A 44,806-nucleotide genomic window follows, 5' to 3' on the forward strand; every position below is an offset into this window, starting at 1 on the left:
GAATCCACCCCTGACCAGCACCAACACGACTTTGCCGGAACCCTGGGGCTCCGCCCCAGACCCCGCCAATCTGATCAAAGACCTGTCCAGCGCCGCGCGCGGGTTGATGGCACGCCGGTTGCTTTTGGCGGCTTGCGGCTGCGTAGGTGGGTTGCGTTGGTGTGGGGTGGTCCCGTCACGAGTCGCACTCGAAGGCAAAGGCATCGGCACGACTCGTGACGGGACCACCCCACCCGCGTTGTGTGTGAAGGACTGCTCGGCTGCGCCATCGCTTGGGGTTGACTCGGCTGCGCCGTCGCCGCTGGCCTTCGGCGTCGCGGGTGGTCGTTTGGCGTTTGCAAGTACCGCCAACTCAACATCAACAGGCGTGTAACTGCACCCAACTTGCCCGATGGGCTGCTCCTACTGGGCCACGCTTGCCCTTGCGTACGCGTCTGCTCCGCTGAACACGCTCTGGCCGTACTCCACGGAGTTGTTGTACGCCATCACTGCCGCCCACCAGCCCTGGCCGGTGCCCAGGTCCCGCGCTCCGCCTGCGCACAGGTAACGCGCAGCCGTCAGGGCGGCGTCGTCGATGTTTTGCGGGTCGGCGGGCAGGCCGTCTCCGGCTGCGCGTTTTGCCCAGCGGTTCCAGGTGCCTGGGATGAACTGCATTGGGCCTACTGCGCGGTCCCACGTTGTGTCGCCGTCCAGGCGGCCGCCGTCGGTGTCGCGGATTGCGCGTACGCCGGGGCCGCCGTCCAAGGGGATGCCGATGATCGGGCGGGATGGGAGGCCGTTGTCTTGGAGGCGGGAGCCGTTGATGTTGCCGTGGCGTGATTCCACTCGGCCGATACCCGCCAGGGTGGACCACGAGATGCGGCAGGCGGGGGCTTCGCGCTGCATGGCCAGGTCTGCGCCTGCGTAGGCGTGCAGGGCTCGTAGGGGGATGTCGGTCTTCGACGCCACTCGGGTTGCCCACTCTTCCAGGGGGTTCGCGCCTGCTACCACGGCGTTGCCGGGGGCTGCGGCGCCTGGTTCCACCTCTTGGATGGGGACCAGGAACGGGGGTGGGCCCAGGGGAGCGGCATCTTTGCGGTTCAGGGCGCCCAGGCCCCACGCGCCGGCGGCCACTACGACTATCAGCAGCAGCACCAGGACGATGCGGCCGAAGATGTTGCCTGAGCGGTTGCGGCGGACTGGGGGTTCCTTCAGCGGCGGGGGGACCACGAGACCCAGGCTACGTGCTCAGCGGGCGGAGCAAGTGTAGGAAATGTGAAGAACCCTCTACTGCTGGCGGCTGGACGTGCGGGTGACGAGTCCGGCCGGTGTCGCCACAGTGGCGCGGGGTCGCGTGCGCGAGTTGATGATCTTCCTCGCTGCCCCGCAGGGCGACCTGGGTGCCGGGGCGCTGGATTGTCCACAAAGGACGAGGGTGGTGCTGTTCTGATCAGTTTCCGAGGGCCAGGCGGGCTTTGACCTCGCCTAGCGCTTCCTGGTACTCGGGTAGCGGGTTCATCGCGACCGCCATCCGCAGCTGGGCGAGCGCCTCGGTGAGCCGGCCCTGCCGCTGCAGCGTCTTGCCGAGCGCGAACCGCGCGTAGTGGTCGCTCGGATCGAGGTCCAGCACCTTGCGGAACGCTTCCTCCGCCCGGTTGAGCTGCGCGGACCCGAGATAGGCCCGCCCGGCCAGCAGCTGCACCGACGGCGCCTCCCCGGCCTCTGCCAGCACCTGCTTCAGCTCACGTAGCGCGTCGAGAGGCCTGCGCTGCGCCATCAACGCCTCGGCCTTCCGGAACGCTTCGAAGGTGCCGTCCGTCATTCGATCAACGTTACCTACCACCTGCCGGTTCTTCGACTGCCGTCCGGGCGACAGGACTCGAAGGGGTGGCAGTCCCCAGCCAGCACGCTAGGAAGCCGAGCACCAGCCCGGCCACGACTCCCGCCGTCGGCACCTGCCCCAGCAACGGCCACGCGATCAACGCCGTCACCGACGGGACCACTGAGGACAGCGTGGTCATCGCCGCCGCCCCGCCGTTGCGCACCCCGACCAGGAACAGCGACGCCCCGCCCATCGAGTTCACCAGCACCAGGAACACCATCGTCGCCCAGAACTGCCGCCAGTCGGTCACCCCGGCGCTCTCCGTCAGCGCCAGCAGGCCGACCACCGGCACCGACACGGCGTGCTGCACCGCGTTGCCGCTGCGGAAGTCGGTGTCGCGGCAGAACCTCTGCTGGTAGACGCCACCCGCCACGAACCCGAGCATGCCCAGCACCGTGAACACCGCACCGGACCCGAACGACCCCAGCCGATCCCACAACGCCGCCAGCACGGCGGCGATGCCGAGTGCCAGCCCGAAAACCTGCCTCAGTCCAATTCGGACACGGAACACCTGGGCGGCCACAACCGCTGTGAGCACCGGCGTGCACGAAATGACCAGCGCCGTGACCGACGCGGGTACGCCCATCCGCAGCCCGAGGTACACGCCGGAGAACTGACACGCCTGCACGAGCAGCCCCGCGACGCACGTGTGCACGAGCGGCCAGCCACGCGGCCAGCTCGCGCTCGTCACCAGCGCCACGAGCGCCATCAGGGCGGCGGCGATGGCGAAGCGGATCGTGGTCATCAGGAACGGCGGCGCCACGGCGACGGCGAGGGCGCCCACCGGATAGCCGGACGCCCAGACCAGCACCGTCACGGCCGCGAAACCGGGTTTGATCCGCACGGTCTCCAGGACTACCAGTCAGCCCAGCTCAGGACGAGGTTTCGTTCCACGCGGCGGCCATTCGCCCGACCGCCTCGGTGATGATCTCGGGCGAGGTCGCCAGGTTCATCCGCACGAACCCCTTGCCGCCGGTGCCGAAGGGGATCCCCGAGTTCAACGCGACCCGGCCTCGTTGCAGGAAGACCTTGGCTGGGTCGTCGCCGAGGCCGAGCTCGCGGCAGTCCAGCCAGGCGAGGTAGGTGCCCTGACCCGGTGTGTAGCGGACGGCGGGGAGGTGTTCGGCCAGCAGGTCGGCGAGCAGCCGCCGGTTGTCGTCCAGCCCGGACAGCAGGGCGTCCAGCCAGTCGCCGCCGTCCCGCAACGCCGCGGTGTGGGCGAGGATCCCGACGTGGCTCGGCCCGTGGCTCACCTCTTCCGGCAGCCGCGCGAGGTCCTCTGCGGCCTGAGGACCGGCGATCGCGAGCGCGGCTTTGAGCCCGGCCAGGTTCCAGGCCTTGGAGGACGACATCAATGACAGCCCGTCGTCCGCAACGCTGAGGTACGGCACGAACGACACGCCCGCGGCCATGATCGGCGCGTGGATCTCGTCCGCCACCACGCGCACGCCGTGCTTGCGCGCCAACGCGGCGACCTCCGTGAGCTCGGCGGTGGTGTGGACCGTGCCCGTCGGGTTGTGCGGGCTGCACAGCAGATAGACCGAACCCTCGCCGGCACGCACGAACGCGTCCTCCAGCACGGCGAAGTCGATCCGCCAGGCTTCGTCCAGCGGCGCTTCGACGACGGGCCGTCCCAGTGACTCGATGAACTGGTAGAAGGGCGGGTACACCGGGCAGTTGACGACGACGGGAGCGTCCCGGTGGGAGACCAGCCGGAGCATCTCGACGACGCCCAGCATCACGTCGGGAACGATCGCGGTGCGTTCCACGGCCGGCTCCCAGCCCCAGCGCTTGCTCGCGAACTCGGCGAGCGCTTCGGCGTAGGCGGTTCCGGCGGGATAGCCGGTGTCGCCGAGCGCCACCGCCTCGGTGATCGCCCGCGCGACCGGTTCCGCGAGCGGCACGTCCATCTCGGCCACCCACACCGGCAGCACGTCCTCGGGGTAGTACCGCCACTTCATGCTGGTGCGTTGCCTCAGCTGATCCAGGGAGAGCTGACGTAACGGGTTCATGCAGCAAAAGCTAGGGGAACTCGGCCGCAAGGTGTTTGCGTTCTTTGCTCATGGACGCCATAGACCGCAAGATTCTTGCTGAGATGCAGGCGGACGGCCGGCTCACCGTCACCGACCTGGCCGAGAAGGTCCAGCTGAGCATCTCCCGCTGCCAGCGACGGCTGCGCGAGCTGGAACGAGCAGGGGTGATCCGCGGCTACCGGGCCGTCGTGGACGCCGCCGCCATCGGGTTCGGTTTCGAGGCACTGGTCTTCGCCAAGCTGCGGCTGGAGTCCATGGACGACTTCGACCGCGCGCTGGCGGACGTGCCGAACGTGGTGGAGGCCCAGCGCCTGTTCGGCAGCCCCGACTACCTGCTGCGGGTGGTCACCGCGGATCTCGCCTCCTACCAGCGCCTGTACGAGGAGACGCTGGCGAAGCTTCCCGGCGTGCGCGGTCTGACGTCCACGATCGTCATGAAGCAGGTGATCGAGCCACGGCCGTTGCCTGCCAATCCGTGAGGTGCGGGAAGCGGGGAATGCCTGCGGGCGTTGTGATGTTCCATGAGCCTGCGCTTCTCACTGATGGGTCCGGTACGAGCCTGGCGAGATGACGAGGAGATCGACCTGGGCCCGCGTCAGCAGCGGGCGGTGCTGGCGGCGTTGCTGCTGAACAACGGTGTCCGGCTGAGCAACGACCAGCTGATCGGCATGGTCTGGGACGATCCGACGCCGAGCGCGGTCATGGCGTTGCGGACGTACATGTACAAGATCCGCAAAACCCTCCCCGAACTGAACCTGAAGTCGAAGGACGGCGGGTACACGGTCAGGGCCGAGATCATCGACGACTGCCGTGGCGAGCCCTTGGAGGGCCTCCAAGGCGCGTACTTCGAGGCGCAGCGCGTGCGGCTCGGCGAGCACAGGCTCAAGGCCCGTGAGGACTGGCTGGAACGTGAGCTCGACACCCTCGAACTCCAGAAACACGTTGCCGCCTACCCACTCCGTGAACGGCCACGCGCCCTGCTGATGTACGCGCTCTATCGCGAGGGCAGGCAGGCCGAGGCGCTGGACCAGTTCCGCCAGGCACGTGCTCTGCTCAACGACGAACTCGGCCTGGAGCCAGGACCCGACCTGCGCAAAGTGCACGCGGAGATCCTGAAGGGCGATCTCCATCCGCCTCGCCGGCCGGATCAGCTGCCACCGGACATCGCCGACTTCACCGGCCGCGTCCAGGAGATCGCGCAGGCGCTCCAGACGTTGCCAGGCACGGTCGGCATCACCGGCATGCACGGCAGCGGCAAGACCACGCTGGCCACTCGCATCGGGCATCTCACGAAGCACCGCTTCAAGGACGGCCAGATCTTCGTTCGTTCCAGGGATGTCGCGAATGAACTGCTGCGTGCTGTCGGCGTGGAGAACCCGACGGGCGACAAAGCCGCGCTGTGGCGGGAGAAGGCGCGCGGCAAGCGGTTCCTGATCATCATCGACGACGTCCAGGACGCGGCGTCCGTGCGAGAGCTCGCGACGCCGGGCTCGGCGATGATCCTCACGAGCGTGCGCAGGTTGAACGAGCTGCCCGGCGTGACCTGGGTCAAGGCCGGCGGGCTCACCGAGCAGGAGGCGCACGAGTTCTTCCGCAAGATCGTCGGCTCGCGGTGGATCGAAGCCGAGCCGGAACAGGCGGCGGAGGTGCTGTCGCGCCTGTCGCACCTGCCGAACGCGATCCGCGTCGTCGGCGGCAAGCTCGCCGCTCGCCCGAACTGGACCATCGCGATGCTGCTGGCCCAGATGGAACGGAAGACGCGGCTCGGCGACGCCGTCCCGTCCGACTGCCGGGCCGTGCTGGCGCCGATGGTCAAGGCGGAGCAGCAGCTCAGCGACGCGGAACTGCACCTGCTGCAGTGCTTCGCTCGCAGGGACTCGGACGTGATCGACCTGTGCGAAGCGGCGGAGATGTCCGGCACCGAGGCCGGGGCGATCGAGTACGTGCTGGAGTCGCTGGCCGACGTGCACCTGATCGAGCCGATGGTGCTCGGCCGGTACCGGCTGCCGCAGTTGGTGCGACTCTACTTCGGCTGGCGCGCACCCGCGCTGACCAGCTGATTCACTCCGCATTGACGGGCTGATGAGGAGCCGCGGGAACCGTCTGCGCCATGACAGGGGAACTGAACGGACAACGAGCACTCGTCACCGGCGCGACGTCCGGCATCGGCAGGGCGGTGGCGGTGAAGCTGGCCGAGGCGGGCGCGACGGTCGTCGTCACCGGTCGGCGCGCCGATCTCGGCAAGGAGACGGTCAAGGCGGTCGAGAGCATCGGCGGTGAGGCGCACTACTTCGTCGCCGACCTCGGTGACCTCACCGACGTGCGCAGGCTCGCCGAGGAGGCCGGCGAGATCGACGTGCTGGTCAACAACGCGGGCATCTACCCGTTCGGGCCGACCCTCGAACAGGACGTCGAGACCTACGAGCGGGTCTTCGACGTCAACGTGCGCGGGCCGTACTTCCTCACCGCCGCGTTGCTGCCGAAGATGATCGCGAAGGGCAGCGGCAGCATCGTCAACGTCTCGTCGGTCACCGCTCGCACGGGCACGCCGATCATGTCGGTCTACGGTGCGTCGAAGGCCGCGCTGGACGCGTTGACGTTGAGCTGGGCGGTGGAGTTCGGCGGTCACGGCATCAGGGTCAACTCCGTCGCGCCCGGCCTCACCCGCACCGAGAAGGTCGAGGAGAACCTGGGTGGTGACGTCATCGCGCAGATCGCGGCACCGACGCCGCTCGGCCGCGCCGGCGAGCCGGAGGAGATCGCGGAAGCCGTATTGTTCCTGGCCTCGCCGCGATCCAGCTTCCTCACCGGATCGGTCGTGACGGCCGACGGTGGCGCCATCGCGACCTGACCTGGCCGTATATCCGGAATTTATGTCGAAATGATCCGGCGTCGGCACCTTGGTAGACATGTCAACCAAGGAACTCGCAGGCAAGAAGGCACTCGTCACCGGCGCCACCTCGGGCATCGGCCGCTCCATCGCGGTCAAGCTCGCCGAGGCGGGTGCCACCGTCTACGTGAGCGGCCGCCGCGCCGAACTCGGCAAGGAGACCGTCGAGCTCATCGAGAAGGCCGGCGGCACGGGCCACTTCATCGTGGCCGACGTCGCGAACATCGACGACGTGCGCAAGCTGGCCCAGGAGGTCGGCGAGGTCGACGTGCTCGTGAACAACGCGGGCATCTTCCCGTTCTCGACGACCCCCGAGCAGTCCCTCGACAGCTACCAGCAGGTGTTCGACGTCAACGTCCGCGGCACCTACTTTCTCACCGCGGCGCTCGCACCGGCGATGGTCACCAAGGGCAAGGGCACGATCGTCAACGTCTCCTCGGTCGCCGCGGTGGTCGGAACCCCCATCGGCTCCGTCTACAACGCCACCAAGGCCGCGATGGACGCGCTGACCCGCTCGTGGGCCGTCGAGTTCGGCGCCGCGGGCGTTCGCGTCAACTCCGTGGCGCCAGGCCCGATCCGCACCGAGATGGCCGTCAACACCGTGGGTGAGATGTTCGACGAGTTCAGCAACAAGACGCCGCTCGCCCGCGCCGGTGAGCCGGAGGAGATCGCCGAGGCCGTGCTGTTCCTGGCCTCGGACAAGTCCAGCTACATCACCGGCGCGGTGCTCAACGCCGACGGCGGTTACGTCGCGACCTGAGCCAGCAGGGTGAGGACGGACGAGGGCGACTCGACGTGCACGTTGTGGCCCGCGCCGGGGAACGCCACCGGCTCGGGCACCAGCTCCTTCAGGTGCTCCTGGGGGCTCATCGGGTCGTTCTCACCCGCCGCGAGCACTGTCCGGGCTTTCGACGCCATGATCAGGCCGGGCATGTCCGGCCTGCCAACGCCGAACGCCTTCATGTCCAGGGCCGTCGTCCAGCCGCCGTCCACTTCGGACACACCGTGCTCCAGCGGCACCCCAGCCATCTTGGACGCCCGTTCGACGGCTTCTTCCTTCGTCGCGAAGACCTTGTTCGGACGGGCTGCGAGCGAAGCGGCCTTCTCCAGCTCCTCGTCGGTCCACTGGACCTTGATCCCCACTCCGACGCACGTGGTGACGTCGACGCCGAACCAGCCGCTCGCGAGCGCCAGTCCGACCACACCGCCCAGTGAGTGCCCGATGATCGTGACCGGTTCACGCGGGATGACGTTCGCGATGGCTGATGCGAACGATCCGAACGAGTAGCGGTCGATCGGGGTGGAGCGTCCGTGACCAGGCAGGTCCGGCACCAGCCAGCTGCCGTGCCAGTCGCCGACGACGTCCTTCCACACCTCGCCGGTCGCGCCCAGTCCGTGCAGCAGCACCAGCAGCGGCCCGTTTCCACCACGTTCGACATGAAGCACGTCAGAATCCCGTTCTATGCGGACCGATGCCGAGCTGATCGTCGACCCGGACACGTATACCTCTGGTGTCCCGTACGACGCACTCACCCGGCTGCGCGAAAAGAACGTCGTGCGCATCGACGACTTCTGGGCAGTCTTCCGCCACGACGACGTCCGGACCGTGTTGCGTTCGCCCGGCGTGTTCTCGTCCCACCGCGGCGCCACGCAGATCCGTGACCCGCGGCCCGAGGACCTGAAGTACGTCCAACGCATGATGCTCAACCAGGACCCGCCTGAGCACTCACGGCTGAGGCGCATGCTGACCAGGGCGTTCACGCCTCGCGCAGTGGCTCGTCTGGAAGACGGCATCCGCTCGAACGCCTGCGAGATCATCGCGAACCCGTCTGGCGACTTCGCTGTCGACATTGCCGACCTGCCGCTGCTGACGTTGGCCGACGTCTTCGGTGTGCCTCGCCAGGATCGCGCGTTGCTCTACGACTGGAGCAACCGCGTGATCGGCTTCCAGGACTCGGAGTACGCGCTGTCGTCCAGCTCCACCGCCGGCATGACGGACATGGCCCTGGCGGCGTTGGAGCTTCGTCCTGACGACGGCCGCGACCCGCGCGCACGCGACGGCATGCCCGACCTCTACGCCTATGCGCACGCGTTGGGCTCGTACAAGCGTGCGCACCCGTCTGATGATGTGTTGAGCAACCTCATGCAGGAGGACATCTCGCTGGAGGAGTTCGAGAACCTCTTCTGGCTGTTCTCCGTGGCAGGCAACGAAACTCTGCGCAACGGCATCCCCGGCGGCATGATCGCGCTGCTCGAACATCCTGATCAGTACGAGCGCTTGCGTGCTGATCGTTCGTTGCTCGGGTCGGCGGTCGAGGAGATGCTGCGGTGGTGGACGCCGGTGATGCACTTCCGTCGCACGGCCGTCCAGGACACCGAGCTCTCGGGGCAGCCGATCAAGGCGGGGGACAAGGTCGTCGTCTGGTTCTCGTCCGCCAACCGGGATGAGCTCGTTTTCACAGAACCGGGCAAGTTCGATGTGGGGCGGCGGGAAGCCGATCATCTGAGCTTCGGGCACGGGCCGCACTTCTGCCTCGGGGCGCAGCTGGCCAGGACCCAGATGCGCGCGATCTTCGAGGCGGTCCTGGACCTTTCTGGCACGATTCAGTTGGATGGCAGCGTCGACAGGCTGCGGTCGAACTTCCAGAACGGTGTCAAGCATCTGCCTGTCAGCTGGCCCAAGTAGGCTCGTCGCGAGACGAGACGCAGGAGAAACAGGGAGCGCAAGTGGCGGTCATCGAGCAGGTCGGAGCACGCGAGATCCTGGACTCGCGCGGCAACCCCACCGTCGAGGTCGAGGTGGCGCTGGACGACGGCACGCTGGAGCGTGCGGCCGTTCCGTCGGGTGCCTCGACCGGTGAGCACGAGGCAGTGGAGCTGCGGGACGGCGACGCCAAGCGGTACCTGGGCAAGGGCGTCGAGCGCGCGGTCACCGCTGTGCTCGACGAGATCGGCCCTGAGCTGGTCGGCATCGAGGCCGTCGAGCAGCGCGTCGTCGACCAGAAGCTCGTCGACCTGGACGGCACGCCGGACAAGTCGCGTCTGGGTGCGAACGCGATCCTCGGTGTGTCCCTCGCGGTCGCGAAGGCCGCGGCGACGAGCAGCGGTCTCGAGCTGTTCCGTTACGTGGGTGGCCCGAACGCGCACGTGCTGCCGGTGCCGATGCTGAACATCCTCAACGGTGGCGCGCACGCCGACACCGACGTGGACATCCAGGAGTTCATGATCGCGCCGATCGGCGCGGAGACGTTCCGCGAGGGTCTGCGCTGGGGCACTGAGGTCTACCACGCGCTCAAGTCCGTGCTGAAGAGCAAGGGCCTGGCGACCGGCCTGGGCGACGAGGGTGGCTTCGCGCCGTCGCTGTCCAGCAACCGCGACGCGCTCGACCTCATCCTCGAGGCCATCGAGAAGGCGGGCTACCGTGCCGGTCGCGACGTCGCGCTCGCGCTCGACGTGGCCGCCACCGAGTTCTACTCCGATGGCGCCTACACGTTCGAGAAGAGCAAGCGCAGCGCCGAGCAGATGATCGGCTACTACTCCGAGCTGGTCCGCGACTACCCGCTGGTGTCCATCGAGGACCCGCTGTCCGAGGACGACTGGGACGGCTGGGTGCAGATGACCGCCGAGCTGGGCGAGAAGGTCCAGATCGTCGGCGACGACCTGTTCGTCACGAACCCGGAGCGCCTGGAGGAGGGCATCTCCCGCCGCGCCGCCAACGCGCTGCTGGTGAAGGTCAACCAGATCGGCACGCTGTCCGAGACGCTCGACGCGGTCTCGCTGGCCACCTCCTACGGCTACAAGTCGATGATGTCGCACCGTTCCGGCGAGACCGAGGACACGACCATCGCCGACCTCGCCGTCGCGACCGGTGCCGGCCAGATCAAGACCGGTGCCCCTGCCCGTGGCGAGCGCACCGCGAAGTACAACCAGTTGCTGCGCATCGAGGAGAGCCTCGGCGACGCGGCACGCTACGCCGGTGAGCTCGCGTTCCCGCGCTACACGCCGGAGAGCTGAGAAGCTGAGGTATGGCCGAGCGCGCGCGTCGTCCCCGCCGCCCCCGCGAAGAGCGGGAGGCGCGGCCTGCGCGCGCTCGGAAGCCACCCCGTCCGAAGGCGCCATCGCGTCGGAGTGACGGCACGGGTGGCGCGTTCGGCATGACCGGTACGCGGCGGGCCGCGATGTTCGCGATGGTGCTGTGCGCACTGGCGTTGAGCATCGCGGTCCCGTTGCGGACCTACCTCTCGCAGCGCGACGAGCTGCGTGACGTGGGCGCCGAGCAACAGAAGCTGCGCGAGCAGGTCAGTGCGCTGGAACAGCGCAAGTCGCAGTTGAACGACCCGGCGTACGTGGAGATCGAGGCGCGCAAGCGGCTGCACTGGGTGCGGCCGGGCGAGGTGCCCTACATCGTTCAACTGCCGGGCGACGAGAGCCGCAACACTGAATCGGAGAGGCCGTCGGGCAAGCCCGCGGCACAAAGGTCTTGGTACGAGGAACTGTGGGAATCGGTGACGCACAAGTAAGTGCTGCTGACCTGGAAACGGTCGCTCAGCAGCTCGGCCGCACGCCGCGCGGAACACGTGCGATCGCCTCGCGGTGCCCCAGCGGGCACCCGAACGTCGTGCAGACGGACCCGCGGCTGCCTGATGGGACACCGTTCCCGACGCTGTACTACCTGACCTGCCCGAAGCTGAACTCCCTGGTCAGCACGCTGGAGAGCGGCGGGCTGATGAAGGAGCAGACCGACCAGCTGGCGGAGGACGAGGAGCTCGCCGCCGCCTACCTGCGCGCGCACGAGTCGTACCTCGCGGAGAGGGACGCCATCGAGTCGCTGGGCACCCAGGTCACCGCGGGCGGTATGCCGACCAGGGTCAAGTGCCTTCACGTGCACGTTGCGCACGCCCTCGCGAAGGGCTCCGGGGTCAATCCCATGGGGGACGAAGCCCTGGCGATCTTGAAGGAACAGGAGCTCTGGCCCGCGGGAGACTGCGCAAGTTAACAGTCAACGGAACCGAACGCACGCTTCACTCCGTCTTGGGTACACCTAGTCTCAGGAGTGGGGCAGGGTGGAACAGGTCACCGATGGGGGCGTCCGCCGTAACTGTTGGACGGCGCGCCGCGATGACGCACGAGAGGTGAGAATTCGTGGCAATGGCCAAACTGCGCGGTCCCGCGGCGCTGACCCCCAGGCAAAAGGGGTTCGCCGTCGCCGCGCTGGCTGCGATGCTTGCGCCTGCCATGATCGTCGGCACCAAACTGATCGACTGGGTCAACCTCTCGAAGCACGATGACATCGCTGTCGCCCTCGGCCCCGCCGACGTCTACGGAGCCCTGCGCCTCGACCCTGCCGAGCTCGGCGCGTCCGGCCGCCTGCCGCTGTCCGAGGAGCTGAGCGCCGCACTGCTCGCCGACCTCCAGGACGGCGACATCGACAACCTCGACAACGACCCCGGCGTGATCGACGACTTCCCCGGCACCTACGACATCCCCGGCGTCGTCTTCGAGGCCTACCTCCGCGCCGAGGACAAGATGGCCCAGCTCGTACCCGGCTGCAAGCTCGACTGGGCCCTGCTCGCCGGCATCGGCAAGGTCGAGTCGAACCACGCGAACAACGGCCGCGTCAACGCCGTCGGCGACGCCACCCCGAAGATCCTCGGCCCGGTCCTCAACGGCGCTCCCGGCATGGCCGCCATCCGCGACACCGACGGCGGACGCCTCGACGGCGACACCGCCTGGGACCGCGCCGTCGGCCCGATGCAGTTCATCCCCGGCACGTGGGCGGGCTTCGGCGGCGACGGCAACGACGACGGCAACGTCAACCCGAACAACGTCTACGACGCCGCCCTGGGCGCCGGCCGCTACCTCTGCGCTGGCGGTGGCGACATGACCAAGCAGGCAGACCGCGCCGCTGCCGTCTTCCGCTACAACAACTCGACGACGTACGTCCAGACGGTCCTCAAGTGGGCCAAGGAGTACAGCGACAACGTCAACGCGCTTCCGCTGCTGCCGGACAACGGCAACAACCAGCAGAACCCGGCGCCGAACAACCCCGGCATCCCAGGCCCGGACCCCGGCGGCAACAACGGCACCACTCCGTCGTCCTCGCCGTCGACCACTCCGTCGTCCTCGACGCCGCCTTCCTCGTCGACGCCGAACTGCCCGACGCCGCCGTCGTCCTCTTCCTCGACGCCGTCTTCGTCGTCGTCCACCCCGCCTTCGTCGACCCCGTCGACGTCGTGCCCGCCGTCGTCCTCGTCCTCGACGCCGCCTTCTTCTTCGTCGTCTTCGTCCTCGTCGTCGAACCCGCCGGCGCAGACGTCGTCGAACCCGCCCGCGCAGTCCTCCTCCGGGACCTCGCAGTCCTCTTCCGGGACTTCGCTGTCGTCGACGAACAACACCAGCAGCAGTGCGGGCAGCAGCTCGGCGCAGCCGACATCGCAAAGCTTGGTAACGAGCACGCCGAGCTAGTACGGCGTGTCGCGTTGGAACGATTCCAAGTCGTACTTCGTTCGGGGCGATTCGGGCAGAAACGTTGGAGCGAAAGGGTTCCCGTCTCCTAGCTTCGTTTCCATGCCGAAGCGCAACTCAAGCGTGGTGGGCCGGGAGTTCGGCAATGGCGTGCGGTACGCCATCGAGCAGAGCGGCCTCACACAACGAAAGCTGGCCGAGCTGCTCGACTGGCAGGAGGCCAAGATCTCCGATCTGGTGCAGGGCAAGGGCGGCGTCAACGAAATCGAACTGCGGGAGCTGCTTGCCTACTGCCGAGTGGACCGCAATGAGGTGAGCCGCCTTGTGTCGCTCTTCAGGGAATCACGAGAGAAGGGCTACCTGCAGTTCATCGAGGGCGGCGCCCTGCTGCCACTGCAGAGCCTGATCGAGCAGGAACGACTCGCCAACAAGATCACTACCTGGTCCCTGACCTACGTGCCGGGCCTGTTCCAGATCGCCGCTTACATCCGCGTCCTGATGGACAGCTCGTCGATCATCAAGCCCGAAGACGTCGACGGCCTGATCCTGCTGAAGCTCAGCCGGCAGGCGATCTTCCACCGAAGCCGGGAGTTCATCTTCTACGTGCACGAGAACGCTCTCCGGCTGCCGGTCGGCGGCCCAGAGGTGATGCAGGCGCAGCTGCTTCACCTCTTGACGATGATGGTGCGCCCGTGCATCACCGTCCGGGTCGTGCCGAGGGCGATCGGCGCGCACGCGGGCGCGGCGGGGTCGTTCGTGAAGCTGGACTACGCGAAGTTCGGGTCGGCGGTCTGGATCGAGTCCCTGCGGACCGGCCTGTTCCTCGAAGACAAGGAGAGTTTGAGCGACTACGACGATGTGGTGACGGTCCTCGACAAGCAGGCCTTGGATGTTGACGAGTCGAAGAAGCTGATCAGCAGCATCGAGTTCTGAGAGGCGGTGCCGCGTGCAGGCGTGGTCGGCGTTTCTCCACCTCGTGAAGGCTCCGTGAGTCGTCATAAATCGTGAGGCGCAGACGGCGTTCCTTGGCATTGTGAGGGCGTGCGCCCTGACTACCCGCTGAAGACGAACCGCCTGATCCTCCGTCCCTTCGAGCCCAGCGACCTCGACGACCTGCACACCTACCGCTCCAACCCCGAGGTCTGCCGCTACCTCTACGGCGAACCCGCCACCCCCGAGGACTCGGAGGAGCGCCTCAAGAAGAGCCTGACCATGGGCGAACTGACCGAGGAAGGCCAGTGGCTCGTCCTCGCCGTCGAGTTCCCGGAGGCCGGCCGGGTCATCGGCGACGTCGTCCTCAAGTGGATCAGCGAGAAGGACCGCCAGGGCGAGATCGGGTACGTCTTCAACCCGGAGTTCCAGGGCAGGGGGCTCGCGAGGGAAGCCGCGGAGGCGATGCTGAAGATCGGGTTCGAGGATCTGAAGCTCCACCGGATCATCGCCCAGTGCGACCCGCGCAACGAGCCGTCGTGGGGGCTGATGGAACGCCTAGGCATGCGCAGGGAAGCCCACTTCAGGCAGAACGAGATCTTTAAGGGCGAGTGGGGCGACCTGTTCGTGTACGGCCTGCTCGACGAGGAGTACGAGCGTGCTGCGTCCTGACTACCCGATCAAGACCGTCCGCCTGCTGCTGCGCCCGTTCGAGACGACCGACCTCGACGACGTCCTCGCCTACCGGAAGCTGCCTGAGGTCAACCGCTATCTCTACAGCGAGCCCTCCGACCGGGTCGATGCCGCCGAGCGCCTCGCCAAGCAGGTCGACCAGTGCGAGCTCACGGACGAGGGCCAGGAGCTGGTCCTCGCGGTGGTGCTGCCGGAAGCGGACCGGGTCGTCGGCGAGGTCGGTCTCACGTGGCACAGCCAGGAACACCGCCAGGCCGAGATCGGCTACGTCTTTCACCCGGACTTCCAGGGCAAGGGCTACGCGCGCGAGGCGGCCGCCGTGCTGCTGGACCTGGGCTTCGATGGCCTCGGGCTGCACAGGGTCCAGGCGACGTGTGATTCGCGCAACGAGCCGTCGTGGCGGCTCATGGAACGCCTTGGCCTCTGCCGCGAAGCGCACTTCAAGGAGTGCGAGATCTTCAAGGGCGAATGGAGGGGCGTTTTCGTCTACGCCATGCTTGCCGACGAGTACCGGAAGCTGAAGTAGGGGTGATCATGTCGCGGGTTGCGGCCATCGACTGCGGGACCAACTCGATCCGGCTCCTGGTGGCCGATGTGACGAAGCGCGACGACGGCACCGCCTGGCTGCGGGACGTGCACCGCGAGATGCAGATCGTCCGGCTCGGGCAGGGCGTTGACGCGACAGGGCGGCTGCACCCCGACGCGATCGAGCGCACCAAACAGGCCCTTCTCGACTACGCGCGCACGATGCAGCGCAAAGGTGTCGAACGCGCACGGATGGTCGCGACGAGCGCGACGCGGGACGCGAGCAACCGCGATGACTTCTTCGGCATGACCGAGCAGATCCTCGGCGCGCCCGCGGAGGTGATCACCGGCGACGAGGAGGCGGGGCTGTCCTACCTCGGCGCGGTGGCCGATCTTGACCCGGACGAGGGACCCTTCCTCGTCACCGATCTGGGTGGAGGTTCGACCGAGTTCGTCCTCGGCAGCGGCACGGAGGTCGAGGCCGCGCGGTCGATGGACATCGGGTGTGTGCGGCTGACCGAGCGGTTCATCCACTCGGACCCGCCGAAGAAGGACGAGATCGCCGCGGCGGAAGCGTTTGCGCGTGAAGCTGTCAAAGAAGCGTTCAACGTCGTGCCCGTCGAGAAAGCGCGGACGTGGATTGGTGTCGCCGGCACCGTTACGACGTTGTCAGCCCTGGTCCAGGGGCTGGAGGTGTACAACAGCGACGTTATTCACCTCAGCAGGATCACACTTGACAATGTTCACGAAATCACCGACCGTATCCTCTCCATGACGCATGATGAACGTGCCTCGCTGGGACCCATGCACCCCGGTCGAGTGGACGTGATCTGCGGTGGAGCGGTGGTACTGCGTGCGATTGCCGAGGAGCTCTCGAATCGCGCGGGTATTCGCACGCTCGTGTGCAGTGAGCACGACATCCTCGACGGCATCGCGTTTTCGCTGGTCTAGCGCCGAATTAAGGTCGACTTGAGGTGATCGTGACGACTTTGTGACCGCTTTCGGTGCGCGTACTCCTGGACACCCCGGTTAACGTCCTCTCACGTTTTGGGAGGTGGACGAGACCTCCCGGGGAGGCGTGCGCACGCAATAACTGCGGCGGCGCCGGGGAAAGGCGGGAGAGACTGATGTCGCGATCACTGGTTGCGTGGGTGGCCTTGCCAGTCGCGCTGGCCATGACGCTCAGCGCATGCGGCGGGGGTGGGGGCGGATCCACCACCGAAGGCAAGGAAGACGCGGACGGCACCGTGTCGATTTACGGCACCGAGCCCAAGAGCACGCTCTTCCCGGCCAACACGACCGAGGCAGGCGGCGGCAAGATCACCGACGCTCTGTTCACGCGTCTGGTCGGCTACAAGGCTGAGGACGGCGCCACGTACAACCTGGCCGCCGAGTCGATCGACTCGAGCGACGCCAAGGTCTACAAGATCAAGCTGAAGCCGGGCCAGAAGTTCCACGACGGCACCGACGTCGACGCGCAGAGCTTCGTCGACGCCTGGAACTTCGCCGCGTACGCGCCGAACGCTCAGCAGGCCGGTTCGTTCATGTCGCCGATCGAGGGCTACAAGGACGTGCACCCCGCCGACGAGAACGCGAAGCCGGCCAAGGACAAGATGTCCGGCCTCAAGGTCGTCAGCCCGACCGAGCTCGAGGTCACGCTGAGCGCGCCGAACTCGGTCTTCCCGATCATGCTGGGCTACCAGCCGTTCGCGCCGCTGCCGAAGGCGTTCTTCGCGGACCAGAAGGCGTTCGAGGCCAAGCCGATCGGCAACGGCCCGATGAAGTTCGCCTCGCGCACGCCGAACGCGCTCATCAAGCTCGAGCGCTTCGACGACTACAAGCTCGAGGACAAGGTCCACTTCAAGACCCTCGACGTGAAGATCTACTCCAGCCAGGAGACCGCGTACCAGGACCTGGTCGCGGGCAAGCTGGACTTCATGGAGGCTCTGCCGCCGTCGGCCAAGGTCGGCGAGAAGTACAAGGCCGACCTCGGTGACCAGGTCCTGAACGCGAACCTGCTGGGCCAGAGCGCCATCGCTCTGCCGTACTACATCCCGGCGTTCAAGGACAACGTGAAGCTCCGCCAGGCCGTCTCGATGGCCATCAACCGCGAGCAGATCACCAAGACCGTGCTGGCCGGCTCCTACGTGCCGTCCGACGGCTGGGTCTCGCCCGGCATCAAGGGCTACCGCAAGGGCATCTGCGGCGAGTACTGCACGTACAACCCGGAGAAGGCCAAGCAGCTCTTCAAGGAGTCCGGCTTCACCGGCAAGCTGACCATCCAGTCCAACCAGGACGGTGGCCGCAAGGAGCCGCTCGAGGCGGCGTGCAACAGCATCAAGCAGGCGCTGGGTGTTGAGTGCGAGTTCGTCGGTGCCACCAACTTCGGTGCGTTCCGCCAGATCGTCGACGGCAAGCAGCTGACCGGCATGAGCCGTTCCGACTGGTCTGCCGACTACCCGTCGATCGAGAACTTCCTCAACCCGCTGTACCGCACCGGCGGTTCGTCGAACGACTCGAACTACTCGAGCCCGATCGTCGACCAGCTGCTGGAGAAGGCCGACGGCACCGCCAACCAGGACGAGGCCATCAAGCTGTACCAGCAGGCGGAGGACCAGATCGCGAAGGACATGCCGTCCATCCCGACCTGGAACGAGAAGGGCATCGGCGCGCGGTCGAAGAACCTCCTCGCCGCCAAGCTGACCTTCACGCGTGACGCCGAGCTCGCGGCGTTCCGCGTCAAGGCGAAGAGCTGACAGCAGAAGCACACGTCTGATCACTGAGCAGTAACCTTTCCGGCCTCGCGTCCGCCAAGCGTTACGGACGCGGGGCCGGAGGGGTGTTCGGGCTCAGGCTCAGGCGCCCCCCACCACGCAAGGAGCCGACCTCATGGGTCGCTATGTGCTGCGCCGTCTGCTGCAGCTGATACCGGTCTTCCTGGGGACCACCTTTCTGATCTACGCCCTCGTGTGGGCGATCCCGCAGGACCCGTTCGCCGGCAAGTGCGGTCAGCGGCCGTGCGATCCGTCCTACATCGCGGAGATGAGCGCGAAGCTCAACCTCAACGACCCGCTGCTGATCCAGTACTTCAAGTACCTCGGCAGTCTGCTGACCGGTGACTTCGGCACCACGTTCAACGGCGTCTCCGTCGGCGAGCAGATCGCCACGTCGTGGCCCATCACGCTGAAGATGGGCATCATCGCGCTGATCATCGAGGCGATCATCGGCATCACCGCCGGTGTGCTGACCGGTCTGCGCAAGCAGGGCTTCCTGGACAACCTGGTCCTGGTCTCGACCCTGTTCCTGATCTCGCTGCCGGTGTTCGTCACCGGTTTCGTGCTGCGGCTCTACCTCGGCCCGCAGGGCTTCGACATCATGGACACCTCGGTTGGCACGGATCCGTCGTTCGGAGAGCTGATCCTGCCCGGCTTCGTGCTCGGCAGCCTCTCCATGGCCTACGTGGCCCGGCTGAGTCGCTCGAGCATCGTGGAGAACCGTCGCGCGGACTACGTGCGCACCGCGATCGCCAAGGGACAGCCGCAGACCCGCGTCGTCGGCGTCCACCTGCTGCGCAACTCGCTGATCCCGGTGATCACGTTCCTCGGCACCGACCTCGGTAGCCTCATGGGTGGAGCGATCGTCACCGAGGGCGTGTTCAACATCAACGGCATCGGCGGCCTGATCTTCCGCGGCATCCAGGAGAAGGAAGGCGTCATGGTCACGGGCATCGTGACACTGCTGGTGCTCGTGTACCTGCTGATGAGCCTGATCGTCGACCTCCTGTACGCCGTTCTCGACCCGAGGATTCGCTATGAGTGACCCAGGATCCGTGTCCGGTGGAGCCGGACTCGAGGCGTCCGCAGCGGCCGGCGTCGACCAGGCCAGCCACCTCGACGACTCGTCGCAGAAGCAGCGCAAGCCCCGCTCGCTCTGGAGCGACGCGTGGGGCGAACTGCGCACCAAGCCCACGTTCATCATCTCGCTGGTGATCATCGCGGTCATCGTTCTCATCGCGGTCTGGCCGACGCTGTTCACGTCAGTCGACCCGCGTCACGCCAACCTCGACAAGTCGCTCGCCGCGCCGTCCGGTGACGCGTGGTTCGGCTACGACCTGCAGGGCTACGACGTCTACGCCCGCGCCATGCACGGCGCTCGCGCGTCGCTGCTGGTCGGGTTGTTCGCGACGCTGCTGACCGTGCTGATCGGCTCGATCATCGGCATCATCGCCGGCTACGCGAAGACGTGGATCGACAGCCTGCTGTCGCGGTTCAGCGACATCTTCGCCGGCGTGCCGTTCGTGCTCGGTGCGATCGTCATCCTGACCACGCTCAACGCGCCGACCGAGAACCCCGGTCAGGTCCGGATCATCACGCAGGTGGTGCTCTCGATCGCCGTGCTGTCGTGGCCGGTGGCGATGCGCATCATGCGTTCCGCGACTTTGGTGGCGAAGCAGCAGGACTACGTGCGGGCCGCGCGTGGCCTCGGTGCCTCTCCGCTGCGGATCGTGTTCCGGCACCTGCTGCCCAACACGGTCGCCCCGGTGCTCGTCTACGCCACGATCGCCCTGGGTGCCTTCATCGGTGCCGAGGCGACGCTGGCGTTCCTCGGCATCGGCCTGCGTCCGCCGGTCGTGTCGTGGGGCGTGATGATCTCGGAGTCCCGTGACTACTTCCAGTCGGCACCGCACATGCTGCTGTTCCCCGCGGGCTTCGTGACCGTCACCGTGCTTGCCTTCGTCATGCTCGGCGACGCCGTGCGCGACGCACTCGACCCCAAGTCCCGATAGGGGAGATCTCGTGACTCAGCCATTGCTGGAGGTCGAGGATCTCCACGTGGAATTCCGCACCCGCGACGGTGTCGCCAAGGTGCTCAACGGCGTTTCGTACCACGTCTCGGCGGGCGAAACCCTTGCGGTGCTGGGGGAATCCGGCTCCGGCAAGTCCGTGACCGCGCAGACGATCATGGGCATCCTGGACATGCCGCCGGCGTTCATCACCAAGGGCACGATCAAGTTCCGCGGTGAGGACCTGCTGACCAAGCCGGCGGACGAGCGTCGCGACGTTCGTGGCGAGGGCATCGCCATGATCTTCCAGGACGCTCTGTCCGCCCTGAACCCCGTGTTCACGGTCGGGTTCCAGATCGAGGAGCAGCTGCGCGTCCGCCGCGGGATGTCCAAAGCGGACGCTCGCAAGCGCGCGGTCGAGCTGCTCGACCAGGTCAAGATCCCGAACGCTCGCGGCCGGATCTCCGACTACCCGCACCAGTTCTCCGGCGGTATGCGGCAGCGCGCGATGATCGCGATGTCGCTGGCGCTCGACCCGGAGCTGCTGATCGCGGACGAGCCCACGACCGCGCTGGACGTCACCGTGCAGGCCCAGATCATGGACCTGCTGGCGGAGATCCAGAAGGAACGTGACATGGGCATGATCCTGATCACCCACGACCTCGGCGTGGTCGCCGACGTCGCGGACAGGATCTCGGTCATGTACGCGGGCCGCATCGTCGAGCACGCCGACGTGTACGAGCTGTTCCGCGCGCCGGGCCACCCGTACACCGAGTCGCTGCTGGAGTCCCTGCCCAGGCTCGACCTGAAGGGCCAGGAGCTCAAGACGATCAAGGGTCTGCCGCCGTCGCTGACCAACATCCCGCCGGGCTGCCCGTTCAACCCGCGCTGCCCGCGCGCGTTTGACAAGTGCGTCACCGAGGTGCCCGCGGTGCACAATCTCGGCATGGGCCGCACCAGCCGGTGCCACATCGCGGAGGAGGTTGTCGCTCGTGGCTGAGCCAATCCTCGAGGTCGAGGACCTCGTCAAGCACTTCCCGGTCCGCGTCGGCGTGCTGTTCAAGCGCACAGTGGGCCACGTCAAGGCCGTCGACGGGGTCTCGTTCTCGTTGAACAAGGGCGAAACCCTCGGCGTCGTGGGCGAGTCGGGCTGTGGCAAGTCCACCCTGGCCCAGGTGCTGATGCGCCTGGAGCCGCCGACGGCGGGCCTGGCCCGCTTCGAAGGCCGCGACATGTTCGCGATGAAGGGCGCTGAGCTGCGCAAGCTGCGCCGCGACATCCAGATCGTGCTGCAGGACCCGTACACCTCGCTGAACCCGCGCATGACGGTCGGCGACATCGTCGGTGAGCCCTACGAGATCCACACCGAGGTCGCGCCGAAGGGCGACCGGCAGCGCAAGGTCCAGGAGCTGCTGGAGATCGTCGGCCTGAACCCGGAGCACATCAACCGGTACCCGCACCAGTTCTCCGGCGGTATGCGGCAGCGCATCGGCATCGCGCGGGCGCTGGCGCTGAAGCCCAAGGTGATCGTGTGCGACGAGCCGGTGTCCGCGCTGGACGTCTCGATCCAGGCGCAGGTGATGAACCTGCTGGGCGACCTGCAGACCGAGATGGGTCTGTCGTACGTGTTCATCGCGCACGACCTCTCGGTGGTGCGGCACATCTCCGACCGCGTCGCGGTGATGTACCTCGGCAAGATCGTTGAGATCGGCACCGAGGACGAGATCTACGAGCGCCCGATGCACCCGTACACGCAGGCGTTGCTGTCCGCCGTGCCGGTGCCGGACCCGACCCAGCGCGGCCGGCGCGATGTCATCCGTCTGACGGGCGACGTGCCTTCGCCGATCGACCCGCCGTCGGGCTGCCGGTTCCGCACCCGGTGCTGGAAGGCGCAGGACATCTGCGCGACCGAGGTACCGGAGCTCATCGTGCGCACCGACGGCGGCACCCCGCCGCGTGCCACTTCGCCGAGGAGCGCGCGGTCGTCTGACGCGTCAGCCGGGAGAGGGGCCGTGCCTTCGGGTGCGGCCCCTCAACTCGTCAAAGGCCCGTTTTCCCGTTGCCTGGACCAGGAACCCCCTGATCGCGAGCGCGCATTCGCGTGGACTGCTGGTGCTGGTGTCGCACTCGAAGTCGTAAAGCCCGTGCTGGTGCACGAATGGCAGCTGTGCGGCTGCCTGGCCGGGGACGCGGTCACCGCGGGCTTTTTCGCGCCGTTCCAGCTCGTCTGGAGGGCAGTGAACGCCAACGAAGACGACGTCCAGGCCTTCCCACACGTCCAGGCAGTCCTGCAACCGCCACGGCTCGCTCAGCACGTGGTCGACCACGACGTCGTTGCCCGCCTGAGCCATTCCGGCCACCGCTCGGTGGAACCCCGCCCGCGTGCGGCGCAGAACGTCAGCGAGCTCGGGTCCGTCCAGTTCGAGCGTCCGTTCCACGGCGCGCAGGGCCCCGATGGCGTCCACGCTCAGGTGGAAGTACGGGGTGTCCAGAACCCGCAGCAGCTCCGAGGCGATGCTCGACTTGCCGGAGCTGGACGTCCCGTTGAGGAAGATGATCAGCGGTTCTCCCTGGTGAGGTCGGTGATCGACACGCCAGGGGCCACCTCGCGCTCGCCCGTCTCCACGAATCCGCGCTTGCGGTAGAGCCGGAGCGCGGGCTCGTTCTTGCTACCCGTGCTGACGGTCTGCGGGCCGGCAGGGAGTGCGTCGAGCAGCTTGGTGGCGATGCCGCGACGGTGCGCACGCGGGTGCACGACCAGCCGACAGATGTCCACTGTGGACCCGTCGAGCTGGTACGACACCGCGCCCGCGAGACCTTCCTCGTCGTAGATCCCGAGGAAGATCTCGTCCGCGGCGCGGAGTTCCTCAGGCGTCTCGTGCAGTGGCGGGATGCCGTCGAAGCCGATCAGTTCGGCCTCGACGGCATAAGCCAGCCGCTGCACCGTCCACAGCTCGTGCAGAACGGTGCCATCAGACAGGTCGAGGATCACGTGTTGGAGGAGTTCCGCACGAAGTTCGCCAGGTCCTCGGACTGCCGGATCCTGCTGGGCTCGTGCACGTACATCATGTGGCCGGCCGGGTAGTAGGCCGACTCGATGTTCGCCGTCAGCTCCTTGGGAATCTGCAGGTGCGCGATGAGGTGCTCGGCCGCGAAGTACGGCGTGGCGCCGTCGTACCAGCCGAACGCGACGTGCACCTTGAGGTGCGGGTTCGCCCGCATCGCCGCCGACAGCTTGCCCGCGGTCGTGACGTGACGGCCCTCGAACTCCTTGTAGGACCACTGTTCGATGGCCCGCGAAAGGATCTCGTACGGAAGGTCGTTGGAGTAGCCGAGCTCGGCGTGCAGGTAGTGGTTGAGCGAGGACGAGTACGGCCCGAGGATCGCGTCGATGGACGGGTCCGCGGAGATCCCTTCGCGGCCGTAGTCCGTGTCCCAGCCGGTGAAGCGGGCGTCGATGCGGCCGACGGTCTTGCGGTCGCGGCGCAGCAGCTCCGTGAAGAACCGGATGTGCTCGATGCGCAGGTCGACGGCGTCCACGTACTCCTCGGACAAACCGGTGAGCCTGGCCAGCTTCTCGATGGTGGCGGCGCGTTCCACATCCGAGAGACGGTTGCCGCGCGCGAGGGCGTACGGGTAGTCGCGGACCGCGAACTCCTCGGCCTCGGCGAGCACCTCCTCGAGCGGCCGGTCGCCGTGCAGGCCGTGGTAGTGCGCGATCGCCGCGTACGTGGGCAGGAAGAGCGTGTAGCCGAGGTCGTGGCCTTCGTTGAACTCCAGCGTCGCGAAGTCCAGCACCGAGGAGATCAGCATGAGCCCGTTGAGGTACATGCCGTACTTCTTCTGCATGTGCTCAGCGAGGCCTGCCGCGCGGAGCGTTCCATACGACTCGCCGCACAGGAACTTCGGCGACATCCACCGGCCGTTGCGCGAGGTCCAGAGCCGGATGATCTCGGCGATGGAGTCGATGTCGGGCTGGTAGCCGTGGTAGCTGCCGGGCTTCTCGCCCTTCGCGGCGCGCGAGAACCCGGTCGACACCGGGTCGATGAACACGAGGTCGCTCACGGCCAGGAGCGACTCTTCGTTGTCCACGATCCCGTACGGCGGCGGCGTCATGTTGCCGACGTCGCCGCTCAGGACCCTGCGCGGCCCGAGGAGCCCCATGTGCAGCCACACGCTCGCAGATCCCGGTCCGCCGTTGAACGCGAACGTCACCGGCCTCTTCAGCGGGTCCGCGCCGTCGAGCGTGTACGCGGTCAGGAACACCTCGGCCTTGGGCTCGTGGCCCTCGAACACGCCGTCCTTGATCACTTCTTCCCTGAGCACGACACGCCCGGCGGTGGCGGTGTAGTTCAGCTCGCGGCCCTTGACGGTGATGCTGTGCTGGGTGGTGACCAGGTCATCAACAGGAGACTCGGGCTTCTTCTCGTCGGTCTTCTCCTCGGACATAGGAGCAACACTACGGAACTCGACGATCGAATAACGGCCTGCCGAGCGTGCCCGCGCCTGGTCGCGTGGCGCGAGTCCGTCGCTGCCGTGAAGCGTGCGGCGTTCCGGGATCAGACCTACTGGGGCAAGCCGGTTCCGAGCTTCGGGCCCATCGACGCCTCGCTGCTCATCGTGGGCCTCGCCCCCGCCGCTCACGGCGCGAACCGGACCGGGCGGATGTTCACCGGCGACCGGTCCGGCGACTTCCTCTACCGGGCGCTGTACGAGGTCGGGCTGGCGTCACAGCCCGAGGCGTGGGCCGTGGACGACGGGCTGGAGCTGTACGGCGTCCGGATCGCCTCTCCGGTGCGGTGTGCGCCGCCGGCGAACAAGCCGACGCCCGAGGAACGGGACCGGTGCTCGCCGTTCCTGCGCGAGGAGCTCGGGCTGATGAAGTCGCTGCGGTCCGTGGTCGTGCTCGGGGCGTTCGGGTGGCAGGCGTTTCTGCCGTTGCTCGGGCCCGAGCGGCCCAAGTTCGGGCACGGGGTGGAGGTGTCGCTGGGCGGGTTGCGGGTGTTCGGGTGCTACCACGTTTCGCAGCAGAACACGTTCACCGGGAAGCTGACCCAGGAGATGCTGCAGGACGTGCTGAGGCGCGCCAGGGACGTCAGTGCAGGTTCAGAGATCCACCGGACGACGAATCAACCGGACGTGTGACGCCAGACGTGGTCTTGGCGCTGTTCCACGAAGTACCATGTTCCATGTGTCGCGGAACGACGGAAAACATGGAACAGCTGTGGTCGAGCTAGCCAGCTCGTTCGAGCAGCAGGTTCGCTCTGTGCTGCCCTCCACGTGGTCTGTTCGTCTTGACATGCAGTCGTTCGCTACCAGGACTCAGCGAAGTTTCGAGTCCGATGCTCAGGTTGTGATCGGTGCACCAGACGGGACGCACGCTGTGGTCCTGATCGAATGCAAGGGCGTGGTCGCCCCGAGGGACGTCGCACGGACTGCTCAGAAGACCGCGGCCGGTGCGGCCGTCATGTCAGGCCGCGGTATCCCCGTTGGCGCGATGGTGCTGGCCGCACCGTTCGTGTCTCCGACGACCCGAGCCCAGCTGGAACAGCACGGAATGGGTTGGTTCGATCTGACCGGAAACCTGCGTCTGAGGCTTGATGACCCTGCGGTCTTCCTCGATCGCACGGGAGCTGAGCGCAGCGGGTTCCGTGACCCCGCAGACCGGCTGCTCAAATCTCTCCGCGGACCCGCTGCAGCCAAGGTCGTGCTCGAACTGGCCGAGACCTCGTTGCCGGTGGGCGTCCGGGAGCTCGCTGAACGTGCGCAGGTTGGAGCAGCGACCAGCGCGAGAGTCCTCGAGTTGCTGGATCGGGAAGCGGCGATCACGAGAAGCGACGACGGTGTTGTCACTGCTGTCCGCAAGCGGTTGCTGATGGATCGCTGGGCGCAGGACTACAAGGTCATGGCCTCGAACGAAGTAATTGCGACGCTCGACCCGAGAGGGTTGAACCACGCGCTGAAGGCCTTGTCGTCTCTCGACACACGAGTCGCGGTGACGGGCTCGGCGGCTGCACGTGCATATCTACCTGACGGCGTGACACCTGTGTCACCAATCGTCTCGCTGAGCCTGTACGCCGAGGATCCGATCGGACTGATGAAGCAGCTCGGTCTGAGAACTGCTGATCGCGGAACCAACGTGCTGGTCATGCGGCCATATGACGACGTCGTTCACACGAAGGCACGACTTGTCGGTGGCATCGAGTACGTGCCCCCGGCTCAGGTGGTCGCGGACTTGCTGACCGGACCTGGGCGGTCGACTGAGGAAGCCGAGCAGCTGATGGCAGCGCTCGAATCGATTGAACCAGGTTGGGAAAGATGATCTCGCAGGAGTACGTCAAGGCGCGGTCTGTGCTCCTTGATGCTCTGGATGGACTCGGGCCGCACCGAGACGCGCTTGTTCTTGTTGGTGCACAAGCGGTTTACCTGCACACGGGCGACGCGGATCTCGCAACGGCGCCAACCACGACGGACGCAGACATCGCGCTGGTACCTGGTCGGCTGGCGGACGAGCCGTCACTCGTTGATGCGATGTGTGCGGCTGGGTTCGCTCCAGGCAAGCAACCAGGAAGCTGGGTCGGCCCGGGTGACATCACGGTCGACCTCATGGCTCCCGCGGCGCTGTGTGGCCAGGGTGGCAGGAGATCCGCTCACCTTCAGCCTCCGCACGAGGCCAAAGCCACTGCTCGCAGGACGCTCGGGCTGGAACCGGCGGTCGTGGACAACGCGGTCCATGTGATCAGCGCACTCGACCCTGGCGATCCCAGGTCGTTCGAGATCAAGGTCGCTGGGCCAGCGGCTCTTGTCGTCTCGAAGGTGGTCAAGATCGCTGAACGACGCGAACAGCAGTCGCATCGTCTGAAGCCCAAGGACGGACTCGACGTGCTGCGGTTGCTTCGCGCCGTTGACACGGAGTCGCTGGCAGGAAGCTTGGTGGGCGTTGCTTCAGACGAGCTGTCGAGTGTGGTGGTGGCGGGTGCCATCAAGGACCTTCGTGAACTCGCGGCAGGGCCAGATGATCTCCTTCCACGTTTGGCCGCTGATGCAGAGCAGGGATTCAGCGACCCGGATGAGATCAAGATGTCGATGGTGGTGCTGGTCGGCGATCTTCTACAGGAGTTCGAACGACTGACCTCGGGATGATCAGGCAGAGGGACGTGCTGCGCCGGGCTACTTCCCCGGCACGTCCCACACCTTGACGTCGATCGTCATCCGCCCAGGCCCCCTGATCTCGACCACCTCCAGGTGCCCGACGCGCTTCCCCACGGTGCCGACGCACGCCTTGGTCCCGTCTTTCACGCTGAGGAACCGCTGTCCAGGGTTGCGGTTCAGCAGGTCCACGCACTCCTTGCGCTCCGGCAGCCCCTCACCGGTCCACGCGACGAACTCGGTGCCCGCGATCTCGTTGGCGGCGCAACCGAGCTGGCACACCAGGCCGATGTCGCCCGCCGGCATGCGGGAGGGCGGAGACGTGTCCAGCGTGTAGCCCGTTTGGAACGCCTCACCGTCCAACGTCAGCCTGCCCTCATACCAGAGCTCAGGTTCTTGCGGTGGAGGCGTGGTTCTGGAGGTGGTCGGCCGGACCTCCTGCGAGGTCGTCGTATCGACCGCCGAGGACGTGGTGCTGGAGCTCGGAGCCGAGCCGGTTGACTCGGAGGGGCGCAGCAAGGAAGGCAACGCGGCACCGGCCCCGATCAGCAGCACCGCCGCCACCACGCCGAGCACGAACCTGCGGCGCGCCGGGACGTGGGCCGAGACTTCGCGAACAATCGCCTCAACGTCCTCACCAGCACGGACGCGGCGCAACGGCAGGCCGTGCTGCCGGCCCAGCTGGGCGATGTCGTCGGGCAGGTCTTCCGGCCGCGGCGGCGTGGCGCCCTCGGTGAACACGGGGATCACCGTGACGCCGGACGAGAAGGCGGTCACCAGCTCGCGGCGGATCCAGTCGTGCGGGTTGTCGATCGGGCGATCGCCCGTGCCATCGGGAGCGAGCCACCGCGGTCCGACGACGGCGAGCAGCACTTTCGAGGAACGGACGCCCTCCAGCAACCGCTGCACGTAGTCCTCGCCGGGTGCGATCGACTCGTTGTCCAGGAACACCCGGCGCTTCCCGAACTCGCGGGACAGCCGTTCGAAGAGCAGCGCGGGGACGAAGTCCGCGTCGACCCCGCGGTAGTTGATGAAGATCTCGGCTGCCACGGGACCGTCACGAGGCGTAGAGGTGAGGGCGCACGGTCGGGTCGTTCATCAGCACGAAGTCGACGATCTCCCAGAACTCGGGGAGCTGCTGGTGGGTCAACGCCGCCTCCCTGGAGAGCACGCGGCCGTTGATCGGCGCGCCGCTTCGACCGTACAGGGGGTCCACGAGGGTCGCGCCCGGCTCGGAAGAGCCCACGACGGGGCCGACCCGGCAGCCGAACGTCACGTGGTCGTCGGCGTCGCTCTGGCCCCACGTGCCGATGATGACGTCCATCCACACGTCGTGAGGCTGGTCGGTGTGGTGGTAGCAGTTCGCGAAGTACACGGCGCGAGGGATGTCGTCGCGGTAGATGTAGTTCCAGACCCGCGCGATCGGCGCTTGGCAGCAGTCGCAGGTGTAGTGCCTGATTTCGCGCTCTTCGAGCGTCATCGTCAAAGCCACCACCGCAAGTTAGCCAAAGGATCATCACAACGATGGGGAAACGGGCCGGACCGTGTCACGCTGACCGGCATGAAGTGGTGGCGAGCAGGGGTGGCGGTGGCGGCGTTGCTGATCGTCGTCGTGGCCGCCAGCGGCACGTCGCCGATCACGCTCGTGAATCGCCTGGACGACCGTCCGCCGCCGGAGAACCGCGCCCCCGCGCTGGACGTGGTGGTGCCGCAGGTGCTGCCGGACGTGGTGGCCGTGCCGTTCACCGTGTTCCTGCTGGTCCTCACCGGACTGGTCCTGTTCGGACTGGTCGGCATCGTTCTCGCGATCGAGCTGCCACGCTGGCGCCGCCGCAGGGGCGTGCGCGGTGTCGAGATCGAAGGCTTCGAGGTCGAGCAGCCGCTCACGGCGGTCCATCGCGTCGAGAAGGCGTTGCAGGAGTTCACCGAGCACCCGCAACGGCCACCGCGTGATGCCGTGATCGCGGCCTGGCTCGCGCTCGAAGCCGCTGAGCCGCGCAAACCGCACCAGACGCCGACCGAGTTCACCGACAAGCTCGGGGTCGACGCCACCGTGCTCAAGAACCTTTACCAACGGGCGCGCTTCGGGCATGAGGACGTGACGGCCGAGCAAGCCGCTGAAGCGCAACAAGAGTTGAGCCGCATCGTCAGGGAGCTCGCATGAAAACGGTGCTGGCACTGGTGATCGGGGTGATCATCGGGGTCGCCATCTGGTGGCTCGGCGCTTCGCCGCTGTGGGCGACGGCGCTGGCCGTGCCGCCGACCGCGTTCGCGGTGCTGGTCACCAGGCTGCCGCGCGCCACGGACATCGTCTGGAGTGCGGAGCCGGCGCCACCCGGCTCGATCAGCTCCGCGCACGCCAGCACGCTCGCGAGCAGGCTGACGGAAGCGGCGGAGAACCCGAGGCGCTACCAGGAACGGTTCCGCGCCAGGCTCGCACGACTGGGGATCGAGGCGTCCGAGATGCCGGACCCGAAGGAACTCGCCGAAAGGCTCAGGAGGGTCGAGTGACCATTGCACTGGAGGCCAAGGCCGTCCTCGACGAGATCGGCAAGGTCGTGGTCGGGCGCACGCGGACCGTGCGGCTCGCGCTCGCGGCCGTGCTGGCAGGTGGGCACGTGCTGCTGGAGGACGTGCCCGGACTGGGCAAGACGCTGATCGCGCGGTCGCTCGCGCAGGCGCTCAGCCTCGACTTCCGCCGCCTGCAGTGCACGCCGGACCTGCTGCCCGCGGACGTCACCGGGTCGTTCCTCTACGACCCCGGCAGCCGCGAGTTCGACTTCCACCAGGGACCGGTGTTCACCGGGTTGCTGCTCGCCGACGAGATCAACCGCACGCCGCCCAAGACCCAGTCCGCGCTGCTGGAAGCCATGCAGGAGCGGCAGGTCACGGTCGAGGGCCGCACGTTCGAGCTGCCTAGGCCGTTCCACGTGCTGGCGACCTCGAACCCGGTTGAGTACGAGGGCACCTACCCGTTGCCGGAGGCGCAGCTCGACAGGTTCCTGGTGCGGCTCGACATCGGCTATCCACCCGCTGAGGAAGAAGTCGAGGTCCTGCGCCGGCGGATCGCACGGCAAAGGGAAGAAGCCGAAGTGTCGCCGGTTCTCGTGAAGGGCCGTCTCGCCGAGCTCCAGGCCGAGCTCGAGAAGACCACAGTGGACGACGATCTCCTGCGGTACTGCGTCGATCTGGCCGTCGCGACGCGGCAGCACCAGTCCGTCGAGGTCGGCGCCTCACCGCGAGGGGCTCAGGCGCTCGTGCTCGTCTCCCGCGCACTGGCCACTTTGGACGGACGGAGCTACATGACGCCGGAGGACGTCAAGGAGTGCGCGGTCGCGGTCTTGGCGCATCGGCTCGTGTTGAAGCCGGAGACCTGGACGTCCGGCGTCAACGGGGTGCAGGTCGTCACCGAGCTGCTCGGCAAGGTTCCGGGCCCGCCCAGCTCATGAGCAGAGCGGACAAGATCAGGGAGGCGTTCGCCCAGTCGCACGGCGCGCACTGGCATCCCACGGACGCGCACTCGCGCGCTGTCTGGCTGGGCGTCGGGCTCGTCGTCGGCGGCATGTTCCTGCACCAGGTCGAGATGGTGCTGTTCGGTGTGCCGCTGATCCTCTCCGTGCTGCTCACGAACAAGCCGAAAGGCACGCCGACGGTCAGCGTTCGCCCGGTGCCACGAGGTGCGGGCGCCGGCGTCGTGCACACCGTCGCGCACGTCGACGGCGCGGACGCGGAGATCGCGGTGATCAAACTGCCGGGCGGTCCCAAGGTGGTCCCCGCGCACTCACCGGATCTGCCCGTGGAGATCAGGCGCGACGCGTGGGGCCCCGGTGTCGATCTCCGCCTCGACCACCTCTTCGCCGGGCCGGACGGCATGCACGTCTACGGCCCGATCGTCGGCACCGAGCACGTCCGCACGATCCTGCCGCCGGTCGAGCACCACCCGTCCGGTCCGCTGCCGCCCCGCCCCGCAGGCCTGGTCGGCATCCACCGCTCACCGCGTGCGGGCGACTCCACGGAGCTGCGCGACATCCGGGCGTTCCAGCCCGGCGACCGGCTCAAGCGCATCGACTGGCGCGTCACGACCCGTACCGGCACGGTCCACGTCCGCGAGCGGCACGCCGAGGCCGACGCGGAGATCGTGCTGGCCCTCGACACGCGCACGGACGTGGGTGCGAACGTTGCGGACTGGTCGTCTCCTCATTACGGCGCCACGACGCGACCTGACGGCAGCCTGGACCGTGCCGTGCGCCGGGCCGCGTCAATGGCAGCGGGCTACCTCCGGCAGGGCGACCGGGTGGCGTTGATGGACCTGAGTCGGCCGCAGCTCAACATCCGCTCCGGCGTCGGGCGACGGCACCTGATGCGCATCCGCACGCAGCTGGTCGTGTGCGTGCAAACCGCGGGGTGGGCGTCGCGCGTGGCGTTGCGCAAGCTCCCGCAGGGAAGCGTGGTCGTGCTGCTGTCGCCGTTCCTCGACGACGACATCGCCGAACTGGCCGTGCAGACGCGCAAACACGGTCACGTTGTCCTGGCGATCAACACACTGCCGTTGCCTCTCAAGCCCGACCAGGAGACGCCGTGGGGTGAGGTGGCCGCTGAGATGATCGCCGCGGAACACCGGCTGCGGCTCAAGCGCATGGCCAGGCATGGGGTGGCGGTGACTCCCGAATGCTGATGCGACTGGCGATCGTGCTCGCCGCGTTGCCCGTGGCGCTGGTCCTGCACCTGGAGTCCGACTCCGTCGCGCCGCTGCTGATCGTGGCGGGGCTGATGGTGATCACGGTCCTGATGCCGGGGAGCGCGGGCGCGGCGCTGCTGATCGGGTACGCGGCGCTCGCGATGGCGTTCGACGACGGGCACCCGCTGCGGCTCGGCGTGCTGATCATGATCCCGGCGCTGCACCTGATTCACGTGACATCCGCGCTCGCGGCGGTCGTTCCGGTGAAAACGAAAATCGAGGCTGCCGCGCTGAAAGCCCCGGCTCGCCGGTTCGCCATTGTCCAGGCGATCTCTTTCCTTGTCGCCGCGTTCGCCGCGTTCATCCCATCAGGGCCCAACATCGGGCTCGTCGAGCTGCTCGGTCTAGGCTCTCTGACGGTCGTGATCGCGGTCGTCGCCCTGAGGATCTGAATCGCTCCTCTCAGCGAGAACTCCTCAAATCCGGCTCAAGGCGCAGGTCAACCGCGATGGTGTTCGGCATCACCCGGCGACGGTAGTCACAACGGCCCCTCCGGACGCGCGAAAAAGAGGGTCTCGGTGCGACCATATGTGTATGGCTGCTGTGAAGTCGCAACCCACGCGGATTGTCATTGTCGGCGGTGGGTACGTCGGGATGTACACGGCTCTCGGATTGCAGAAGAAGCTGCGATCCGGTGAGGCGTCGGTCACCGTCATCGACCCGCAGCCGCACATGACCTACCAGCCCTTCCTGCCTGAGGCGGCGGCCGGCTCCATCGAGCCGCGCCACGTCGTCGCCCCCCTGCGCAAGGTGCTCAAGCGCTGCCACGTCGTCACGGGCCGCGTCACCAAGATCGAGCACGCGCGCAAGATCGTGACCGCCGAGCTGTCGGACGGCCACGTCGAGGAGATCGAGTACGACGTGCTCGTCTCCGCGCTGGGTGCGATCTCCCGCACGCTTCCGATCCCCGGCCTGGCCGAGGTCGGCATCGGCATGAAGACGATCGGCGAGGCGATCTACGTCCGCAACCACGTGCTGTCGCGCCTCGACCAGGCAGCGAGCACGAACAACGCGGACCTGCGCAAGAAGCTGCTCAGCTTCGTCGTGATCGGTGGCGGCTTCGCGGGCATCGAGACGCTCGCCGAGCTCGAGGACATGACGCGGTATGCGCTTCGGTACTACGAGGGCGTCAAGCCCGAAGAGATGAACTGGGTCCTGGTCGAGGCCGCCGGGCGGATCATGCCCGAGGTGTCCGCCAAGCTCGGCGTGTGGACCGTCGAGGCGCTGGAGAAGCGCGGCATCAAGATCTACCTCGATACCCGCGTGAAGTCGCTGGAGAACGGCCACGTCGTTCTCGACGACGGCACCGAGTTCGACTCCGACACCATCATCTGGACCGCCGGCATGAAGGCGAACCCGGTGCTGCGCAACACGGACCTGCCGCTCGACGAGCGCGGCCGCGTCCGGTGCACCGCCGCCATGCAGGTCCAGGGCCTCGATGGCGTGTGGGCCGCCGGTGACTGCTCCGCGGTGCCGGACCTCTCGCGCACCGAGGAGGACCCGACGGCGACGTGCGTGCCGAACGCGCAGCACGCCATCCGCCAGTCGAAGCTGCTCTCCAAGAACATCGTCGCGTCGCTGCGCGGCCAGAAGCCGAAGGACTACTTCCACAAGTACCTCGGCTCGGTCGCAGGTCTCGGCCTCTACAAGGGCGTGGCGGACGTGTTCGGCCTGCGCTTCAAGGGCCTGCCCGCGTGGTTCATGCACCGCAGCTACCACGTGATGTTCATGCCGACCGTGAACCGCAAGCTCCGCGTCCTCATGGACTGGACGCAGGCGCTGTTCTACGGTCGCGAGGTCGTCGCGCTCGGTCAGATCAACGACCCGAAGTCGGACTTCGACCGCGCGGTCCAAAGCTGATGTTGTCGACACACGAGCGCTTTTCTCGTGTGTCGACAACATCAGCTTCTCGCTTCTGGAAGTGTCACTGACCTTCACTCCCTGTGAGTGACATGGTGCCCCGAGCGTTATCTCGTTCGGGGCACTCTGTTGGTCCGGAGGCGGAACTTAAGCCCCCAATCGGAGTAAAGCTCCGAGGCTCGCCTTGACATTGCGTTACGTGAACCAGAGACTACCGCTGGTGCATCACCTGAATGCGTGATTCGCCGTGTGGGGAGAGAGGTGATCCCGATGTCTCTCGAGGAGCTGGCCGCACAGCTTCGTCGCGGCGAGATCGAGGACCCCGCGTTGGCGCAGTACGCCGCAGAGTACGCGCAGGCGGGGCAGAGTTTCCGCAGCAAGAAGGACGATTGAGCAGGTCAGCTGACGGGCGGGTGCCAGGTGCCCCGTCCGAGGCTGCCAGACCTCTGCTGCTCCAGGGTCAGGACTACCTCTTCCGCTCTCCGCCCAAATGCCTGGACTTCCAGGAACAGGTGCACCGCCTCGGCATGGTCGACGAGGGCGACGGCAACCCCCAACCCTGTGTGCTCGTACTGGCGCGCGCCGCCGACATGGAGATGAACGAGCTCTCCATCGCACTGGCCGAGCGCGGCATCCGCATGGCCCGCATCGACGCCGACCGTTGCGTCGATCTCCCTCTCTCTGTCTACACCGACCAGCCCCTGATCGAGCTCGACCGCTGGCTGCTGCGGCCGTTGCTGGTGTGGCGTCGCCACTTCGAACTGTCCGCAGTGCCCGTCGAGCCGGGAACGCTGGCCGGCGCCTACGCGGTCGACCAGTGGGCCTCAGTGGCCAACTGGCTGTCGTCCCGCTCCGACTGGGCCCACGTGAACCCCTCGCGCTTCTCGACCCATCTGGACCGTCTGACGCAGCTTTCCGACGCAGCTACGTTCGGGCTGCGCGTGCCGCGCACGGCCGTGACGACACGTCCGGGCCGTACGCGCCCCGGCGGCGGCCGTTGCATCGTGAAGACCGCCGGCCGCCACCTGCTCGAGCCACGTCCAGGCGTGCAGCACGGCCTGTTCCCGCGCCCGCTGGAGACTTCGCGGGCGTCCGACGCCCCCGAGCCGGCGCCGGTGATCGTTCAGGAGTACGTGCCGTCCGACACCGAGCTGCGCGTGTTCGTCGTGGGGGAGCGGTGCATCGCGTTCCAGGTGGACAAGCTCGACCCCGCCCAGCTGTGGGTGGACCCCGACGCCGTGCGCGTCACGCCCACCTCGGTCCCTACTTCTTTGTCGGACCGCTTGCTGGCGCTGGCCCGGCACTGGCGGGTGCAGGTGGCGGCGTTCGACCTGCTCGTGACCGGCTCCGACCACGTGTTCCTGGAGATCAACGTCAACTGCGACTGGCGCTGGTTCGAGCACCGCGCCGGCGACAACTCCGTCTCGGCGGCCGTGCACGACTGGGTGGCGCTGAGGTTCAAGGAGCTGCTCGGAGCAGGGAGGGCCCGCTGATGTTCGGGTCCGTTCGATGCTTAGCCGGATGCTCGCTCTAGTCCAATTCGCTGGGCCAGGCGGGCGAGAAAAGACCATCCGCGCACACAGGCCGACGATCAAGGCTTAGGCTCCCCGTCGCCCCCGTAGCCCAATCGGTAGAGGCAGGTCCCTTAAAAGGATCACAGTACGGGTTCGAATCCCGTCGGGGGCACCATCTGCATCCTCACCAGCATCTGGTGTCTGAACAGGCGTTTTGTGGATCTCTAGGCATGGCTTCGAGGATCCTTTCGGTGGTGCCCGCTACCTCCGAAAGATGCTCGGAGGGGAGCCGGAGAGTAACCAGAAGTTGATCATGGCCATCGTTCAGGTGGACGCTGAGCTGAGTGATCTTGAGCCGGCGTCGTAGCTGCAGGTCAGGGGCCTTCACTGAGGTTCATGACGAGGTACGGCAGTGCAACGTCCGCGGCAGTGGGTTTGTTTGGCTCCGGCGTGTTGACCGGTGTGGTCTTCGTCACGAGTTTCCGCCTCTGCTCCTCCAATTCGTGCTTTAGGTCAGCAGGACGTCGAATTCCCGGCGCGTGATCAGTCTCCCTGTCGCGCGTCGGCGTGGCCGACGAGCCGGCTGGCCAGTGCTCGCACCAGGTCGCGGAGTGCGTCGGGTTGTTCGACGACGAACGGCCGATCGAGCGCGGCGAGCAGGGGTGGTATCCATTCGAGCCGTTGCGCTCGTATCCGGGCCCGTACCCAGGAAGTGCCGGGGTCGATCTCCTCCAGTGTGGCGACGGACGGCGGGAAGACGGAGCGGATCTGTTCGGGCGTCGATCGAATCCGCACGGACACCTCGTGCTGGTACGGCGTCTCGGCGATGGCGGTCAGCACCTGCTGGGCGGGGTCGAATCCGACTGGTACGTCGAACGTTCCGACGCGTGTCTCGACGGTCGTGATCCGGTCGACGCGGAACGTGCGCACCTGCCCGCTGGTGGAGTCGAAGCCGGTCAGGTACCACCGCCCGGAGTGCGCCACGATCCCGTACGGATGGACGACGCGTTCGCTGGCACCGCCGTGGCCGGCGATGTAAGCGAGCCCGACCGGGCGACGATCCCGCGCTGCCTCCGCGACGGTGAGCAGGACCTCGGCTTCCGCCGTGAGTGCCGATCGTGCGGGCGCGGTGAAGTCGGCGATCTCCAGCAGCGCGTCGAGCCGGCGGCCAAGGGCTTCGGGCAGCACTCGTCGGATTTTCGCGACCGCGCTCTCGGCGGCCGCGACCGAGGTGCTGATCAGGCCGGCGCGTCGGCCTGCGACCAGACCGAGCAGGACAGCGAGCGACTCCTCGTCGGTGAGCATCAGCGGGGGCATCCGGTAGCCAGGGGACAGGCGGTACCCGCCGTGCCGCCCGCGCACCGAGCGGACCGGGATGTCCAGGTCGAGGAGGTGGGCGACGTAGCGGCGGACGGTGCGCTCGTCCACATCGAGCCGCCCTGCCAGCTCGGCGACGGTCCGGGTGCCTCCGCTCTGGAGGATCTCCAGCAAGGCCAGTACACGGGCGATCGGCCGAGTCACGCACAGGATGCTCCCAATACCGGGCGGATCCTGTCCACTATTGCTTCTAGCGTGTCCGGTGTCCCCGGAGGACGGGTCAGAACCGTCCTCCAGCGCAGAAAGGGTCCACCGTGCAGCTTGTCTCTGTCCGCGTCATCACCAACAACGTCGCCGGTCTTGCCGAGTTCTACGAGCAGGTGACCGGCCTCGATGCTCGGCGGCCTGCCGAGCAGTTCGCTGAGCTCGTGGGCCCGTCGTGCACGTTGGCCATCGGCAGTGCCGAGACGATGGTGCTGTTCAGTGCGGGGGCGGCCGTACCCGAGTCGAACCGGACCGCGATCCTCGAGTTCCTCGTCGAGGACGTCGATCGGGAGTACGAACGGCTGGCGAGCCTGGCTGTCGCCCCCGAGATCGTGCAGAAGCCGACCACGATGCCGTGGGGAAACCGCTCCCTGCTGTTCCGCGACCCCGACGGCAACCTGGTCAACTTCTTCACCCCGCTCACCGACGAGGCCCGCGCGAGGCTCGCCCGCTGACCGGTACTGCGTTGCCGCGTCGGGGCATCACCGTTCACCTCATGTGGATCATCCCCTGACCAGACAGGACCAGGTCAGGGGATGATCTTGTAGCTGAGGGTCACGCCGTCAGGCTCAGTTCTTCTTCACCTGGTTGAGCCGGGTGATGACAGCCCCACCGTCCTGCGGCCCGAACGAGTTGCAGGCAGTGCTCGCGGGGAACCGGCTGCAGGCGTTGGACTGCACGACGACGTCCTGCTCGCTGTTCCACCCGCTACCGATGATCTTGTTGTTCGTCCACACCTTGGTGACGGGGTTGTAGCGGTACCAGACCAGGTTGCCGTTGGAGGAGTTCACGGCGTAGAACACCTCACCACCGGGCGAGCTGAGGTTCTTCAACTTCTGCCAGCCCGTGGTGACCTGGGCGGCCGGCTTGATCCACTTCGCAGTCGCGCCGGACCAGAAGTCGATGTAGTAACGCCACATCGCGCCGGCTGCGGTGCGCGCGTAGACCACGCCGCGGCTGGTCGCGACGATCGCGTTGTACTGGGTCAGGCCGGTGTCCAGCAGGGCGCCCTGCACGGCCCATTGCTGGGTGGCGAAGTTGTAGTAGTGCGCCTTGAGGTTGCCCAAGGTGTCGAGGGTGTAGATGACGCCGTCCTCGTCGACTGAGATCCGGTACCGGGTGTTCGCCGCGGTGTAGGACCAGCCCTGGCCGAGGACCTTGTACTCGCTGCCCTCGATGGAGTCCCAGTTGGTTCCGTTGTAGTGCAACAGTCTCAGCTCACCGCCGGTGGTGATGCTGAACATCCATCCGCTGGGGCCGGCGAGCACGCGGCCCTGCCAGCCGGCACCGATCTGGTAGCTCTCGCCCCAGACGAACGTGCCGGCGGTCGGTGTCGAGTGTTCGAACAGGTACAGGTCTCCGAGCGTGTCGCACGGATAGACCGGAGCGAGGCCGTAGCGGGCCGTCAACGTGCTGCTGGGTCCTGGCATGTCTCACTCCACCCCTCAGAGATTCATCATGGTCGTGCAGGCGTCGAGGACCAGGCGCTCGGTCGTCCCGGCCGCGGCGGCGCCGCTCGGCGTGAACTTCAGCGGGGCTGGCCAGGCGTAGAAGGTCGTCCACGAGCCCGGGCCGGACATCGTGCTGTCGTCGGTCCAGCCGGCCTCGTAACCGAAGTGCTTCGCCTCGCCGGCCTGCAGGACGCCGTTGGCCGCGACGTAGCCTTCGGTTTCGTTGGCGTAGCCCATGATCCACAGCCAGCCCGGTGTCTGGGTCTGAACCTTCACGTCGTACGCCGAGAGGACCTCGTGCGACAGGGCGAGGATGTTCAGGCCGCCCAGGTTCCAGCGCTGGATGGGCATCGGGAACACGCGGGGCAGGCCCTCGCCGGCGATCTGCTCGATCATGACCTCGGCGTGGCGGTACGCGAAGTCGTCGGGCGGGAAGGTGTCGAGCCGCTCGTTGTACCCGTTGCGGGCGCGGATCACCGCGGCCGGGTCGCCGAAGTCCACGGTCAGCGGGAGGTCGACCTCGGTGTAGTGGGTGGTGACCGGGCCGTTGACGGCGTTCCAGCCGCCGGAGTTCACCATCTGCACGACCGTGTTGCCCAGGATCGTGCCGAGGTTGGTGACCTGGCCGGGCGAGTGCGGGTCGTTGGGTTCCTGGTCGCCTGCGGCGCCCTGGAAGAACAGCGCCTGCACTCCGAGCGCGTTGCTGATCACGTCGGTGGCGGCGCCGGGATAGTCGCTGCAGAAAACCCTGTCGTTGCCGCGCGACACGGCGTGGCAGGCGTATCCGAAAAGGACGGTGAACAGGCTGTTGTTGCTCGTGCGGCGGGCGATCAGCGCGGAGACGGTGGTGAGGACGTTGGGTTCCTCTGCCCGGTTGTAGCCGATCGTCGTGCTGCCTTCCTTGTACCACAACGTGACCGGCGTGCGGGCCATCGCCAGGGTCTGCTCCACGAGGGTGATCATCTGGTCGATGAACACCGTGGTCGTGTCCTCGATCGCGGCGATGTCGGCGGGCGTGAGGTTCATCATCACGTACGGGCTCGGCCGTGTCGTGCCGATCATCGGGCCGGAGTGCGTGTGGCTGACGATGATCAGGAAGTTGCCGTTGTTGTCGTCCACCAACGGCACCACCGCGGATCTGATCGCCTGGTGGACGTATCTCGGGATGCTGACGACGTCGACGCGGAGCATCACCTTGGGGCCGGCACCGTCGTCGATGACGACGCACTGGGCGCGCAGCCTGCGGTCCACCTGGCCCTGGTTGCCTCGTGTGGCGCCGCAGTAGCCGCCCATCCAGAGGCTGGGGTAGGTCGGCCAGGCCGGGGTGTAGTCCAAAGTCTTGACGGCCATGGAGAAAGGCATCGCGGGTTCCTCCGGCGCTCAGGCGGTCTCGACGAACGCGACGCAGGTCGGCGTGTTCGAGTTGGGGGTCGACAGCGAGTTGTCCGGCTTGCCGGTCGAGGTGTCCGCGGACGTGGTCTTGCGGTTCTTCTTGTCCAGCACGAACGCGCGGCCACCGTCCTTGCTCATCGCCAGAGGACCGTTCGCCTTGCCGTTGGACTCCTTCGTCCTGACTTTGTTGGAGCTGACGTTCACCGTCACCAGCTGGGAGTCCGTGTTGCGGCCCGTGTAGAGACTCACCACCGCGAACGTGCCGTTCGGGTGCACGGCCAGGCCACAGGGGCGGCCCTCCAGCTCGGTCGAACCCGTCTTGCCGCCACGCAGGTTGAACGTGACCAGTTCCCGCTGCGCCGCCACGTACAGGCTGCTGCCCTTGGGATCGATGGCCAGCTGCAGCGCCGGCTTCTCGGTCTGGAACGAACCCGACACGTCGTTCTTCGCGGTGTCGATGATCGTGATGCCCTTCGCGCGCTCGTCCCCGACGAACAACTGCTTGCCGTCCGGCGTCAACGCCAGCGTGCGCGGCCACAGGCCTGCCTTGATCAGGGTGCGCACCTCACCGGTCGCCGCGTCCACCACGGCCACGTGACCGCGGGAGCCACCGGCACCGCTCGACCCGGTCGCGACGTACACGACCTTGCCGTCGGGCGAGACGAGCACGTCGTTGGCGAACCCGCCGACCGCGATCTCGCCGGTCACCTTCGCGGCGTCCACGTCCACGACGCTCAGACCCGGCCCGAACACCGTCGCCACGTAGGCGCGCAGTCCGTCCGGCGAACCCACGATCCCGTTCGGCTGGCCGTTGACGGCGACGATCGCCTGCCCACCGGTCAGGCTCGGGTCGGCCAGCTGCAAGATTCCGTTGCCCAGATGGTCCACGCTGCCGATCACGAGTTTCTTGCGGCCGGTGGGCGCCGCGGCGGCCGCTCCGGCGAACAGGCTTTGGCCGACGATCCCCGCGGCGGCACTCCCCAGTGCGGCGGTCAGCAGCGTGCGCCGGGAAAGCGATCGATGCTCGGTTGCCATGTCGTCCGTCCCCCTCTGGTCCAGGTCGACTGGTTGAGGTTTCGACGAAAGGGACGCGCTTGTTATCACTCCGGGTAGTCAAAACCTGGCCTGTGACCAAGTTGAGACCTTTCGTTCCAGATTGATGCGCAGGGTGTTCGCGGTGTCACTTCACGCTTCTGACCTGGTCTTTTATCGCGTGCCGTTAGGCATATCGGGAGAGGTCTTTGTGCTCTGTCGGCGCGTGAGGTGCTGCTGTACACGCGCCTGCGCGTGACTACTCATAGTGATGATCTGTTGTTGAGATCGCGACTCTGCCGGGCGACTACCAGGTCGGGCGCGCCGTCACACCGCCGTCGACCACGAGGTCGTGGCCGGTGATCCACGAAGCCAGGTCCGACGCCAGGAACACGCACGCGTTGCCGATGTCCTCCGGAGTGCCCAGCCGTTCCAACGGCGCAGCCGCAAGCCACCGGGCGACGCCTTCCGGCCACTGCTCCTCGATGCCGGGACGGGCGACCAGGCCCGGCGAGACCGTGTTGACCCGGATGCCGCGCGGGCCGTACTCCAGCGCGGCCGCACGCGCATGCATGATCAGGGCGGCCTTCGAGGCGCTGTAGTGGGCGTGGCCTTCTGCCGGGTTCCTGCCTTCGATCGACGCGATGTGCGTGACGGAGCCACCAGCGGGAAGATGTGCGGCCGCGGCCTGGGTGACGGCGAACGGGCCGGTCAAGTTTGTGTCCACAACGGACTGCCACTGCTCGATCGTCATGCCCGGCAACGGTTCCACTGGCTGTACGCCGGCGTTGTTCACGACCGCGTCCAGCCTGCCGTGGTGCGCGGCTGCTTCGTCGACCACGCGCTGGGCTTCCGTGCGCAGGTCACCGTCTTGGGTGCCGCGGTGGCGAACGACCAGCGCGCCCGCGTCGGCGAACCGGGCCGCGATGCCCGCGCCGATGGTGCCGCCCGCTCCGGTGACCAGCACGACCCTGCCGCTGAGATCGATCACGAGACGACGCCCTCCAGTCGTTCGACCAGCCACGGCACGATCTCACCTCGGCCGGCCACGAACCCGTTGGAGCCGACGTCGACGAACTCGCCTCCCGCCTCGCGGACGAGCACCGCGCCCGCCGCGACGTCCCACGGGTGGATGCCGAGGTTCGCCGCCGCGTCCGCCCTGCCCGCCGCGACCCAGGCGAGCGACAGGGCGGTCGAGTAGACGCGGCGCACGTCCGCGACGGCCAGCAACTCAGCCAGCAGTTCCACCTCGCCGCGGTACAGGCTGCCTGGCAGCGGGATGTCGGTCAGCACGAGTGGCCGCGGGCTCGTGGCGGGAGGGATCACCAGGCCGGTTGAGCGGACCGTGAAGGGGACGTCGCAGGCCGCCGTGAACAGCTCGTCGCGGAACGGGTCCAGCACGCAGCCCGCGACCAGCGAGCCGTCGACAGCCGCGGCCACCGAGATGCACGCCAACGGGATGCCGCGCACGAAGTTCCGCGTGCCGTCGATCGGGTCGACGTACCAGGTGATCCTGGCGGAAGCGCTCCCGAGTTCCTCACCGATCACCGCCGAGCCGGGAGCGCCGTTGACGAGGGCCTGTCGCAGGAACGCCTCGATCTCCAGGTCCGCGGTGCTGACCTGGTCGAACGTGCCTTTCAACGTGACGTCGACCTTGAGTTCGTGCAGCAGCTTCGCGGCGTCCACGCAGGACTGCGCGGCGAGAGCGAGAAGTTCCCCAGGAGTCACGGTCCCATTGTGATCCGTCACAAACACGACCGGACGACTCTGGGCAACGTCCCACCTGGACCGGTGATCTGAGCCACCACGATGAGCTGACCTGACGATGACGTTGGAGGTTCGGGATGCGGATCGTGGCCGGGTTGGCGTTCGTGGCGGCGTTGGTCGCTGGAACAACCACTGCACAGGCGGACACGCTCGACTACGTGGCACTGGGCGACTCGGCGGCGGCGGGACCGCTGATCCCGAACCAGGACCCCGCGCTGTGGTGCCTGCGTTCCGACAGGAACTACCCGCAGGTGGCTGCGAGCATGCTCGGTGCCGGCCTCACCGACGTGACGTGCAGCGGTGCGGTCACCGACGATCTCGCCGGGCGGAGGTTCGGTGTCCTGGCGCCACAGTTCGACGCGCTGAAGCCGGGCACGGACCTCGTGTCCGTCACCGTCGGGGCCAACGACGTCGGTCTCTTCCAGACCGCGTTGAGCTGCATCAACTTCCTGCCGGAACCGGCGGGCATCTCGTGCGAGGACCGCTACACAGCGGGCGGCACCGATCAGCTGGCCGCCGCGGTCGCGACGTGGGCACCGGAGTTCGGCGCCGCACTCGACGAGATCAAACGCCGCGCCCCGCAGGCGAAGATCCTGGTCACCGGATACGGCGCCTACATCCGTCCTGGAGGCTGCTACCCGCTCCAGCCCGTGTGGAGCCGCGATGGCGACTACCTGCAGAGCGTGATGAACCGGATCAGCGCGACCGCCAAGGCCGAGGCGGCGAAGCGCGGGGCGGTGTTCGTGGACTTCGCGGAGGTGACCGTGGGCCACGACATCTGCGCCACACCCGCTGACCGTTACCTCGAGGGCCTGATCCCGACGACGATCGCCGCACCGCTGCACCCGAACGCGGCCGGCATGAAGGCGTTCGCCGCGGCGGTCGTGAGGGCCGCCAAGTGATCGCCTTGCTGCTCGCGACGGGGCTGATCCTGGCCCCGCTGCCGGTCACCTACAACTCGCTGCCCGCGGTCGCCGTCTCGCTCAGCCACCCCGGCGCGGCTCCACCCGCCGCGAACGACTGGACGTGCCGAAGCTCCAAGCGGCCGGTCGTTCTGCTGCACGGCACGCACGTGAACATGGCTCTCAACTGGAACGCGTTGTCGCCGCTGCTCAAGAACAACGGCTACTGCGTCTTCGCGTTGAACTACGGCGGGCTGCGGTTCGGCCAGGTCGCGGGAACGGGGCCGATCGAAGATTCGGGCGTGGAGCTGGCCGCGTTCGTCGACAGGGTGCGCGCCGCGACCGAAGTGTCCGAAGTGGACCTCGTCGGGCACTCGCAGGGCGGACTGCTCGCCCAGTACTACGTGAAGTTCCTCGGTGGCGCCGAGAAGGTGCACGACGTCGTCGGACTCGCGCCCACGAGCCACGGCTCGGACGCGGCCGGCTTCGACAGGTGGATCTGGTCGCTCCTCCAGGTGTTCCCCGGACTGGAAGGGATCATCAGCGCCGCCGATCCCGCGGCCCTGCAGCAACTGCGCGGCTCGCCGTTCATGAACCTGATGAACTCGACGCCGGACGTCGTACCGGGAGTGCGGTACACGACGATCGCCACGCGATACGACGGCATCGTCACGCCGTACCGGTCGCAGTTCTTGGAAGGCGGACGCAACGTCGTGCTGCAGGACTTGTGCGCCAACGACTTCGCCGATCACCTGGCACTCGCGTTCGACCACGTGGCGCTGCGGGAGGTGCTCAACGCGCTCGACCCGCTGAACGCGCGGGCGCCGGACTGCTCAGTGCCGGTCTTTCCGCTGGTCGGCGGCTGAGCGCGCCACCAGCGCGGCGGCCAGCAGCGTGACGTGCTCGATCCGGGTCGGATCCAGCCCCGTCAGCTCCGCGACCCGGCGCAGCCGGTAGTCCACGGTGTTCGGGTGCACGTGCAGCTCGGTCGCCGCCGGCCTGCGAGCTCCACGACGCAGGTAGACCTCCAGCGTCTGCACCAGCTCCTCCGACAGCGGCCGCACGATCGCGGCGAGGGGTTCGAGCGCTGCGCTCGGCCGGGAGAGCTGGTACTCGAGCAGCACGTCGGTGAGCTGGTGCAGGCCGGGCTTTCCCGTCCTGACCGCGACGTCGAGCACGTCGCGCGCGAGCCGGGCGGCGGTCGCGACCCCGGAGGGTGGGGCCGCGGCCGCCCCCACCG

Annotated in this window: 48 protein-coding genes, 1 tRNA gene and 1 pseudogene; 33 read left to right on the top strand and 17 right to left on the bottom strand. The window is 67.3% G+C overall.

Annotation, left to right across the window (positions count from 1 at the left end):
- Positions 1 to 402: 402 nt before the first annotated feature.
- The 4 genes from FXN61_RS15895 to FXN61_RS15910 all read right to left on the bottom strand — a co-directional run bounded on the left by FXN61_RS15895 (position 403) and on the right by FXN61_RS15910 (position 3,873).
- Positions 403 to 1,209 carry a lysozyme family protein gene (locus FXN61_RS15895; RefSeq protein WP_312877770.1) on the bottom strand — a complete coding sequence of 269 codons (807 nt, stop codon included), beginning with the start codon at positions 1,207 to 1,209 and terminating at the stop codon, positions 403 to 405.
- Positions 1,210 to 1,429: 220 nt separating this feature from the next.
- Positions 1,430 to 1,801 (bottom strand): tetratricopeptide repeat protein, encoded by a 372-nt coding sequence (locus FXN61_RS15900; protein WP_167974656.1) that lies wholly within the window; start codon positions 1,799 to 1,801, stop codon positions 1,430 to 1,432.
- Positions 1,802 to 1,811: 10 nt separating this feature from the next.
- Positions 1,812 to 2,705 carry a DMT family transporter gene (locus tag FXN61_RS15905; RefSeq protein WP_312877772.1) on the bottom strand — a complete coding sequence of 298 codons (894 nt, stop codon included), beginning with the start codon at positions 2,703 to 2,705 and terminating at the stop codon, positions 1,812 to 1,814.
- A gap of 28 nt (positions 2,706 to 2,733) precedes the next feature.
- A complete protein-coding gene (locus FXN61_RS15910) occupies positions 2,734 to 3,873 on the bottom strand; it encodes a MalY/PatB family protein (protein ID WP_167974658.1) in 1,140 nt (379 codons plus the stop codon).
- Positions 3,874 to 3,923: 50 nt separating this feature from the next.
- Between FXN61_RS15910 and FXN61_RS15915 the strand changes: the two genes are divergently transcribed.
- From FXN61_RS15915 to FXN61_RS15930, 4 genes are read left to right on the top strand one after another with little or no spacing between them, the layout of a single operon-like run.
- A complete protein-coding gene (locus FXN61_RS15915) occupies positions 3,924 to 4,373 on the top strand; it encodes an Lrp/AsnC family transcriptional regulator (RefSeq protein WP_167974660.1) in 450 nt (149 codons plus the stop codon).
- A gap of 42 nt (positions 4,374 to 4,415) precedes the next feature.
- Complete coding sequence (locus tag FXN61_RS15920; protein WP_223165460.1) at positions 4,416 to 5,954, top strand: AfsR/SARP family transcriptional regulator; 1,539 nt, start codon at positions 4,416 to 4,418, stop codon at positions 5,952 to 5,954.
- A gap of 50 nt (positions 5,955 to 6,004) precedes the next feature.
- The gene (locus FXN61_RS15925) at positions 6,005 to 6,745 is read left to right on the top strand and encodes an SDR family NAD(P)-dependent oxidoreductase (RefSeq protein WP_167974664.1); all 741 of its coding nucleotides are present in this window, start codon (positions 6,005 to 6,007) and stop codon (positions 6,743 to 6,745) included.
- 58 nt (positions 6,746 to 6,803) lie between these two features.
- Positions 6,804 to 7,544 carry an SDR family NAD(P)-dependent oxidoreductase gene (locus tag FXN61_RS15930; RefSeq protein ID WP_167974666.1) on the top strand — a complete coding sequence of 247 codons (741 nt, stop codon included), beginning with the start codon at positions 6,804 to 6,806 and terminating at the stop codon, positions 7,542 to 7,544.
- Here the strand turns inward: FXN61_RS15930 and FXN61_RS15935 are convergent.
- The gene (locus FXN61_RS15935; RefSeq protein WP_312877773.1) at positions 7,529 to 8,230 is read right to left on the bottom strand and encodes an alpha/beta fold hydrolase; all 702 of its coding nucleotides are present in this window, start codon (positions 8,228 to 8,230) and stop codon (positions 7,529 to 7,531) included. The two genes, FXN61_RS15930 and FXN61_RS15935, sit on opposite strands and share 16 nt — an antisense overlap.
- A 16-nt stretch (positions 8,231 to 8,246) precedes the next feature.
- On the opposite strand from FXN61_RS15935, the gene FXN61_RS15940 reads away from it, so the two are divergent.
- From FXN61_RS15940 to FXN61_RS16005, 14 genes and pseudogenes are all read left to right on the top strand, one after another.
- Positions 8,247 to 9,470, top strand: coding sequence for a cytochrome P450 (locus tag FXN61_RS15940; RefSeq protein ID WP_167974669.1), 1,224 nt, complete (start codon positions 8,247 to 8,249; stop codon positions 9,468 to 9,470).
- A 41-nt stretch (positions 9,471 to 9,511) separates the two neighbouring features.
- Positions 9,512 to 10,798, top strand: coding sequence for a phosphopyruvate hydratase (gene eno, locus FXN61_RS15945; protein ID WP_167974671.1), 1,287 nt, complete (start codon positions 9,512 to 9,514; stop codon positions 10,796 to 10,798).
- 140 nt (positions 10,799 to 10,938) lie between these two features.
- Positions 10,939 to 11,304, top strand: a complete 366-nt coding sequence (locus FXN61_RS15950; RefSeq protein WP_167974673.1) for an FtsB family cell division protein — start codon at positions 10,939 to 10,941, stop codon at positions 11,302 to 11,304.
- A complete protein-coding gene (locus FXN61_RS15955) occupies positions 11,280 to 11,780 on the top strand; it encodes a DUF501 domain-containing protein (RefSeq protein WP_167974675.1) in 501 nt (166 codons plus the stop codon). Before FXN61_RS15950 ends, FXN61_RS15955 begins: the two co-directional genes overlap by 25 nt.
- Positions 11,781 to 11,926: 146 nt before the next feature.
- Positions 11,927 to 13,249: a lysozyme family protein gene (locus FXN61_RS15960; RefSeq protein WP_167974677.1), complete on the top strand. Its 1,323-nt coding sequence runs from the start codon at positions 11,927 to 11,929 to the stop codon at positions 13,247 to 13,249.
- Positions 13,250 to 13,351: 102 nt separating this feature from the next.
- The gene (locus tag FXN61_RS15965) at positions 13,352 to 14,182 is read left to right on the top strand and encodes a helix-turn-helix domain-containing protein (RefSeq protein ID WP_167974679.1); all 831 of its coding nucleotides are present in this window, start codon (positions 13,352 to 13,354) and stop codon (positions 14,180 to 14,182) included.
- A gap of 108 nt (positions 14,183 to 14,290) precedes the next feature.
- Positions 14,291 to 14,851, top strand: a complete 561-nt coding sequence (locus tag FXN61_RS15970) for a GNAT family N-acetyltransferase (protein WP_167974682.1) — start codon at positions 14,291 to 14,293, stop codon at positions 14,849 to 14,851.
- Positions 14,838 to 15,398, top strand: a complete 561-nt coding sequence (locus FXN61_RS15975) for a GNAT family N-acetyltransferase (protein WP_167974684.1) — start codon at positions 14,838 to 14,840, stop codon at positions 15,396 to 15,398. Before FXN61_RS15970 ends, FXN61_RS15975 begins: the two co-directional genes overlap by 14 nt.
- 8 nt (positions 15,399 to 15,406) lie before the next feature.
- Positions 15,407 to 16,348 carry a Ppx/GppA phosphatase family protein gene (locus FXN61_RS15980; protein ID WP_167974736.1) on the top strand — a complete coding sequence of 314 codons (942 nt, stop codon included), beginning with the start codon at positions 15,407 to 15,409 and terminating at the stop codon, positions 16,346 to 16,348.
- A 176-nt stretch (positions 16,349 to 16,524) separates the two neighbouring features.
- Entirely contained in the window at positions 16,525 to 18,153 is a 1,629-nt protein-coding gene (locus FXN61_RS15985; RefSeq protein ID WP_167974686.1) for a peptide ABC transporter substrate-binding protein, read from the top strand.
- Positions 18,154 to 18,286: 133 nt separating this feature from the next.
- Positions 18,287 to 19,216: an ABC transporter permease gene (locus FXN61_RS15990; protein ID WP_167974688.1), complete on the top strand. Its 930-nt coding sequence runs from the start codon at positions 18,287 to 18,289 to the stop codon at positions 19,214 to 19,216.
- A complete protein-coding gene (locus FXN61_RS15995; protein WP_167974690.1) occupies positions 19,209 to 20,183 on the top strand; it encodes an ABC transporter permease in 975 nt (324 codons plus the stop codon). The genes FXN61_RS15990 and FXN61_RS15995 overlap by 8 nt, the downstream gene beginning before the upstream one ends.
- 10 nt (positions 20,184 to 20,193) lie before the next feature.
- Positions 20,194 to 21,180: an ABC transporter ATP-binding protein gene (locus FXN61_RS16000; protein WP_167974692.1), complete on the top strand. Its 987-nt coding sequence runs from the start codon at positions 20,194 to 20,196 to the stop codon at positions 21,178 to 21,180.
- Positions 21,173 to 22,170 (top strand): annotated as a pseudogene (locus FXN61_RS16005) (ABC transporter ATP-binding protein). The gene FXN61_RS16000 and the pseudogene FXN61_RS16005 overlap by 8 nt, the downstream one beginning before the upstream one ends.
- 4 nt (positions 22,171 to 22,174) lie before the next feature.
- Here FXN61_RS16005 and FXN61_RS16010 read toward each other — a convergent pair.
- The 3 genes from FXN61_RS16010 to FXN61_RS16020 are packed head-to-tail and all read right to left on the bottom strand — an operon-like array spanning position 22,175 to position 24,629.
- Positions 22,175 to 22,810 carry a chloramphenicol phosphotransferase CPT family protein gene (locus FXN61_RS16010; protein ID WP_312877775.1) on the bottom strand — a complete coding sequence of 212 codons (636 nt, stop codon included), beginning with the start codon at positions 22,808 to 22,810 and terminating at the stop codon, positions 22,175 to 22,177.
- Positions 22,738 to 23,172, bottom strand: coding sequence for a GNAT family N-acetyltransferase (locus tag FXN61_RS16015; protein ID WP_167974694.1), 435 nt, complete (start codon positions 23,170 to 23,172; stop codon positions 22,738 to 22,740). The genes FXN61_RS16010 and FXN61_RS16015 overlap by 73 nt, the downstream gene beginning before the upstream one ends.
- Positions 23,169 to 24,629 (bottom strand): S10 family peptidase, encoded by a 1,461-nt coding sequence (locus tag FXN61_RS16020; protein ID WP_167974696.1) that lies wholly within the window; start codon positions 24,627 to 24,629, stop codon positions 23,169 to 23,171. Before FXN61_RS16020 ends, FXN61_RS16015 begins: the two co-directional genes overlap by 4 nt.
- A gap of 30 nt (positions 24,630 to 24,659) precedes the next feature.
- Between FXN61_RS16020 and FXN61_RS16025 the strand changes: the two genes are divergently transcribed.
- The 3 genes from FXN61_RS16025 (at position 24,660) to FXN61_RS50725 (ending at position 27,323) form a co-directional block, all read left to right on the top strand.
- Positions 24,660 to 25,325, top strand: a complete 666-nt coding sequence (locus tag FXN61_RS16025; RefSeq protein WP_312877776.1) for a uracil-DNA glycosylase — start codon at positions 24,660 to 24,662, stop codon at positions 25,323 to 25,325.
- Between the two features lie 352 nt (positions 25,326 to 25,677).
- Positions 25,678 to 26,502 (top strand): type IV toxin-antitoxin system AbiEi family antitoxin, encoded by an 825-nt coding sequence (locus FXN61_RS16030; RefSeq protein ID WP_167974698.1) that lies wholly within the window; start codon positions 25,678 to 25,680, stop codon positions 26,500 to 26,502.
- Positions 26,503 to 26,897: 395 nt separating this feature from the next.
- A complete protein-coding gene (locus tag FXN61_RS50725; RefSeq protein ID WP_223165461.1) occupies positions 26,898 to 27,323 on the top strand; it encodes a hypothetical protein in 426 nt (141 codons plus the stop codon).
- A gap of 27 nt (positions 27,324 to 27,350) precedes the next feature.
- Here the strand turns inward: FXN61_RS50725 and FXN61_RS16040 are convergent, their stop codons facing one another.
- Together FXN61_RS16040 and FXN61_RS16045 are read right to left on the bottom strand one after the other, a co-directional pair.
- Entirely contained in the window at positions 27,351 to 28,379 is a 1,029-nt protein-coding gene (locus tag FXN61_RS16040; protein WP_167974702.1) for a toll/interleukin-1 receptor domain-containing protein, read from the bottom strand.
- Between the two features lie 7 nt (positions 28,380 to 28,386).
- Entirely contained in the window at positions 28,387 to 28,821 is a 435-nt protein-coding gene (locus FXN61_RS16045; RefSeq protein WP_167974704.1) for a hypothetical protein, read from the bottom strand.
- 69 nt (positions 28,822 to 28,890) lie between these two features.
- Between FXN61_RS16045 and FXN61_RS16050 the strand changes: the two genes are divergently transcribed.
- The 9 genes from FXN61_RS16050 (at position 28,891) to FXN61_RS16085 (ending at position 35,616) form a co-directional block, all read left to right on the top strand.
- The gene (locus FXN61_RS16050) at positions 28,891 to 29,493 is read left to right on the top strand and encodes a DUF4129 domain-containing protein (RefSeq protein WP_167974706.1); all 603 of its coding nucleotides are present in this window, start codon (positions 28,891 to 28,893) and stop codon (positions 29,491 to 29,493) included.
- The gene (locus tag FXN61_RS16055) at positions 29,490 to 29,840 is read left to right on the top strand and encodes a hypothetical protein (protein WP_167974708.1); all 351 of its coding nucleotides are present in this window, start codon (positions 29,490 to 29,492) and stop codon (positions 29,838 to 29,840) included. Before FXN61_RS16050 ends, FXN61_RS16055 begins: the two co-directional genes overlap by 4 nt.
- Complete coding sequence (locus FXN61_RS16060) at positions 29,837 to 30,778, top strand: AAA family ATPase (RefSeq protein WP_167974710.1); 942 nt, start codon at positions 29,837 to 29,839, stop codon at positions 30,776 to 30,778. The genes FXN61_RS16055 and FXN61_RS16060 overlap by 4 nt, the downstream gene beginning before the upstream one ends.
- A complete protein-coding gene (locus tag FXN61_RS16065) occupies positions 30,775 to 32,004 on the top strand; it encodes a DUF58 domain-containing protein (RefSeq protein WP_167974712.1) in 1,230 nt (409 codons plus the stop codon). The genes FXN61_RS16060 and FXN61_RS16065 overlap by 4 nt, the downstream gene beginning before the upstream one ends.
- Positions 32,005 to 32,018: 14 nt before the next feature.
- Positions 32,019 to 32,459 carry a hypothetical protein gene (locus FXN61_RS16070; RefSeq protein ID WP_167974714.1) on the top strand — a complete coding sequence of 147 codons (441 nt, stop codon included), beginning with the start codon at positions 32,019 to 32,021 and terminating at the stop codon, positions 32,457 to 32,459.
- Between the two features lie 142 nt (positions 32,460 to 32,601).
- The gene (locus tag FXN61_RS16075; protein WP_167974716.1) at positions 32,602 to 33,927 is read left to right on the top strand and encodes an NAD(P)/FAD-dependent oxidoreductase; all 1,326 of its coding nucleotides are present in this window, start codon (positions 32,602 to 32,604) and stop codon (positions 33,925 to 33,927) included.
- Positions 33,928 to 34,197: 270 nt separating this feature from the next.
- Positions 34,198 to 34,320 (top strand): hypothetical protein, encoded by a 123-nt coding sequence (locus FXN61_RS54325; protein WP_269083663.1) that lies wholly within the window; start codon positions 34,198 to 34,200, stop codon positions 34,318 to 34,320.
- Complete coding sequence (locus tag FXN61_RS16080) at positions 34,317 to 35,420, top strand: ATP-grasp domain-containing protein (RefSeq protein WP_246291619.1); 1,104 nt, start codon at positions 34,317 to 34,319, stop codon at positions 35,418 to 35,420. Before FXN61_RS54325 ends, FXN61_RS16080 begins: the two co-directional genes overlap by 4 nt.
- A gap of 119 nt (positions 35,421 to 35,539) precedes the next feature.
- Positions 35,540 to 35,616 (top strand) — tRNA-Leu (locus tag FXN61_RS16085).
- A gap of 368 nt (positions 35,617 to 35,984) precedes the next feature.
- Here FXN61_RS16085 and FXN61_RS16090 read toward each other — a convergent pair.
- Entirely contained in the window at positions 35,985 to 36,962 is a 978-nt protein-coding gene (locus FXN61_RS16090) for a helix-turn-helix transcriptional regulator (protein ID WP_312877774.1), read from the bottom strand.
- A gap of 110 nt (positions 36,963 to 37,072) precedes the next feature.
- Here FXN61_RS16090 and FXN61_RS16095 point away from each other — a divergent pair, with 110 nt between their 5' ends.
- Positions 37,073 to 37,477, top strand: a complete 405-nt coding sequence (locus FXN61_RS16095) for a VOC family protein (protein WP_167974718.1) — start codon at positions 37,073 to 37,075, stop codon at positions 37,475 to 37,477.
- Between the two features lie 114 nt (positions 37,478 to 37,591).
- Here FXN61_RS16095 and FXN61_RS16100 read toward each other — a convergent pair whose 3' ends face one another.
- The 5 genes from FXN61_RS16100 to FXN61_RS16120 all read right to left on the bottom strand — a co-directional run bounded on the left by FXN61_RS16100 (position 37,592) and on the right by FXN61_RS16120 (position 42,625).
- Positions 37,592 to 38,452 (bottom strand): tachylectin-related carbohydrate-binding protein, encoded by an 861-nt coding sequence (locus tag FXN61_RS16100; RefSeq protein WP_167974720.1) that lies wholly within the window; start codon positions 38,450 to 38,452, stop codon positions 37,592 to 37,594.
- A 15-nt stretch (positions 38,453 to 38,467) separates the two neighbouring features.
- On the bottom strand, positions 38,468 to 39,835 hold the full coding sequence (locus tag FXN61_RS16105) for a hypothetical protein (protein WP_167974722.1): 1,368 nt from the start codon (positions 39,833 to 39,835) through the stop codon (positions 38,468 to 38,470).
- Positions 39,836 to 39,853: 18 nt separating this feature from the next.
- The gene (locus FXN61_RS16110; RefSeq protein ID WP_167974724.1) at positions 39,854 to 40,900 is read right to left on the bottom strand and encodes a YncE family protein; all 1,047 of its coding nucleotides are present in this window, start codon (positions 40,898 to 40,900) and stop codon (positions 39,854 to 39,856) included.
- Positions 40,901 to 41,204: 304 nt separating this feature from the next.
- Positions 41,205 to 41,888, bottom strand: a complete 684-nt coding sequence (locus tag FXN61_RS16115) for an SDR family NAD(P)-dependent oxidoreductase (protein ID WP_167974726.1) — start codon at positions 41,886 to 41,888, stop codon at positions 41,205 to 41,207.
- Positions 41,885 to 42,625, bottom strand: a complete 741-nt coding sequence (locus tag FXN61_RS16120; RefSeq protein ID WP_167974728.1) for an inositol monophosphatase family protein — start codon at positions 42,623 to 42,625, stop codon at positions 41,885 to 41,887. The genes FXN61_RS16115 and FXN61_RS16120 overlap by 4 nt, the downstream gene beginning before the upstream one ends.
- Positions 42,626 to 42,741: 116 nt before the next feature.
- On the opposite strand from FXN61_RS16120, the gene FXN61_RS16125 reads away from it, so the two are divergent.
- Positions 42,742 to 43,566, top strand: coding sequence for an SGNH/GDSL hydrolase family protein (locus tag FXN61_RS16125; RefSeq protein ID WP_167974730.1), 825 nt, complete (start codon positions 42,742 to 42,744; stop codon positions 43,564 to 43,566).
- Positions 43,563 to 44,432: an esterase/lipase family protein gene (locus FXN61_RS16130; protein ID WP_167974732.1), complete on the top strand. Its 870-nt coding sequence runs from the start codon at positions 43,563 to 43,565 to the stop codon at positions 44,430 to 44,432. The genes FXN61_RS16125 and FXN61_RS16130 overlap by 4 nt, the downstream gene beginning before the upstream one ends.
- Here the strand turns inward: FXN61_RS16130 and FXN61_RS16135 are convergent.
- Positions 44,400 to 44,806 (bottom strand): PucR family transcriptional regulator (locus FXN61_RS16135; protein WP_188135108.1); only part of this gene is annotated, 407 nt, incomplete at its 5' end. The genes FXN61_RS16130 and FXN61_RS16135 overlap by 33 nt on opposite strands.

It is taken from the genome of Lentzea indica (genome assembly GCF_012184385.1).
Taxonomy (GTDB): domain Bacteria; phylum Actinomycetota; class Actinomycetes; order Mycobacteriales; family Pseudonocardiaceae; genus Lentzea; species Lentzea indica.

Coding starts and splice junctions, on each gene's coding strand:
- FXN61_RS15980 (WP_167974736.1), top strand. CDS start 15,407: ATGTCGCGGGTTGCGGCCATCGACTGCGGGACCAACTCGATCCGGCTC.
- FXN61_RS15925 (WP_167974664.1), top strand. CDS start 6,005: ATGACAGGGGAACTGAACGGACAACGAGCACTCGTCACCGGCGCGACG.
- FXN61_RS16075 (WP_167974716.1), top strand. CDS start 32,602: ATGGCTGCTGTGAAGTCGCAACCCACGCGGATTGTCATTGTCGGCGGT.
- FXN61_RS15920 (WP_223165460.1), top strand. CDS start 4,416: ATGAGCCTGCGCTTCTCACTGATGGGTCCGGTACGAGCCTGGCGAGAT.
- FXN61_RS16065 (WP_167974712.1), top strand. CDS start 30,775: ATGAGCAGAGCGGACAAGATCAGGGAGGCGTTCGCCCAGTCGCACGGC.
- FXN61_RS16055 (WP_167974708.1), top strand. CDS start 29,490: ATGAAAACGGTGCTGGCACTGGTGATCGGGGTGATCATCGGGGTCGCC.
- FXN61_RS16110 (WP_167974724.1), bottom strand. CDS start 40,900: ATGGCAACCGAGCATCGATCGCTTTCCCGGCGCACGCTGCTGACCGCC.
- FXN61_RS15950 (WP_167974673.1), top strand. CDS start 10,939: ATGACCGGTACGCGGCGGGCCGCGATGTTCGCGATGGTGCTGTGCGCA.
- FXN61_RS16105 (WP_167974722.1), bottom strand. CDS start 39,835: ATGCCTTTCTCCATGGCCGTCAAGACTTTGGACTACACCCCGGCCTGG.
- FXN61_RS16030 (WP_167974698.1), top strand. CDS start 25,678: ATGGTGCTGGCCGCACCGTTCGTGTCTCCGACGACCCGAGCCCAGCTG.
- FXN61_RS16100 (WP_167974720.1), bottom strand. CDS start 38,452: ATGCCAGGACCCAGCAGCACGTTGACGGCCCGCTACGGCCTCGCTCCG.
- FXN61_RS15900 (WP_167974656.1), bottom strand. CDS start 1,801: ATGACGGACGGCACCTTCGAAGCGTTCCGGAAGGCCGAGGCGTTGATG.
- FXN61_RS16125 (WP_167974730.1), top strand. CDS start 42,742: ATGCGGATCGTGGCCGGGTTGGCGTTCGTGGCGGCGTTGGTCGCTGGA.
- FXN61_RS15940 (WP_167974669.1), top strand. CDS start 8,247: ATGCGGACCGATGCCGAGCTGATCGTCGACCCGGACACGTATACCTCT.
- FXN61_RS15965 (WP_167974679.1), top strand. CDS start 13,352: ATGCCGAAGCGCAACTCAAGCGTGGTGGGCCGGGAGTTCGGCAATGGC.
- FXN61_RS15915 (WP_167974660.1), top strand. CDS start 3,924: ATGGACGCCATAGACCGCAAGATTCTTGCTGAGATGCAGGCGGACGGC.
- FXN61_RS16020 (WP_167974696.1), bottom strand. CDS start 24,629: ATGTCCGAGGAGAAGACCGACGAGAAGAAGCCCGAGTCTCCTGTTGAT.
- FXN61_RS16050 (WP_167974706.1), top strand. CDS start 28,891: ATGAAGTGGTGGCGAGCAGGGGTGGCGGTGGCGGCGTTGCTGATCGTC.
- FXN61_RS54325 (WP_269083663.1), top strand. CDS start 34,198: ATGTCTCTCGAGGAGCTGGCCGCACAGCTTCGTCGCGGCGAGATCGAG.
- FXN61_RS15910 (WP_167974658.1), bottom strand. CDS start 3,873: ATGAACCCGTTACGTCAGCTCTCCCTGGATCAGCTGAGGCAACGCACC.
- FXN61_RS15930 (WP_167974666.1), top strand. CDS start 6,804: ATGTCAACCAAGGAACTCGCAGGCAAGAAGGCACTCGTCACCGGCGCC.
- FXN61_RS15985 (WP_167974686.1), top strand. CDS start 16,525: ATGTCGCGATCACTGGTTGCGTGGGTGGCCTTGCCAGTCGCGCTGGCC.
- FXN61_RS15990 (WP_167974688.1), top strand. CDS start 18,287: ATGGGTCGCTATGTGCTGCGCCGTCTGCTGCAGCTGATACCGGTCTTC.
- FXN61_RS15995 (WP_167974690.1), top strand. CDS start 19,209: ATGAGTGACCCAGGATCCGTGTCCGGTGGAGCCGGACTCGAGGCGTCC.